The organism is Pseudohaemophilus parahaemolyticus, assembly GCF_938021905.1.
GTDB lineage: Bacteria > Pseudomonadota > Gammaproteobacteria > Enterobacterales > Pasteurellaceae > Haemophilus_A > Haemophilus_A parahaemolyticus_B.
In genome coordinates, this window is sequence record NZ_CALIFA010000070.1 from 57672 (window position 1) to 109800 (window position 52129).

The 52129-nt window shown below is 40.1% G+C and carries 48 protein-coding genes, 1 tRNA gene and 1 pseudogene (1 of these 50 running past the window's edge); 20 read left to right on the forward strand and 30 right to left on the reverse strand.

Features of this window, described 5'->3' with window-relative positions:
• Positions 1-1763 carry the beginning of an ATP-dependent RNA helicase HrpA gene (gene hrpA / locus QMF79_RS07615; protein WP_281773362.1) on the reverse strand. It extends 2176 nt beyond the left edge of the window, so the window shows 1763 of its 3939 coding nt (coding positions 1-1763); it begins with the start codon at positions 1761-1763; the stop codon falls past the left edge of the window.
• Between the two features lie 81 nt (positions 1764-1844).
• Positions 1845-2456: a nucleotide exchange factor GrpE gene (gene grpE / locus QMF79_RS07620; RefSeq protein WP_111312440.1), complete on the reverse strand. Its 612-nt coding sequence runs from the start codon at positions 2454-2456 to the stop codon at positions 1845-1847.
• 232 nt (positions 2457-2688) lie between these two features.
• On the opposite strand from grpE, the gene QMF79_RS07625 reads away from it, so the two are divergent.
• A complete protein-coding gene (locus QMF79_RS07625) occupies positions 2689-3768 on the forward strand; it encodes an extracellular solute-binding protein (protein ID WP_281773363.1) in 1080 nt (359 codons plus the stop codon).
• 50 nt (positions 3769-3818) lie between these two features.
• Here the strand turns inward: QMF79_RS07625 and fbp are convergent, their stop codons facing one another.
• From fbp to QMF79_RS07640, 3 genes are all read right to left on the reverse strand, one after another.
• Positions 3819-4823, reverse strand: a complete 1005-nt coding sequence (fbp, locus tag QMF79_RS07630; RefSeq protein WP_281773364.1) for a class 1 fructose-bisphosphatase — start codon at positions 4821-4823, stop codon at positions 3819-3821.
• A gap of 146 nt (positions 4824-4969) precedes the next feature.
• Positions 4970-6130 carry an efflux RND transporter periplasmic adaptor subunit gene (locus tag QMF79_RS07635; RefSeq protein ID WP_281773365.1) on the reverse strand — a complete coding sequence of 387 codons (1161 nt, stop codon included), beginning with the start codon at positions 6128-6130 and terminating at the stop codon, positions 4970-4972.
• A gap of 73 nt (positions 6131-6203) precedes the next feature.
• Positions 6204-7016 (reverse strand): Cof-type HAD-IIB family hydrolase, encoded by an 813-nt coding sequence (locus tag QMF79_RS07640; protein WP_281773366.1) that lies wholly within the window; start codon positions 7014-7016, stop codon positions 6204-6206.
• A 541-nt stretch (positions 7017-7557) separates the two neighbouring features.
• Between QMF79_RS07640 and leuA the strand changes: the two genes are divergently transcribed.
• Positions 7558-9108: a 2-isopropylmalate synthase gene (gene leuA, locus QMF79_RS07645; protein WP_281773367.1), complete on the forward strand. Its 1551-nt coding sequence runs from the start codon at positions 7558-7560 to the stop codon at positions 9106-9108.
• Between the two features lie 57 nt (positions 9109-9165).
• On the opposite strand, the gene QMF79_RS07650 is transcribed toward leuA, so the two are convergent.
• From QMF79_RS07650 to ung, 5 genes are all read right to left on the reverse strand, one after another.
• Positions 9166-9537, reverse strand: a complete 372-nt coding sequence (locus tag QMF79_RS07650; protein WP_281773368.1) for a copper resistance protein NlpE — start codon at positions 9535-9537, stop codon at positions 9166-9168.
• Between the two features lie 17 nt (positions 9538-9554).
• Positions 9555-9863: a DciA family protein gene (locus QMF79_RS07655; protein ID WP_040217099.1), complete on the reverse strand. Its 309-nt coding sequence runs from the start codon at positions 9861-9863 to the stop codon at positions 9555-9557.
• A gap of 37 nt (positions 9864-9900) precedes the next feature.
• Positions 9901-10773, reverse strand: a complete 873-nt coding sequence (gene tehB, locus QMF79_RS07660) for an SAM-dependent methyltransferase TehB (protein WP_281773369.1) — start codon at positions 10771-10773, stop codon at positions 9901-9903.
• Positions 10774-10923: 150 nt separating this feature from the next.
• Positions 10924-13470 carry a bifunctional uridylyltransferase/uridylyl-removing protein GlnD gene (glnD, locus tag QMF79_RS07665; RefSeq protein ID WP_281773370.1) on the reverse strand — a complete coding sequence of 849 codons (2547 nt, stop codon included), beginning with the start codon at positions 13468-13470 and terminating at the stop codon, positions 10924-10926.
• A 3-nt stretch (positions 13471-13473) separates the two neighbouring features.
• Positions 13474-14145, reverse strand: a complete 672-nt coding sequence (gene ung, locus QMF79_RS07670) for a uracil-DNA glycosylase (RefSeq protein ID WP_281773371.1) — start codon at positions 14143-14145, stop codon at positions 13474-13476.
• A gap of 201 nt (positions 14146-14346) precedes the next feature.
• On the opposite strand from ung, the gene grcA reads away from it, so the two are divergent.
• Complete coding sequence (grcA, locus tag QMF79_RS07675; RefSeq protein ID WP_040217094.1) at positions 14347-14733, forward strand: autonomous glycyl radical cofactor GrcA; 387 nt, start codon at positions 14347-14349, stop codon at positions 14731-14733.
• A gap of 100 nt (positions 14734-14833) precedes the next feature.
• Here the strand turns inward: grcA and yegQ are convergent, their stop codons facing one another.
• On the reverse strand, positions 14834-16231 hold the full coding sequence (gene yegQ / locus QMF79_RS07680) for a tRNA 5-hydroxyuridine modification protein YegQ (RefSeq protein WP_281773372.1): 1398 nt from the start codon (positions 16229-16231) through the stop codon (positions 14834-14836).
• A 144-nt stretch (positions 16232-16375) separates the two neighbouring features.
• Between yegQ and QMF79_RS07685 the strand changes: the two genes are divergently transcribed.
• Positions 16376-16759: a cytochrome b562 gene (locus QMF79_RS07685; RefSeq protein WP_281773373.1), complete on the forward strand. Its 384-nt coding sequence runs from the start codon at positions 16376-16378 to the stop codon at positions 16757-16759.
• A gap of 50 nt (positions 16760-16809) precedes the next feature.
• On the opposite strand, the gene apbC is transcribed toward QMF79_RS07685, so the two are convergent.
• From apbC to QMF79_RS07700, 3 genes are all read right to left on the reverse strand, one after another.
• On the reverse strand, positions 16810-17907 hold the full coding sequence (apbC, locus tag QMF79_RS07690; protein WP_281773374.1) for an iron-sulfur cluster carrier protein ApbC: 1098 nt from the start codon (positions 17905-17907) through the stop codon (positions 16810-16812).
• Positions 17908-17978: 71 nt separating this feature from the next.
• Positions 17979-18728: an ABC transporter substrate-binding protein gene (locus QMF79_RS07695; protein WP_281773375.1), complete on the reverse strand. Its 750-nt coding sequence runs from the start codon at positions 18726-18728 to the stop codon at positions 17979-17981.
• A gap of 112 nt (positions 18729-18840) precedes the next feature.
• Positions 18841-20715, reverse strand: coding sequence for a SurA N-terminal domain-containing protein (locus QMF79_RS07700; protein ID WP_281773376.1), 1875 nt, complete (start codon positions 20713-20715; stop codon positions 18841-18843).
• A 243-nt stretch (positions 20716-20958) separates the two neighbouring features.
• On the opposite strand from QMF79_RS07700, the gene QMF79_RS07705 reads away from it, so the two are divergent.
• Positions 20959-22263 (forward strand): cation:proton antiporter, encoded by a 1305-nt coding sequence (locus tag QMF79_RS07705; RefSeq protein WP_281773377.1) that lies wholly within the window; start codon positions 20959-20961, stop codon positions 22261-22263.
• A gap of 129 nt (positions 22264-22392) precedes the next feature.
• On the opposite strand, the gene QMF79_RS07710 is transcribed toward QMF79_RS07705, so the two are convergent.
• The 4 genes from QMF79_RS07710 to sstT all read right to left on the reverse strand — a co-directional run bounded on the left by QMF79_RS07710 (position 22393) and on the right by sstT (position 26540).
• Positions 22393-23694 (reverse strand): NCS2 family permease, encoded by a 1302-nt coding sequence (locus tag QMF79_RS07710; RefSeq protein ID WP_281773378.1) that lies wholly within the window; start codon positions 23692-23694, stop codon positions 22393-22395.
• Positions 23695-23933: 239 nt separating this feature from the next.
• Positions 23934-24431 carry a non-heme ferritin gene (gene ftnA, locus QMF79_RS07715; protein WP_040217084.1) on the reverse strand — a complete coding sequence of 166 codons (498 nt, stop codon included), beginning with the start codon at positions 24429-24431 and terminating at the stop codon, positions 23934-23936.
• Positions 24431-24931, reverse strand: a complete 501-nt coding sequence (ftnA, locus tag QMF79_RS07720) for a non-heme ferritin (RefSeq protein WP_005707556.1) — start codon at positions 24929-24931, stop codon at positions 24431-24433. The genes ftnA (QMF79_RS07715) and ftnA (QMF79_RS07720) overlap by 1 nt, the downstream gene beginning before the upstream one ends.
• Positions 24932-25322: 391 nt before the next feature.
• Positions 25323-26540: a serine/threonine transporter SstT gene (gene sstT, locus QMF79_RS07725; RefSeq protein WP_040217082.1), complete on the reverse strand. Its 1218-nt coding sequence runs from the start codon at positions 26538-26540 to the stop codon at positions 25323-25325.
• Between the two features lie 231 nt (positions 26541-26771).
• Between sstT and QMF79_RS07730 the strand changes: the two genes are divergently transcribed.
• From QMF79_RS07730 to QMF79_RS07750, 6 genes and pseudogenes are all read left to right on the forward strand, one after another.
• Positions 26772-27134 (forward strand): diacylglycerol kinase, encoded by a 363-nt coding sequence (locus QMF79_RS07730; protein ID WP_281773379.1) that lies wholly within the window; start codon positions 26772-26774, stop codon positions 27132-27134.
• Positions 27128-27340, forward strand: a pseudogene (gene ushA, locus QMF79_RS10380) (bifunctional UDP-sugar hydrolase/5'-nucleotidase); the annotation flags it as partial. The gene QMF79_RS07730 and the pseudogene ushA, both read left to right, overlap by 7 nt.
• A 139-nt stretch (positions 27341-27479) precedes the next feature.
• A complete protein-coding gene (locus QMF79_RS07735) occupies positions 27480-27842 on the forward strand; it encodes a hypothetical protein (RefSeq protein ID WP_281773380.1) in 363 nt (120 codons plus the stop codon).
• A gap of 254 nt (positions 27843-28096) precedes the next feature.
• Complete coding sequence (gene yedE, locus QMF79_RS07740; protein WP_281773381.1) at positions 28097-29314, forward strand: selenium metabolism membrane protein YedE/FdhT; 1218 nt, start codon at positions 28097-28099, stop codon at positions 29312-29314.
• A gap of 36 nt (positions 29315-29350) precedes the next feature.
• Positions 29351-29620 (forward strand): sulfurtransferase-like selenium metabolism protein YedF, encoded by a 270-nt coding sequence (gene yedF, locus QMF79_RS07745; RefSeq protein ID WP_111427579.1) that lies wholly within the window; start codon positions 29351-29353, stop codon positions 29618-29620.
• Positions 29621-29666: 46 nt separating this feature from the next.
• Complete coding sequence (locus QMF79_RS07750) at positions 29667-29927, forward strand: YetF domain-containing protein (RefSeq protein WP_281773382.1); 261 nt, start codon at positions 29667-29669, stop codon at positions 29925-29927.
• Here the strand turns inward: QMF79_RS07750 and QMF79_RS07755 are convergent.
• The 3 genes from QMF79_RS07755 to rep are packed head-to-tail and all read right to left on the reverse strand — an operon-like array spanning position 29924 to position 33045.
• On the reverse strand, positions 29924-30478 hold the full coding sequence (locus QMF79_RS07755; RefSeq protein WP_281773383.1) for a Sua5/YciO/YrdC/YwlC family protein: 555 nt from the start codon (positions 30476-30478) through the stop codon (positions 29924-29926). The genes QMF79_RS07750 and QMF79_RS07755 overlap by 4 nt on opposite strands.
• Positions 30453-31025, reverse strand: coding sequence for a DNA topoisomerase family protein (locus tag QMF79_RS07760; protein WP_281773384.1), 573 nt, complete (start codon positions 31023-31025; stop codon positions 30453-30455). The genes QMF79_RS07755 and QMF79_RS07760 overlap by 26 nt, the downstream gene beginning before the upstream one ends.
• Before the next feature lies 1 nt (position 31026).
• On the reverse strand, positions 31027-33045 hold the full coding sequence (gene rep, locus QMF79_RS07765) for a DNA helicase Rep (RefSeq protein WP_281773385.1): 2019 nt from the start codon (positions 33043-33045) through the stop codon (positions 31027-31029).
• 265 nt (positions 33046-33310) lie between these two features.
• Here rep and potA point away from each other — a divergent pair, with 265 nt between their 5' ends.
• The 5 genes from potA (at position 33311) to QMF79_RS07790 (ending at position 36654) form a co-directional block, all read left to right on the forward strand.
• On the forward strand, positions 33311-34423 hold the full coding sequence (gene potA / locus QMF79_RS07770) for a spermidine/putrescine ABC transporter ATP-binding protein PotA (RefSeq protein ID WP_281773386.1): 1113 nt from the start codon (positions 33311-33313) through the stop codon (positions 34421-34423).
• Positions 34413-35273 carry a spermidine/putrescine ABC transporter permease PotB gene (potB, locus tag QMF79_RS07775; RefSeq protein WP_281773387.1) on the forward strand — a complete coding sequence of 287 codons (861 nt, stop codon included), beginning with the start codon at positions 34413-34415 and terminating at the stop codon, positions 35271-35273. Before potA ends, potB begins: the two co-directional genes overlap by 11 nt.
• Entirely contained in the window at positions 35273-36040 is a 768-nt protein-coding gene (potC, locus tag QMF79_RS07780) for a spermidine/putrescine ABC transporter permease PotC (RefSeq protein WP_281773388.1), read from the forward strand. Before potB ends, potC begins: the two co-directional genes overlap by 1 nt.
• Positions 36041-36150: 110 nt before the next feature.
• A complete protein-coding gene (locus QMF79_RS07785; RefSeq protein ID WP_111427585.1) occupies positions 36151-36462 on the forward strand; it encodes a BolA family protein in 312 nt (103 codons plus the stop codon).
• A gap of 102 nt (positions 36463-36564) precedes the next feature.
• A tRNA-Ser gene (locus QMF79_RS07790) sits at positions 36565-36654 on the forward strand.
• Positions 36655-36770: 116 nt separating this feature from the next.
• Here QMF79_RS07790 and QMF79_RS07795 read toward each other — a convergent pair.
• Positions 36771-37418 carry a bifunctional 4-hydroxy-2-oxoglutarate aldolase/2-dehydro-3-deoxy-phosphogluconate aldolase gene (locus QMF79_RS07795; RefSeq protein WP_281773389.1) on the reverse strand — a complete coding sequence of 216 codons (648 nt, stop codon included), beginning with the start codon at positions 37416-37418 and terminating at the stop codon, positions 36771-36773.
• A 187-nt stretch (positions 37419-37605) separates the two neighbouring features.
• Between QMF79_RS07795 and mqo the strand changes: the two genes are divergently transcribed.
• Together mqo and thiQ are read left to right on the forward strand one after the other, a co-directional pair.
• Positions 37606-39066, forward strand: a complete 1461-nt coding sequence (gene mqo / locus QMF79_RS07800; protein WP_281773390.1) for a malate dehydrogenase (quinone) — start codon at positions 37606-37608, stop codon at positions 39064-39066.
• Positions 39067-39156: 90 nt separating this feature from the next.
• A complete protein-coding gene (thiQ, locus tag QMF79_RS07805; protein WP_111312471.1) occupies positions 39157-39789 on the forward strand; it encodes a thiamine ABC transporter ATP-binding protein in 633 nt (210 codons plus the stop codon).
• Between the two features lie 47 nt (positions 39790-39836).
• Here thiQ and prlC read toward each other — a convergent pair whose 3' ends face one another.
• The 5 genes from prlC to thiB all read right to left on the reverse strand — a co-directional run bounded on the left by prlC (position 39837) and on the right by thiB (position 45662).
• Positions 39837-41867 carry an oligopeptidase A gene (gene prlC, locus QMF79_RS07810; protein WP_281773391.1) on the reverse strand — a complete coding sequence of 677 codons (2031 nt, stop codon included), beginning with the start codon at positions 41865-41867 and terminating at the stop codon, positions 39837-39839.
• A gap of 59 nt (positions 41868-41926) precedes the next feature.
• The gene (folK, locus tag QMF79_RS07815) at positions 41927-42400 is read right to left on the reverse strand and encodes a 2-amino-4-hydroxy-6-hydroxymethyldihydropteridine diphosphokinase (protein ID WP_281773392.1); all 474 of its coding nucleotides are present in this window, start codon (positions 42398-42400) and stop codon (positions 41927-41929) included.
• Complete coding sequence (gene pcnB / locus QMF79_RS07820; RefSeq protein WP_281773393.1) at positions 42400-43833, reverse strand: polynucleotide adenylyltransferase PcnB; 1434 nt, start codon at positions 43831-43833, stop codon at positions 42400-42402. Before pcnB ends, folK begins: the two co-directional genes overlap by 1 nt.
• Before the next feature lie 168 nt (positions 43834-44001).
• On the reverse strand, positions 44002-44448 hold the full coding sequence (gene dksA / locus QMF79_RS07825) for an RNA polymerase-binding protein DksA (protein ID WP_005707519.1): 447 nt from the start codon (positions 44446-44448) through the stop codon (positions 44002-44004).
• A gap of 218 nt (positions 44449-44666) precedes the next feature.
• Complete coding sequence (thiB, locus tag QMF79_RS07830; RefSeq protein WP_281773394.1) at positions 44667-45662, reverse strand: thiamine ABC transporter substrate binding subunit; 996 nt, start codon at positions 45660-45662, stop codon at positions 44667-44669.
• 416 nt (positions 45663-46078) lie between these two features.
• Between thiB and QMF79_RS07835 the strand changes: the two genes are divergently transcribed.
• Positions 46079-47065, forward strand: a complete 987-nt coding sequence (locus tag QMF79_RS07835) for an amidohydrolase family protein (RefSeq protein ID WP_281773395.1) — start codon at positions 46079-46081, stop codon at positions 47063-47065.
• 486 nt (positions 47066-47551) lie between these two features.
• Positions 47552-49327, forward strand: a complete 1776-nt coding sequence (gene aspS, locus QMF79_RS07840) for an aspartate--tRNA ligase (protein WP_281773396.1) — start codon at positions 47552-47554, stop codon at positions 49325-49327.
• 48 nt (positions 49328-49375) lie between these two features.
• Here aspS and QMF79_RS07845 read toward each other — a convergent pair whose 3' ends face one another.
• The 3 genes from QMF79_RS07845 to pgi all read right to left on the reverse strand — a co-directional run bounded on the left by QMF79_RS07845 (position 49376) and on the right by pgi (position 51954).
• On the reverse strand, positions 49376-49648 hold the full coding sequence (locus QMF79_RS07845) for an acylphosphatase (protein ID WP_281773397.1): 273 nt from the start codon (positions 49646-49648) through the stop codon (positions 49376-49378).
• A gap of 12 nt (positions 49649-49660) precedes the next feature.
• Positions 49661-50239, reverse strand: a complete 579-nt coding sequence (gene ruvC, locus QMF79_RS07850; protein ID WP_281773398.1) for a crossover junction endodeoxyribonuclease RuvC — start codon at positions 50237-50239, stop codon at positions 49661-49663.
• A gap of 74 nt (positions 50240-50313) precedes the next feature.
• Complete coding sequence (gene pgi, locus QMF79_RS07855) at positions 50314-51954, reverse strand: glucose-6-phosphate isomerase (RefSeq protein ID WP_281773399.1); 1641 nt, start codon at positions 51952-51954, stop codon at positions 50314-50316.
• Positions 51955-52129: the final 175 nt, after the last annotated feature.

A 52129-nucleotide genomic window follows, 5' to 3' on the forward strand; every position in this document is an offset into this window, starting at 1 on the left:
TTTTTATTTAGCTCTTTTTGCTGGGTTTGAATGTAATGCCATAGATTCACAAATGCTAAAAAGTCAGAATCTTTATCGGCAAAACGGCGATGTTTTTCGTCTGACGCCTGTTGTTTTTCCTGCGGGCGTTCACGCGGATCTTGAATCGAAAGTGCGGAGACAATCATCATCACTTCGTGCAAACTGCCATTTTTCGCCGCTTCAATCACCATTCTTCCTAAACGTGGATCGATAGGTAATTGTGCTAATTGGTGACCGATTGGGGTGAGTTCATGTTTTTCGCCAAATTTAGTTTTGCGAATGTAAAACGCTTGTAATTCTTCAAGCAAGCGAATCCCGTCTTGCACTTGGCGAACATCGGGCGAATCCACGAATGGAAATGCAGTAATATCGCTCAACCCAAGCGATGCCATCTGCAAAATAACCGAAGCTAAATTGGTGCGTAAAATCTCAGGATCGGTAAATTCAGGGCGGCTTTTAAAATCCTCCTCTGAATATAAACGGATACAAATCCCCTCAGACACACGTCCGCATCGCCCTTTACGCTGATTGGCAGAAGCCTGTGAAATCGGCTCAATCGGCAAACGTTGCACTTTAGTACGATAGCTATAACGTGAAATACGTGCCGTCCCTGTATCAATCACATATTTAATATTCGGAATGGTAAGCGATGTTTCTGCCACGTTGGTGGCTAAAATAATACGGTTCAGACTACTCGGACGGAAAATGCGTTGTTGCTCTTCTACAGACAAGCGAGCGTAAAGCGGCAGAATTTCAGTAAAATGCAGATTCTGCTTTTGTAACGCTTCCGCAGTGTCGCGAATTTCACGTTCGCCGTTCATAAAGATCAGAATATCGCCTCGTCCTTCGGCTTGCAGTTCGTCTACCGCATTTAGAATACCTTGCAGTTGGTCTTGATCGCCTTCTTCCACAATCGGGCGATAACGTACTTCCACAGGGAAGGTTCTTCCCGATACTTCAATAATCGGCGCATTATTGAAATGGCGTGAAAAGCGTTCCACATCAATAGTCGCCGAGGTGATGATCACTTTCAGATCAGGACGTTTGTGTAGAATCTGTTTGAGATAACCCAAAATGAAATCGTTGTTAAGGCTGCGTTCGTGGGCTTCGTCGATAATGAGCGTGTCGTATTGGTTTAAATAGCGGTCGTTCTGAATTTCAGCCAGCAAAATCCCGTCCGTCATCAATTTGACTAACGTATTTTCGCTCACTTGATCATTAAAACGCACTTTATAACCGATCGTCGTGCCTATCTCTGATTGCAATTCTTCGGCAATACGGTTTGCCACTGCTCGGGCAGCAATACGGCGCGGTTGGGTATGCCCAATCAAGCCTTTCACGCCACGCCCTAGCTCCAAGCACATTTTCGGTAACTGGGTGGTTTTGCCCGAGCCTGTTTCTCCTGCAATCACTACGACTTGGTTCTCTGCAATTAGCTTGAGAATTTCCTCACGGCGTCCCGAAACAGGCAGGTCAGGATAGTTGATTTTAAGGCTTTCTTGATGAGCTTTACGAGCAGAAAAATGGGCTTGTGCTGTGAGAATATCTTGTTCAATTTCTGTTTGAATTGCTTGTTTTGTTTCTGGCTTTTTCACGTTAGATAAGCCATAAATGCGAGAGCACAAACGACGATAATCGCTGGTGGTAAGATCTTTTAATTGAGCAATCAACGCTTTTTGTGTGTCATCAAGCGGTCGTTTTTTAGGATTTTTTGGCGAAAATTGGGGAGATGTTGGTTTCATACTGATTTTTCAGGGATTAAATATGAAAATAGCCCCATTAAAGTGGGGCTGAACGATATAATTAGAGACAATGTACACGTGTTAGTTTGCCACCATAACCATTGCTGGACGTAGCACTCGACCTTGAAGTGTATAGCCTTTTTGTAACACGACACTTATGTGGTTCGACTCAATGCCTTCAGCGGGTTGCATTGAAATCGCTTGGTGAAGTTCAGGATTAAATGCTTCACCAACAACACCTACTGCTTCTACACCAAATTTGCCTAAGGTTGAAATGAATTCTTTGTGGGTCATTTCTACGCCATCAACTAACGCTTGTGTTGTTTCATCAGTAACTGCTTTATCTAATGCATCTAAGCCACGTTCAAGGTTATCTACCACTGTTAATAACTCTTTTGAAAATTTTTCTAATGCAAATTTATGGGCTTTTTCCACATCTTGCTCAGCACGACGGCGAATATTTTGAATTTCTGCTTGGGCACGTAATTGAATATCTTTTTCACGGGCATCAATTTCTGAAACGTAAATTTCTAATTCATTGATACGAGCATAAGCTGCCGCTAATTCAGCTTCTACAGGTTGCTCTTCTCTATTTTCTGATTGTACTTGCTCTTCAACCGCTTCAGGTTGTTGGAGTTCTACATTTTCTTGTTCTGTGCTTTGCTCTTGTGCTTTTTCTTGTTGAGTAGTCATACAAAATCCTCTTAAATTCAGTAAAATAAAATCTGGTTTAATATAATAGCAAATTAGCGAAATTCAAGAAGAATAGGAAAATAAATCCTTCTTCAGGGCAAAAAAGGCTTGCAAAATATGGGGGGTAGCTTAAAATCCCTTCGATTTCATTGCCATTGATTGGTGTGGAAGATTCGTCAAACTTCGGAGAAATCCGACCGCTTTTATCTTTTTTCTTAACGGAGAAAACTAAATGAAAAAATTCGCAGGTTTATTCGCTGCAGGTGTGGCTTCATTGGCATTAACAGCTTGTAATGAAGAAAAGGCAAAAACAACTGAGGCTACTGCCCCAGCTGATGCTGGCACTGTTCACTTATATACTTGGACTGAGTATGTACCTGAAGGTTTGTTAGATCAATTTCAAAAAGAGACTGGTATTAAAGTTGAGGTATCTAGCCTTGAATCTAACGAAACAATGTATGCGAAGTTAAAACTTCAAGGTAAAGATGGCGGTTATGATGTAATCGCACCTTCCAATTACTTTGTGTCTAAAATGGCAAAAGAAGGAATGTTAGCGGAGCTTGATCACAGCAAATTACCCGTTATCGCAGAATTAAACCCTGACTGGTTAGACAAACCTTACGATAAAGGTAACAAATATTCATTACCTCAACTTTTAGGTGCCCCAGGCATTGCATTTAACACTAACAACTACAAAGGCGGCCAATTCACCTCTTGGGGGGATTTATGGAAACCTGAATTTGCGAACAAAATCCAATTGTTAGATGATGCACGTGAAGTATTCAACATCGCATTATTAAAATTAGGCAAAAATCCAAATACCACAGATCCTGAAGAGATCAAAGCAGCTTATGAAGAGTTAAAAAAATTACGCCCAAACGTACTTTCATTCAGCTCTGACAACCCTGCAAACTCATTCATCTCTGGTGAAGTGTCTGTAGGTCAATTATGGAACGGTTCTGTGCGTATTGCGAAGAAAGAACAAGCCCCTATTGATATGGTGTTCCCAAAAGAGGGCCCGGTACTTTGGGTTGATACTTTAGCGATTCCAGCAAACTCTAAAAATAAAGAGAATGCACATAAGTTAATCAACTACTTATTAAGTGCGAAAGTTTCTGAGCAACTTACGCTTGCTATCGGTTACCCAACTTCAAATATAAAAGCATTAGAAGTATTACCGAAAGAGATTACGCAAGATCCAGCGATTTACCCAACACAAAAAGTGCTGCAAGAATCACAATGGCAAGACGATGTGGGTGATGCAATCGAACTTTACGAGAAATATTACCAAGAGTTAAAAGCGTCTAAATAATCACCGTTATTAAAAAAGAGCTGGTTTATACCAGCTCTTTTTTATAAATATTATTCTGCAAATTCATGCATAAATTCAACCGCTTTTTCAACCATCTCTTTAGAGCCTGTAAAAAACGGCACACGTTGGTGGAGTTTAGTTGGCTTAATATCTAAAATTGGGTTAATGCCATCAGTTGCTAAACCACCCGCCTGTTCAGCTAAGAATGCCATTGGATTGCCTTCATAAAGTAAACGCAATTTACCTTGCGGATAAACAGTTGAGGTTGGGTAGATATAAATCCCACCTTTGAGCAAATTACGATGGAAGTCGGAAACCAATGAGCCTATATAACGAGAAGAGTATGGACGTTTGGTTGCTTCATCACTCTCTTGGCAGTATTTAATAAAGCGTTTTACACCTTGCGGGAAGGTAACATATTGCCCTTCGTTGATAGAGTAATATTTCCCTTTTTCAGGCATTTGCATATCAGGATGAGAGAGAATAAACAAGCCAAGCGATGGCTCATAAGTAAAGCCGTTTACGCCGTTACCCGTGGTATAAACCAACATTGTAGATGAACCGTAAGTGACATAACCCGCCGCTACTTGTTTTCTTCCTTCTTGCAAAAAATCTTCCATCGTCACTGGCGTACCGATTGGTGAAACACGTTTATAGATAGAGAAGATCGTGCCCACAGATACATTCACATCAATATTTGATGAGCCATCAAGCGGGTCAGTCATTAAAATATATTTTGCATTACGAGAGCGTTCAGTATCAAATGAGATGAAAGTGTCATCTTCTTCAGAGGCAAATCCAGCCACTTCTTCACGTGCAATAAGGGCTTTTTTCATTGTTTCGTTAGCAAAAACATCCAATTTCATCTGGGCTTCGCCTTGAATATTCTCTGAGCCTGCAACACCTAAAATATCTTTACTTAAGCCCGCATGGTTAATTTCGCGGTGGATAAATTTTGCCGCCAAGCGGATAGAAGAAAGAATGCCACTCAGCTCCCCTTTTGCCTGTGGGTATTCCGCTTGTTTCTCAATAATAAATTCGCCTAATGTTTTCATAATCACTCCTTTTTATGAATTGTTAAATTGATTATAGAAAGGATTTTAAGAAAAGATGTAATAGAAATATTGAAAAACGTGATCTAGATCACACTATTTTAACAATAAAAAGAATAGGTAATGTTTTTACACATTACCTATTTAACTTAAAACATCCTTCTCTTCAGTTCAAAGCCAACTTTTTCTTGCCCTGAGCGTTGTGTCACAATCACTTGCTCACCTTCTTCAAGCCCTGAAAGAATTTCTGTATATTGACTATCCTTTAAGCCTGTTTGCACAGTTTTTTCTTCCACTTTGTTATTTTTCAGCACTTGTACAATTGTTTTATCGCCTTGTTTTTTTAACGTGGAAGTGGGTACTGCAAGCACATTCTCACGTTTGGCAATATTGATTTGCCCTTGTACCGTCATACCAATTCGTAATCTATTTTCGGCATTATCTACAAACGAATTGGCATAATAATAAACTGCCTCCGTATTGCCTGATTCTTCCGTGTAATTGTTGTCGGTTAATGTCGTTAAAGCGGGGTCAACCGTATCAATCTTACTTTCATAGGAATGGTTTGGCTCAGCAAGTGTGGTAAAGCGGATCGCTTGACCTGCTTGTACCTGGGCAATATCGCCTTCTGAAACCTCCAGTTTAATCAACATTTTTGAAAGATCTGCCACTTGCACAATCGTTGGTGACGTTTGGTTTGAGTTTACCGTTTGTCCAACCGAGACGGGCACAGAAACAATCACTCCATCCATCGGAGAAAGAATTTGAGTGTAATTCAAATTTGTTTTAGCATCACTTACCGAGATTTGAGCAGACTTAATTTGTGATTTAGCCTCATCAACACTCGCTTTAGCGGATGCTAATGTATTTTTTGCTGTCTCTAACTCAGAAAGTGAGGTGCTGTTCGTTTTGTAGAGTCGGCTCAAACGATTGTAATTCGATTGTGCGACATCAAGTGCGACTTGTGCCGATTTCAATTTCGCTTGATAAGAGGCTAAATTCGCTTCTGCCGTGCTTAAGCTATTACTTTGGTTGCTTGCATCAATTTCTGCAATTAAATCGCCTTTTTTGACCGCTTGTCCGAGTTTTACGTTAAGAGAAATGATTTTACCAGACACCTGAGCCCCTACTTCGGTTCGTTGGCTTGCTCGCACAGAGCCTGTCGCAAGCACGCTTTTATCAAGTGTCATTTTGGTTACAGGTTCGGTAATGTAGTAAATTTGCTCAGCATTATCATTGCTTTTTATATAAAAATAACTCGCTACACCCATTGCCAGTAGCGAGCCTAAAATAATCGGTTTTAATTTCATTCAATATCCAAATGGTGGTTTAACAAGCGGTAATAATTGACTGATTTTTTGCAGATTGGTTCAGCAAATTATTTTATAAATCAAATACATTTTTAATATATCTCGCCACCGCTTCATCTTTATTAAACCCAATCATTTCATTGTTTGGTAATGCTTCTTTTAAACGCGGATCTGCATTGCCCATCACGCAACCTTTTCCTGCTTGTTTTAGCATTTCAAAATCATTCATCCCATCGCCAAAAACAAGGCAATCTTTTAAGGTGTAGCCTCTGCGTTCAGCCAGTTCTTCCAATGCGTTTGCTTTTGATACGCCATTATTCATTACTTCCAAACATTGTGGTGTGGAATAAACCGTATAAACTTGATCACCATAGGTTTCTCTGATTTTTTGTTCAATTGGCAATAAATCTGCTAATTTTCTACCAATAAAAAAGACTTTTTCGGTTTGTCTGCCGTGATGCTGAGCAAAATCGACCACTTGATACATAAAGCCAGAATCTTTGTGATATTTGCGTAAAGATTCTAAATCAATGTTGATAAACCATTCATCCCCTTGATAACTATTTACGCATACACGCGTAGGATCAAATTCAATATTCATTAGCTTGAATGCAAGCTCTTCGGGTAAGTGATGATTTAAGACACATTCGCCAGAAAGAAAATTCGCACGAGCACCATTTGAAGTTACTAACATCGCTTCATCTACATTAACTTTACGAATAATATGCTGCACATCAGGTAAATTTCGACCTGTGGCAATATAAACATCCACACCTTTTTGAGATAGTTCGCTTAATATTTTAATAGTAAAATCGCCAATTTTATGTTCAGCATTAAGCAAAGTGCCGTCTAAATCAGAAATAATCGCTTTAAATGGGAGTGTCATTCTTTACTTTCCTTTACAATTGGGGATTTGAGCATAATGACCGTTAGGCTATCAAATTTCCCTTACTACAGCAAAGGAAATAACTATTTCTTATAAAATAGATCAAAGAGTAATTTATTTTTTTCGTAAATTAATTGTAAAGCGAAAAAATCCTCTATTTGTAATTCTATCTCACTTTTATATGGCAAGCTTTAAACATTCATTATATTTAAAACTATTTAATTGCACATAATTAGTTTTTTATTCTTTATCTAGTTTAAAAAATCACAATAAAAACGTTTGCGTAAGTGAAAAGTGCTATTGACATAGTTTTTTTTACCGCTATGATAAGACACATCAACTGAATAATAATGCAAACATAAACACACACAACACACATGGAAAAACTACTTTCACTCCGATTATCTCTGTTATCGTATTTCATGCGAGGCTAAGGTTTATCTGAAGGAAGTCAGTTCACTATCCAAACTTTGCCCGCATACTCGTATGTGGGTTTTTTTTATTCTGAACACAATAAACGAACGTTTATAAGGAAATGTTTATGGCAAACAATAATGTAATTATTTTCGATACCACCCTTCGTGACGGCGAGCAAGCACTGAAAGCCAGTTTAACTGTAAAAGAGAAATTACAAATCGCATTGGCATTAGAACGTTTAGGCGTGGATGTCATGGAAGTGGGATTTCCTGTTTCTTCGGCAGGTGATTTCGACTCGGTCAAAACCATTGCACAAAACATCAAAAACAGCCGTGTTTGTGCCCTGTCTCGTGCAGTGGATAAAGATATTGATGTCGCTGCAGAAGCATTAAAAGTAGCGGAAGCGTTTCGTATTCATACCTTTATCGCCACCTCTGCATTACACGTTGAAGCGAAACTCAAACGTTCATTTGATGATGTGGTTGAAATGGCAATTCACGCAGTAAAACGTTCAAGAGGTTATACCGATGACGTAGAATTTTCGTGTGAAGATGCAGGACGTACAGGGATTGATAATATCTGCCGTATTGTTGAAGCTGCAATTAAAGCTGGAGCAACAACGGTAAATATTCCAGACACAGTGGGCTATTGCTTACCAACCCAATACGGCAGCATTATCGCCGATGTAGTAAACCGCGTGCCAAATATCGACAAAGCTGTAATTTCGGTGCACTGCCATAACGATTTAGGAATGGCAACCGCAAACTCTTTAACCGCAGTGTTAAACGGCGCTCGCCAAATTGAATGTACCATTAACGGCATCGGAGAACGTGCGGGGAATACTGCACTTGAAGAAGTAGTAATGGCAATCAAAACACGTCAAGATATGTTCAACGGCTTGGACACTCGCATTAATACGCAAGAAATTCATCGCGTAAGCCAAATGGTAAGCCAGCTTTGTAATATGCCAATTCAGCCGAATAAAGCGATTGTAGGCTCGAATGCGTTTGCTCACTCATCAGGGATCCACCAAGACGGTATGGTGAAAAACAAAAACACCTACGAAATTATGTCGCCAGAAACCATTGGCTTGAAAAAAGAGAAGTTAAATTTAACCGCTCGTTCAGGACGTGCTGCAGTGAGAAATCATATGGCAGAAATGGGTTACCAAGACAGCGATTACGATTTAGATAAACTCTATACTGCCTTCCTTGAGCTTGCCGATAAAAAAGGTCAAGTATTCGATTATGATTTAGAGGCCCTTGCATTCATTGATATGCGTTCTGGCGATGAGGATCGTTTGAAATTAGATGTGATTACTTCGCAAACCATCAGCACCTTGCCAGCATCTGCGTTTGTACAAGTGGAACTCGATGGCGAAAAATTAAGCCAAGTATCAAATGGCGGTAATGGTCCTGTGGATGCAGTATTCAATGCGATCTTAAATATCACAGGATTAGAGCTAAAAATGTCGCACTACAACCTTACCGCGAAAGGCGAAGGGGCAGAAGCGTTAGGGCAGGTTGATATTGTGGTGGAACACGAAGGACGTAAATTCCACGGCGTTGGTTTAGCGACAGACATTGTGGAATCCTCGGCACGAGCATTAATTCACGCCATCAACGCGATTTACCGCGCACACAAAGTGGCGCATTTGAAGGCGAAAAGAGGGTAGTTTTATAAATATTTAGGGCGTGAATAACACGCCCTAAATTGAGTAAAAATAACTTAATTATTTTTTCATTAATTTATAATTTAATTGCGTATTCGTAACAGAATTACCATCTGCATCTAATAATTCCGCATATTTATCGGTTACTTTTAACAATAAATTGCCTGAGTTTTGTTCTAAACGAATCACACCAGATTTTTGTTTATCCCAAGCAAATTTACCTTTATCAACAAAGGGATGTTGTTTGCCATTTTTGAAATAAACTGTGTTGTATTGATAGGTATTATCTGCGTTTAGCACCAATTCAGCTTGGATTTTGTCGCAGTCGGAACAAGGTAGTTCGCCTTGATAGGTACCTGCAACATTTTTATTTGGAAGCATTGAACACGCACCTAATAAGCTTGCGGTTAAAACTAATACAATTTTTTTCATCGTGGCAATCTCCTTAATTAACTCAATTTGAAATCGGGATTGATTTTAAACACACATTCATCAATCTGCGGATAAATTTTTTGGATCATTGAAAGCAGTTGCATTTGTTGCATCTGCAAACCTTGCGAAATGGTCGCATTCGGCACTTCAATAATCAAGTGATTTTCTACCAAATTAACAATGCGATAAAGCTTACGGAATTGAGCGGGCAAAAGCGATTGAATTTTCTCGTTAAGCTCATTCAATTGATTTGCACGTTGGACAATCTTAACCAGACTGGAGTTCTCCAAAATTTCCGTAATGTTTTTTATTGAGTGATTTTTCATCAAATTCGAACGTTTGAAAATAATCCCGATCTTACCGCTATTTTAGTTTTTTCGCCAACATTGTTGCAAAACGAAGCTGAATGCGGTTACCTTCGCTATCAGTTTTATGTAAATGCCCCAAATCTTCGTTATATTTCACTAATTCCCAATCTTGGTAATAGTTCGCCAATTCGCTCTCTTTGAAGGTAAATGAGAACGGCATTGGGCAAGGATAATCTTCGGTGCTCATTGCACACACGATTAAGTTATACCCACCCACTTTGGTATTTTTCTGCATATTTTCAATAATGCTAGGAATGCGATCACGATTAAGGAACATCATTACCACAGTTGAAACAATCAGATCAAATTCGCCTACTTGAGAGCCAATAGTTGCTTGGTTAATATCATAAATGTCTGTTGAAATATTTGAGAGTCCTTCTTTTTCGATAATACGATTTAAGAAATCAATGCTCTCTTCGTTGTGATCGACCGCGGTAACATCAAAACCAAGCAAGTTTAAATAGAGTGAGTTACGACCGCGTCCACAGCCTAAATCCAATGCTTTTCCGCCTTTCACATAATTAACTGCGTTTAACACTTCAGAATGTGTGGTGGTTAGGTTATATTTTTTCGCATAAAAATCTTCAGGCGTGCAGTAGAAAGCGAGCTGGCAGGTTAAATCATCAGAAAGGGCTTGGACTTTGTGCCAAACTTGAGGTACAACAAAAGGCGGTTGATGTTCGGTATCAAACACGGTTTCGCTTAAAACTTCACCGTCTTCAGTTAATTCAAAATATTTTAATGAACCGCTCAAAATGGTTAATTTTGCCCAAGTGCCGACTTTAGTATTATGCTGTTCTTGGAACATTTGTGGGAGTGTATTGACATTCCAAACGGGCATTTGTTTGTAGCAGATTAGATTTTCCATAGAATTTCCTTTCTCAATGATAAATAATAAAACTGCTGTTATTCTATCACTTCGCACTTTCTGAGCAATAAAAATCCGACTGTTTTAGTCGGATTTACCTCGTTTTAGGGATAACTAAAATAGATTAATATTAAAGAAAAAATACTCTTATTAAGAATCTAGCTCGGTCGTTATAATATTTTTCAGCGTTTTCTTCATTTCTTCACTCAATGCTTGATTTTCCTGCGTACTCACCACAAAAAAATCCTCTACACGTTCGCCGATGGTAGTAATTTTGGCGTTAATTAAAACCAGATCCAATTGATTAAAAATCTGGCTAACTTGAGCCAATAAACCTTCACGGTCAAGTGTGAAAAGTTCAAAAGCGGTCTGATTTTGGTTAGAGTTTACTAAAAAACGGACTTTCGTTTTGCGTTTAAAGGTTTGGTGTTTTATTGGTCTTTTCACCACGGCAAAAGGTTTGGTCTGCGGTTCAGTAAGCTCTTTCTGCAAGGCTTGTTGAATTTGCTCGCAACGGATTTCATCCAAAGCCTGTCCATTCTGCTCAGTAACGATAAAACTGTCGAAAACAAGATCATTCTGGCTAGTAATAATTTGGGCGTCATGAATGCTAATTTTTTTCTTGCTCAACATATTCGCAATACGGGCAAAAAGTTGCTTTTGATCTTCGCAATGGATAAAGATCTCCGTTGCTCCACGAGCGTATTCGTTGGAAACTAATACCAATGGCAGTTGATTTTGCTTGAGTAATGCCAAGGCGTGCCACACGAGTTGAGTGGGTTTATTACGTAAAAAATAACTTTCTGACCCATTCGCCCAATAGGTTGCCAAACGCTTGTGCTGAGAAGGCGTCAGTGCCAATTTCATAATTTCTAAGGCTTCAGCTTGATTGTTTTCTGCCTCTTTTTTGTAGTCCAATTGCTCAGCCAGTTGCTGAGTGGTGAACTCGAAAAGTTGTGAAAGCAGCGTGCGTTTCCAGTCGTTCCAAAGGGTTTCATTAGTGGCACAAATGTCCGCTACCGTGAGGCAAACCAAATCGCTTAAAGCGGTCTGATTTTCCACAATTTCTGCAAAAGTCTGCACCACATTAGGATCGTGAATATCACGGCGTTGAGCGGTGATCGACATCGTCAAATGCTCTTTTACCAACCACGCCATTTGCTTGGATTGGCTCTCATCAAAGCCGTGTAGATGAGCAAATTCATACATATCCACCGCTCCATTCTCTGCGTGATCGCCTTCACGACCTTTCGCAATATCGTGCAACAACGCAGCCAAATAAACCAATGGCTTATGCGTGCAAGCGGCGAAAATTTGATGACAAAGTGGATGAATAGCTTTGGTCTGTTCATCAAGAAAACTTTCGAGCTTTAACATTACTCGAACGGTGTGTTCATCGACCGTATAAATGTGGAACATATCAAACTGCATCAACCCTGTAATGCCTTGCCATGCGGGGAAATAAGCCGAAAGCACACCTAATTGATGCATCGGCACAATCGCATTTTTAACCATTTGTGGCTGCTGAATAATTTGGATAAAACGGCTTCGAGCTTCTGGCAATTCACACAAAGGCTGCTGGCGTTTTTGAAGAGCGATACGAAGATGACGTAGTGTCATCGGATCAACTTGCAATGTTTGGTGTTGCGTAAGGTGCAAAAAGAGATCCAATATCGTTTCTGGCTGTTTTGCAAAAATCCGATGATTTTCCACCGCTATTTGCTGATTTTGTAGATAGAAATGTTCATCAAGCGGTTGTTTTTCTGCACTATTTTGTAAACCTAAAACACGCTGTTTCACGCTATTTAACAAAAGCTGGCTGAGTTGCGAAATCGATTGTGTTGCTTGGAAAAAGGTTCGCATCATCGCTTCGACGGGCTGATTGCCTTCACCATGATAGCCAAGCAATTCGCTAAGTTGTAATTGGCGGTCAAATCGCATACGATTGTCGTAGCGTTTGAGCTGCGTATGCAACGCAAATCGCATTCGGAAAAGTACGTTCTCCGCTTGTTTAAGCTCTTGATATTCTTCAGGAAAAAGCAAACCTTTGTTAAAGAGAGCATCAAAACTGCGTGCACCATAATGACGTAACATAATCCAAAGCACTAAATGCAGATCGCGAAGTCCACCTGGGCTATGTTTAAGATCGGGTTCAAGGTTGTAGCTCGTATTGTGATAACGGGCGTAACGCTCTTCTTTTTCTGCCATTTTGGCTTGGAAAAAATCGGGAGTTGCCCAAAAATCATCTTGAAAAAGAGCTTCAACAAGACGATGCCAAAGCTCAGCATTACCGTATAAAAAACGCCCTTCATACATATTGGTTGCAACCGAAAGCTCTTGCTTACCGATGTCTAAACACTCTTGCAAAGTGCGAATGCTCGCCCCTACTTGTAATTTAGCATCCCAAAGCAGGTTAAATAGCTCATTTAATTTAGCGTGAGTTTGCTCGTCTAATGGATTTTCGGTAAGCACTAAAATATCTAAATCTGACAGCGGGAACATTTCACGGCGACCATACCCTCCAACGGTAATAAGAGCGAGATCTTGACGATCTGCAAAACCAAAATCATGCCAGAGTTTCAGCAAATTTTGATCATAGAAATCGCTGCGTCGGTACAATAACTCCATTACATCGCTTGAAGCAAATTGAGTGCTTTGCTCGCTGTTAAATTCGGCAAGCTGTTCTTTTAAATTCATTGTTTACACCTCAAGCGGAAGCTGCCAATTGATTTCCTCCATTCCGTGTGCTTTCAAATATTCATTCGCTTTAGAAAAATGGTGGCAACCAAAAAAGCCGCGATGAGCAGCCAAAGGCGATGGGTGAGGAGCAGTTAAAACACAATGTTTATTACGATCGATGAATGCCCCTTTTTTCTGGGCGTGACTTCCCCAAAGTAAGAAAACAATGTTTTCACGATGAGCATTGAGTTGTGCGATCACTTTATCAGTAAAGGTTTCCCAGCCCCAGTTAGCGTGCGAATTGGCTTTACCCTCTTCAACAGTAAGCACGGTGTTGAGCAACAACACACCTTGCTTTGCCCATTCGACTAAATACCCATGTCTTGGAACAACGAAACCTTCAATATCTGTTGCTAACTCTTTATAAATGTTGATAAGCGATGGAGGCGGAGCGACGGGTGGTTTGACAGAAAAAGATAAGCCATGGGCTTGATTTGGGCGGTGGTAGGGATCTTGCCCTAAAATCACGACTTTCACTTGATTAAATTCAGTCAGAGAAAAAGCACTAAAAACTTCATTTTGTGGCGGGTAGATGGTGATACCTGCGTGTCGAGCTTGGTGTACTTGTTGCAAAATTTGTTGGAAATAAGGTTTCTCTTTTTCTTCGCCAATGGCTTCTTTCCACGTTTTCATAATAACCTCTTGTGCGTAACTAATGCATATAAACACATAAACTGGATTATTTTTTACTCAATTAACGCTACTTTTGTAAAAAATGTTCAAATTTTTATCGCTTTCTATCTCGATAGGGGTATAATCCCCCCATTCAAAAAAAGTTGAATATTTCAAATTTTTTGTAGTTTATTTTCAATTTCTTATACTAGGAGTCTTAAAATGATTAAAGGTGTTCAAATTACTGAATCAACAAACAGCAACTTATTAAACTCTTTCTGGTTATTAGACGACGAGAAAAACGAAGCTCGTTGCATCGCAGCTAAAGGTGACGCTTACAAAGAAGACCAAGTTGTTGCAATCAGCGAATTAGGTCAAATCGCATACCGCGAAGTGCCAGTAAACGTTGCACCAACTATTAAAGTTGAAGGTGGTCAACACTTAAACGTAAACGTTTTACGTCGTGAAACTTTAGAAGATGCAGTTAAACACCCAGAAAAATACCCACAATTAACTATCCGTGTTTCTGGTTACGCAGTTCGTTTCAACTCATTAACTCCAGAACAACAACGCGATGTAATTACTCGTACTTTCACAGAAAGCCTATAATTACTAGCTAGATTGTTAAATTAAAAGAAAGCTAACTGGAATATTCTAGTTAGCTTTTTTATACCTCCTCTTTAGAAAAGAGGAAGAAGGAAATTTATGGCTACGCTTTATGCGGATTTCTCGTATTGGTATCAGTTAAATTACGCATCAACAATGCAAAATCTAAATCAATATTCGCAGGCACATCTAAGAAAACAAAGTGTCCATCACCAAGCCCTGCTTCCACACTTTCATTTTTACGGTTTAACAAGCGGTCGATTTTAAACACAATATTGCCTTTTGGCGTCATCATCTCAACAGAATCACCTACTAAGAATTTATTTTTTACCGCCACTTCCGCCATACCTTCCGCATTGCGTTTGCCTGTGAATTCTCCTACGAATTGTTGGCGTTCAGAAATAGAATAACCATATTCATAATTTTGATATTCATCATGCGTATGACGACGCAAGAAGCCTTCGGTGTAACCTCGATGAGCTAGGCTTTCAAGCGTATCCAGCAAGCTTTTATCAAATGGTTTTCCCTCTGCGGCATCATCAATTGCTTTACGGTAAACTTGAGCTGTTCTTGCACAATAATAGAACGATTTAGTACGCCCTTCAATTTTCAGAGAATGCACACCGATTTGCGTTAAACGTTCTACATGCTGGACTGCACGCAAATCTTTCGAGTTCATAAAATAAGTACCGTGCTCATCTTCGAACGCTGTCATCTGCTCATCTGGGCGCTGTGCTTCAGTATAAAGGAATACTTTGTCCGTCACCGCACCTTCGCCAAGCGTTGGGGCAACATTAGTCACTTCAATTTCAGGTTGGTATTTTTGCACCGTATCTTCTTTTGGCACAATATTACCCACTTCATCCAGCTTGCCCTCTTCCATTTTGTATTCCCAGCGGCAAGCGTTGGTGCAAGTGCCTTGGTTTGGATCACGTTTGTTGATGTAGCCAGAAAGCAAGCAACGACCAGAATATGCCATACATAATGCACCGTGCACGAAAATTTCAAGCTCCATATCTGGCACTTGTTTGCGGATCTCTTCGATCTCTTCTAGAGAGAGCTCACGCGATAAAATCACGCGGGTTAATCCCATCTGTTTCCAGAATTTTACCGTCGCCCAGTTTACTGCATTCGCTTGCACAGAAAGGTGAATATCCATCTCAGGGAAATGTTCACGCACAAGCATAATCAAGCCAGGGTCTGACATAATCAATGCATCCGGTTTCATATCTACAACCACTTGTAGATCTTTAATGAAGGTTTTGAGCTTAGAGTTATGAGGTGCAATATTCACTACCACATAGAATTTTTTGCCAAGCTCGTGCGCTTCCTTAATCGCAATTTCAAGGTTTGCGTGGTTAAATTCGTTGTTACGCACACGTAAACTATAACGAGGCTGCCCTGCATAAACGGCATCTGCACCATAAGCGAAAGCGTATCGCATATTTTTTAACGTGCCCGCAGGCGATAACAATTCAGGTTTTGCGTATTTTAAAGTCATGATTACTCTCTTCTGATTACAAGTCAGTGCCTCTCAGAATGAAAGGCATAAAGCGATTATTTTCTAAGAAATACCCCTTTGTAGCAAGCGATTGTTCTATTAAAATGGCATTTCTTTTTACTTATCTTGAATAAAGGATTTTAAATGAAGCTTCAAACGCTATTAAAAACTTCTCTAGCGGTAGGATTATTGGCATTTTCTGCGAATGCACTTTCAGCAGGCGTGATGAAAGAGATGATTCAAATGAAAAAACAACTCAACGCCCTTCACCAATCTCAAACCAGCGAGGAATTCCAAGCTGCTGCCGAGCAATTTATCGAATATTCAAAAGATGCTCAAAATACAATGCCAAAAAGTGTAGGAGATGATCAAGAACGCTTCAAAGGCTACCAAGCAGGCGTGCAAGAAGTGATTGATGTAGTAAATCAAGCCAACGAAAAAGCCAAAGCAGGCAATTTAGCCGAAGCAAAAGAAATGATTGAACAGGTTGATGAGATGAGAAAGAAATATCATAAGGAATATAAATAAAACAGCATTAGGGCAAATAATTATTTGCCCTAACATTCAACTATATTTTCTTATTTCACTTCACGAATCATAATTTCAGACGGAATAACCTGACCTTGCCAATATAATTCAGCCGCTACTTTACCTGCTAGCTCAATATAAGCTTGGCTAATTTCGTGGGTTGGATCAGCTTCAACAGTTGGCATTCCAGCATCTAAATCTTGACGCAAACGAATATGCAACGGCATTTGCCCTAACACTTGTGTGCCATAGCGTTTCGCTATTTTTTCTGCCCCGCCTGTACCGAAAATATCTTCGTGATGTCCGCAGTTTTGGCAAATATGCACGCTCATATTTTCGATAATTCCCAACACTGGTACAGACACTTTTTGGAACATTGAAATCCCTTTAATCGCATCAAGCAATGCGATATCTTGTGGCGTAGTCACTACAACTGCACCTGTAACTGGAATTTGTTGCGAAAGAGTAAGTTGAATATCGCCTGTTCCTGGCGGCATATCGATAACCAAATAATCCAACTCATTCCACCAAGTCTCATTAAGTAACTGGCTTAATGCACTACTTGCCATTGGGCCACGCCAAATGGTCGCATTATCTTCCGCCATCAAATAACCGATTGAGTTAGACTGAATCCCGTAAGTTTCAATTGGCGTGATGTGTTTGTTATCTGGCGAAGTTGGACGCTGATCTTTCGCACCTAACATATGTGGAATAGAGGGACCGTAAATATCGGCATCCAAAATACCCACTTTAGCCCCTTGTGCTTTTAAAGCTAATGCTAAATTTACCGAAGTGGTAGATTTTCCCACACCACCTTTACCAGAGGTCACCGCAATGATATTTTTCACTCCATTCACTGCAGGATGATGATTTGCACGCTTTAAGGTCGCGATGTTGTAATGCAAAATCCATTTAATTTCGGTCGCTCCAGTAACTTCTTTTAACTTTACTTCCGTTGCTTGTTTTAAGGCTTCAAAACCACTATTCCACGCAAATGGCATAGTAAATTCAAGGCGTAAAATACCTGCACCTAGCTCTGCTTTTTTAAGCGTATTCAGTGCAATTAAATCTTTCTGTAACGTTTCGTGCGTGAAATTTTGGAGCACGAACTTAATGTCGTTTAGTTGTTGTTCAGTGAGTTGGTTCATAATTATCCTTAATTGGTAGGTGATCGCAAAAATAGGAGATTTAAACGGTAGAATCAATCCCTAAAAAGAGGTTATTTAGAAAATTCATATAATGGCAAGATCGCAACTTCTTGCTCTAAAATCTCAATAAGTTGTTGCATTAACGCAACACGTTTACTGCTATTTAACTTTTTCGTTTGTAATTTTGCCAGCAATTTATCTACTTCTACATTGGCGTATCCGTTGCGATTTTCAGGGCTTTTTGAAGCAAAACGGGCTAAAAAGAGCATCGGATTTGGTTTTTCAACACATTGCTCGCTGCGAATAAGCTGATAGTTGCCCTTATTTCGTTGTGCAATCAGCTCCGATTTTTTGACCGCTTGTGGATGAACACGAATAAGATCCGATTGTGCTAATGCGCGGCTAATTTGCCTTCCAATCACATTATGCGGCTTTTGATTTTCAAACAGAATATTCAAATACAGTGGCGACTTGGAGCGTATGCCACTCTGTATCAGCAACTGCTCAACCGCAATGGGCGACCAATGACTTTCCGTTTCTACTTGTAACGATTTCGGCAAAATATGGTAATTGATTTCGCCATTTTCATATTTGATGCGATTTGAAAAGACCATCGCTTTAATAGCTTGGCGAACTTCAGGCTTTTTTAACTGCGGATCGTGAAAATTAAAATCGTAAAAATAAGTGCAAAGTTTAGCTGGCGAAGCGACTTTCTCTACCGTTTTGGCATTCGCTGACAAAAAGAAACAAAAACAAGCGGTAAATATTGCAAAATTTTTTGCAAATTTCACCGCTTGAGATTGAAAAAGAGAATAAGCCATACAAATACCTGAGTAGATTTCTAAACTATGGCTATTATACGCTAATTTGGAGAAATTGATAAAGAAAAGGACAGATATCATAATCTCTGCCCTAAAATAACGTAATAGATGATTACTGTGCTGTCGAATTTAGCTGTTGCATAAACTCTTCATTCACATCAATTGACGCACGCTCACGTAAATTGTTGATTAAATCGGCACGTAAGGTAGTGCGATTTACGTCATTAAATTGAGCTTGAAGTGGTTTAAATTCATTTAATGAACCATCTTCTACTTTATCTAATGCCACTAATAGCACATCGCCTTGAGTATTACGAGCGACACTGAAAGTTGGTTTGCCCGCTGGTTTTGGCATTGCAAATACCGATTTGGCAAATGCAGGTTGTTCTGCTTGTGCTTGAGCATAAACAAGTGTTTGAGCTCCACCGAAAGTAACCTCATTTTTACCTTCGCTTAATGCTTTTGCTTGAGCCTCTGCTTGAACTAATAATGCCGTTTCCGCTTTCTCACGCTTTACCATTACTTCCACTTCTGATTTTGCTTCATCAAACGTTTTCTCACGCTGTGGATGATATTGTTTTACACGCAGGAACATTGTGCGAGAAGCATTTTCATTGCCCACTTCTAATGCCTCTGAATTTTGACCTGATTGAGCTAAATCACCCTCAAAAAGCACTTTAGTTACTGCATCAGATTTTAATGCTTCTGGTAATGTCTCACGAGTAAACATAGGGGTAGTTTGAACTTCAACGCCTGCCACTTTTGCGACTTCTTCCAATGAGCCTGCATTTTCATACGCAGAAGTTGCCATATTACGAGTTAACGTTGAATACTCTGCCCCCACTAATTCGTGACGCAAAGTATTCACAATATTTTCTTTCACTTTCTCAAGTGGTAAAGCTGTTTCTGGTTTACGATCTAACACTTTAATAATGTGATATTCATTGCCCATTTTGACTGGTTGACTAACTTGCCCTACTTGCAATGCGTTAGCAGCCTTTTCAAACTCAGCTGGAAATGTGCCCGCTTTTGCCCAACCTAAATCACCGCCTTTTGTTGCCGATAATTTATCTAACGATTTTTCTTTGGCAAGGGTTGCGAAGTCAGTACCTGACTTTAATTGCTGCTCAATAGCTTGCGCTTCTGCTTCATTTGCTACTTGAATATGTGCAAATTGAGATTCGCCTTTGGTGACATATTGTGCTTTATTCGCTTCATAATAAGTAGCAATTTGCTCATCCGTAACCTGCACCTTATTTTCTACTTGTTTTGGAGATAAAGTTACATATTCCACCACAAACTGCTCTGGCATCACTAATTGTGTCTTATGCTTATCATAGAAAGCCTGCAACTCCTCTTGTGAAGCGGTCTGTTTTTGCACTTCATTTGCTAAAGAGTAAGACGCTAAACGCACTTGGCGTTTTTGGAATAACAATTTAGCTAAGTTTTCTTCTTGAATAGGTACATTAAAGCTAGTACCTAAAATTCCTTTTTCCATTTGAGAAAAGAGAATGCCTTGCCCTACAATTTGAGCATAGCCATCGGGGGTTAATCCCGCATTGCGTAACGTCTGCTGATAAAGATTATTATCAAACTTGCCGTTTTGCTGAAAGTTTGGACTATGAACAATCTCAGACTTAATTTGATCAACACTTACTCCTAAATTCAATTCTTGAATGTATTGACGGAGCAATTCATCATTGATGAGATTATTTAAGACTGATTGGTTAAATTCGTTTGCAAATTCAGGTTTATCTAATAAGTCCCAGAATTGTGCCCCCATTTGGTTTGACATAATAGTTTGTTGGCGATTCTTTGCATCAGAAAAATCACGTTGTGAAATCTCTTGTCCGTTCACTTTTACGGCAGAAGTATTTGCACCAACAATACCACCACCGATACCTGCAAGCACAAATGAAAGTGATACCAATGAGAAGATAATTTTAAAACCAACGCTATTGGTTCGTTCATGCCATTTTTCAATCATGGACTATTCCCTAATATACTGAATATAAAAATGCTAGGAATTATACTTTAAACTCAATTTTTCTCAAATCTGATTTTTCCATTCTTAGGGCTTTTAGCGTTATTCAAAAATGCTTACTCTAGAAGCAATTTTAAATAACAACACAAGTATTTTTGAAACGTACACAAGCCCTAATAAAGTGATTTATGATAGAATACACCCTCTTTTTATTTTCTCTATTCAGAAACATACTGGATTTTCTTGATGAATATTTATGCTTATATTTGCTTTCTGGCAGCTCTTTCTATCTTACTTGGATTTATTACAAGCAAAATTTCTGCTCGTGTGCAGTCAACCGTTGCTATTACTGCAGCTGCGATGTTTTGCTCATTATTAGTCTGGATTTTAGGCTCATTCGGTTGGTTTAAAATTGACGTTATCGCAAAAAATGTGATGGAGCAAATTGATTTCAAAAGTTTCTTACTCAACGGGATTTTAGGCTTCTTACTTTTTGCGGGCTCTTTAGGGGTAAAATTACCCGTACTTAAAGACCAAAAATGGGAAATTACTGCATTCGCTCTTATCTCAACCCTCATTTCCACTTTCCTGATCGCATTATTGATTTGGATGCCCGCTAACCTTATCGGATTACCAATTGACTTTATCTATTGCGTCGTTTTTGGTGCGTTGATTTCTCCAACCGACCCGATCGCAGTATTGGCGATTATCAAAAACTTACGAGCTCCCAAACGTTTATCAATGCAAGTAGAAGGGGAATCGCTGTTTAATGATGGGGTCGGCTTAGTGATTTTCGTAACCGTTTTTACAGTGGCTTTTAGTGGTCAAGAAACTTCTGTTGGCAATATTTTTAGCCTCTTTATGCACGAAGCTATTGGCGGGATTTTATTCGGCTTCTTACTCGGCTTTATTGCCCACGTGCTGATTTCCTCAACCGATGATGGCTCAATGGAAATTCTCATCACACTTACTATTCCAACCGCAGGCTTTATGTTTGCCTCTAATGTACTACACGTTTCAGGTGCACTTGCAATGGTTGTTGCTGGGATTATGATTGGTAACTGGACGCGTCGTTCAGGTTTCTCGGAACAGAGCCAACGTTATCTCGACCATTTCTGGGAGATGATCGACCACTTCTTAAACTCACTGCTCTTCTTCCTGATCGGCTTTGCATTATTGTTAGTAGACTTTGAATTCTACGGGATTGTATTGATGATTATCGCTATTCCTGTTTGCTTGATTTCACGCTATCTCAGTCTCTGGATTCCATTCAAAGGAATGCAACAATTCAGAACCTACAACCCTTACACGCTAAAAATTATGACCTGGGGCGGTTTACGTGGTGGTTTAGCTCTTGCGATGGCCCTTTCCATTCCAAGCAAGACTGCATTTGCAGGCTCCATTGATGTAAAAGATTTAATTTTAGTAATGACTTATGCGGTGGTCATGTTCTCGATTCTTGTGCAAGGTTCAACCATTGAACCAATGATCAGAAAATCAAAAACGGTTGATCCAAATCGTGAGGAGTATTTGCAGCCTAGCAAACATTAGCTTTAAAATGTATAGTCGTAATTATCGCTAAAAAATATCAATTTATAAACACGCGGTGGATTTTGTTGAGAGCCCTTCAAAGGCTAAACAAAATCCACCGCTTCTTTTTCTATGAAATAATATTTAATACTAAATCGCTAACCCTAACGCATAGAATGCAACTAACACAATCGCAATAATCACTGTGCCGATGTTTAATTTTTTGAACTCGCCAGAAATAGAGCGACCAATCACTAAAGTAGCGAAACCTAGCATAATACCTGTTACGATGTTAGCGGTAAGTACAATAAATACTGCACACACTAAGCCAGACATTGCACCAACGAAGTCATCAAAATCTAATTTTGATACGTTGCTTAACATCAATAAGCCTACATACATTAATGCTGGTGCGGTTGCATAGCTTGGCACTAAACCTGCTAATGGCTGGAAGAAAAGCATCAATAAGAAACCGATACCCACCACTACTGCGGTTAAACCTGTTTTACCGCCAACGGCTGTGCCTGCTGCTGATTCGATATAAACTGCGGCTGGTGCAGTACCGAATAAGCCTGATAACACTGAGCCTAATGAATCAGAAGTTAAAGCTCTGCCACCATTTAAGATTTGACCATCTTTATCTAATAAATTTGCTTGACCCGCAACAGCACGAATTGTACCTGTTGCATCGAAGATTGCCGTCATCACTAATGCGAATACCACAGGTAAAATTGCTGCATTTAATGCCCCCATTACATCTAATTCTAAGAATAATGAGTTCTCGCCAAAGCTTGGCATTTTAAAGAAGCCAGAATATTTTACATTCGGGTCAAAAATTAAAGCGATAATAGTAATTACAATGATTACCCAAAGGATTGAGCCTTTCACTTTTAAACGCTCTAAACCAACAATTGACGCCAAACCAAGTAACGACATCATTACAGGGAATGAAGTAAACTCGCCCATTTTTACAGGAATATCAATGCCACTATTAATAACTAATTTGACGTTGGTTGCTGCAATCAATAAAAGGAATAAACCGATACCGATACCTGCACCGTGAGCGATACTAGAAGGCAAGTTGCGTAAGATCCAAGAACGCACGCCCGTTACTGAAATAAGAGTAAATACAATCCCCATTAGGAAGATTGCACCAAGTGCCACAGGAATTGAGATTCTTTGACCAAGCACTAAACTGAATGCGGTAAATGCAGTTAATGAAATTGCACTACCGATTGCCATTGGTGCGTTTGCCCATAAACCGATTAAAATTGAGCCTAACCCTGACACTAAACAGGTTGCAATAAACACCGACTCAGCAGGGAAGCCTGCTTGGCTTAACATTCCAGGCACAACAAAAATAGAATAAACCATTGCCAGGAATGTAGTTAATCCCGCGATTACCTCTTGACGAACGTTTGAACCACGTTCTTCAAAATTAAATAAAGACATAAAGACCCCTAATGTAGAAAAAATTAGGGAGAATTTTACAGAATCCCCTTTCAATAAGCAAACGATTGCTTATAAATTCATAAAACAAGCGGTCAATTTTTCACAATGATTTGCAAAGTATCATGAAAAATCAACCGCTTGATGGGTTGGTTATCTAAGTAGGAGGTTACTACATCACCAAAAATATTAGGCCGTAAGCAGCTCACTCCCACATTAAAGATAACAGAATGCTACGTAAATTAATGAGCTGCTGCCATTTGCTCTAAATCTTTATCAATATAGTATAAAGATTTACCATCTTCGCCTAATAAACGGAATTTATCTAAGATAGAGTTGAATAAAAACTCTTCTTCGTGCTGTTCAGCCACATACCATTGTAAGAAGTTGAATGATGAATAATCTTTCGCATCAAAAGTCACTTCCACTAATTCATTGATTTTTGAGGTTACGTGTTTTTCATGCTCTAATACGATTTCGAACAATGATTTTAATGAATCATATTCTGATTGTGGTGCTTCAATCGCATAAATTTCAGCTAACGCACCTGTTTCATTTAAGTATGTGAATAAACGACGCATATGTTCCATTTCTTCAGTTGCGTGTGCTTTTAAGAATTTTGCAGCACCAGGGAAGCCGTTGTTATCTGCCCAAGCTGACATTTGAAGATACACGTTAGAAGAATAGAATTCTAAGTTTAATTGGTCGTTTAAGTATTTGATGATATTTTGCGATAACATTATTCTGCTCCTTGATCTAAGGTTTCCAAGTCTTTGTCGATAAAGTAAAGTGATTTATTACTTTCGCCTGCCACCACGAATTTATCTAAAATTTCACCAAATAATTTCTCTTCTTCGTGTTGTTCAGCCACATACCATTGTAGGAAGTTGAAGGTTGAGTAATCTTTCGCAGCGAAAGTCACTTCTACTAATTCATTGATTTTAGCTGTTACGTGTTTCTCGTGTTCTAAAACCACATCGAATAACTCTTTTAATGATTCGTACTCTTTGCGTGGAGCTTCGATTTTACCTAATAATGGCGTTGCACCAGCTTCACAAACGTAGTCGAATAATTTTTGCATATGCTCTAATTCTTCATCTGCGTGACGAAGTAAGAAAGTTGCTGCACCCGCAAAACCATTTTTTGAACACCATGCAGACATTTGCAAGTAAACGTTTGAAGAGTAGAACTCTAAGTTGATTTGTTCGTTGAGTTTATCAACGATAGATTGTTGTAACATATTTTCTCCTATGCAAATATTATGAGAATGTAAATGAAATGAGAGATACTCTCATTTAGAAATCTATATATGACAAAAGGCAGAAAAAATTCCTACCCTTAAAACACTTACAAGTATATCAAAGTTGAAAAAGTAATCAAGTATTTTAATAGCTTTCTTCTAACAAAATTTCAGTTTTGATAAGTTTAAACAATAAGAATTCTCATTTAGAGAGGATAAATGAGAATATTTTCTTAAAAACTAACATATTAAAAAAGGATAAAACAATCATATTGTTTTATCCCTTTGTTAAATTATTTACTAGAAAATACTAAATGCTAAAAAACAGATCATAGCAAGCGATGCAACAACAGTCATCATTGCGTAACCAAATGCACCCATTTTGTTCTCCTTATGAATTTGCTTTATTATCTTCAGCCATACTTACTGCTGCGGTAAATAATACGTCTGTTGAAGAGTTCAACGCAGTTTCTGCTGAATCTTGGATAACCCCAATAATAAAGCCCACACCGATTACTTGTGCTGCAATATCGTTCGGGATGTTAAATAAACTACATGCTAATGGAATTAATAAGAGTGAACCACCCGCAACACCAGATGCACCACAAGCACAGATTGAAGCCACGATGCTTAATAATAATGCAGACCAGAAATCAGGTACGATGCCTTGTGTATAAGCTGCTGCAAGTGTTAATACAGTAACAGTAATTGCCGCCCCTGCCATATTGATGTTTGCACCAAGCGGGATAGAAAGAGAATAGATTTCTTCACGTAAACCTAAACGTTTTGATAAGCCCATATTCACTGGAATGTTCGCCGCTGAGCTACGGGTGAAGAATGCCATCACGCCACTTTCACGTAAGCAAAGGAAAGTTAGAGGATATGGATTGCGACGGATTTTCCACCATACGATAAGTGGGTTTAAGATGAATGCAACAATCGCCATTGCACCTAGTAATACTAATAATAAACGACCGTAACCGATGAAAGCGTCTAAACCATTGGTTGCAAAAGTATCTGCAACTAAACCGAAAATACCGATTGGTGCTAACGCAATCACTACTTTAACCACTGCTGAAACTGCATCTGCAAAGTCACTTAAGAATGTTTTAGTTGTTGGTGAAGAGTGGCGTAATGCAATACCTAAGCCGATAGACCACGCTAAAATACCGATGAAGTTTGCGTTTGCAAGGGCTTGAAGTGGGTTATCCACGAGGTTGAAAACCACGGTTTTGATAATTTGACCGATGCCATCTGGTGGTGCTAAACCATCAGGGCTTGCTACTAATTCTAAAGTGGTTGGGAAGATAAAGCTCAACACCACAGCGGTTAATGCTGCAACGAATGTGCCGAGTGCATAAAGCACAAGAATCGGCTTGATTTTACTATCTGAGCCCACTTCTTTATTTGCGATGGTCGACATAACCAATACGAAAATTAAGATCGGTGCGATGGCACGTAAGGATTTCACAAAGAATTGACCTAAAACGCCAACATCTTTTGCCCATTCAGGATTCACAAGGGCTAAACCTACCCCTAAGATTAGACCTACTGCGATACGTAATACAAGATTACCGCCCAGTAGTTTTGAAGATAAAGAATTACTCATAATGTTTCACTTCTGAAAAAATAAAAGACCAATTATTCATCAATAAATGATGAGTTCTCAGATTAGCCGAAAATTTCTTTTAATGGAATAGGGAAAAGTTCAATTCAGATAAAAAATTATGCCTATTTACGTTATAACTGGTTAATTTTTGTTCAAAAAGTGATTTTATCTTTGTTACAAACGATTTCTTTAGGTAAAATATCGCCCGTTTTTCTTTTTTTGGATTAAGTTATGAAACCTGAAAACAAAGCAAATTTTGCACGAGTCATTCGAGCAGCAGGCTATTCAATGAAAGGTTTGAAATCAGCATATATCAATGAAGCGGCTTTTCGCCAAGAAGTTTGGTTAGCAATTATTTTAATTCCGCTGGCGTTTTGGCTCGGCAATGATGCTATCGAGAAAATTTTACTTCTTGGTAGCATTTTTATTGTCTTGATTACTGAATTACTCAATAGCGCAGTGGAATCAGTTGTCGACCGCATCGGCTCGGAATATCACGAACTTTCAGGGCGTGCCAAAGACATTGGCTCTGCTGCTGTTTTCGTAGCAATGATGCTCTTTGCTATTACTTGGGGCTTAATCCTTTTGTTCTAATATACAGTCATACATACGATACTGTTTGTTTCGATGAGCAAAATCAATTTATCGAAAAATACAAACCAACAATATCATGTAAACCAGATTACCAAAACAGTACTTGGATTATGCAAGCAGGCGAATGGGGTGAATATTTAGAGCGTACTGATTTCGAATTTGAAAATGGTAAAGCCGCTTTAATGGATTACAAACTGATTCCAATCTTATTTGTTCAATTTTAAACCAAAATACCTTACACAAAAATAAAACTAATTTTAGTTCTTGAATAAATAAATGAACTTTTTGTTAGAAACATATACTAAGTGTAAGCAATTGATGCAAAATTAACTTTATGGAGTTCTTATGAAAAAATCATTATTCGCCCTTGTTTTAGGTTCAGCATTAGCTTTAACAGCTTGTGATCAAGCTCAAAAAACAGCTGAAAAAGCTCAAGCAGTTGCAACAGAGAAAGCAGCAGAAGTGAAAGCGACTGCAGTTCAAAAAGCAGAAGAAATCAAACAAGTTGCTGTAGATAAAGCTGAAGAAGTGAAAGCAGCAGTAGCTGAAAAAGCAGCCGATGTAAAAGATACCGCAGCAGATAAAGCAGAAGAGGTAAAACAAGCTGCAGATGCAATGGCAGATAAAGCAACTGAAAAAACATCCGAAATGATGAACAAAGTTGGCGAAAAAGTGGATGCCGTAAAAGAAGCGGTTGAATCTAAATAATTTTTTGCTCATTCAGTTAAAACAGAACCTCAAGTTATTTGACTTGAGGTTTTATTTTATCTGCTATCTATCAATCTTGTTTGTTTTCTCTCTATTTTTTGATTATACTTTTACTACCTCAACGGTAATTCATTCATATATCGCAAGTTTGTGTATAGGAAATGGACAAATCCAATTGTTTTTCTCAATTCAATTCTATTTTTCATTATATACCTTCGCTTGCAAATCATTGACTCTCTTAAGGATTTAAGGAAATGTTAGAGATTTGGCAACAATTCAAACAAGATTATCTGATTAAATATTGGAACCCTGTGGCAGCAGTAATCGCAGCAGGTTTACTTTCGGCTTATTATTTCGGTGTAACAGGCACTTATTGGGCAGTAACAGGCGAGTTTACTCGCTGGGGAGGCCACGCGTTACAAGCTCTTGGCATAGATGTAAGCGAATGGAGCTATTACAAAATCATCGGGATGCAAGGTACAATTTTTACCCGTATTGATGGCGTAATGATTTTGGGGATGTTCGCGGGCTGTATTTCGGCTGCACTTTGGGCGAACAATGTAAAATGGCGTAACCAACCGCATAAACGTCGTATTGCTCAAGCACTCATTGGCGGTGCTTTAGCTGGTTTTGGAGCCCGTTTATCAATGGGCTGTAATTTGGCATCACTTTTCACAGGGATTCCTCAATTCTCTGTTCACGCATGGTTCTTTACCATTGCCACAGCTATAGGCACCTACTTTGGCGTGAAAGTAACCTTATTGCCAATGTTCCGCGTAAAATTGCAACTCAAAAAAGGGGCAGCAAAAATCAAAGAAAGTGATCCAAAACAAGCCACACGTCGCTTCCGCATTGGGATGGTAATCTTTTTAGCATATTTGACCGCTTCCCTCTATGTGATGCAATCGTCTATCAAACTTGGTTTTGCAATGCTTTGCGGATTAATCTTCGGGTTATTGATTGAGCGTGCACAAATCTGCTTTACCTCCGCATTCCGAGATTTATGGGTAACGGGTCGTGCTTATATGGCAAAAGCGATTATCTTTGGAATCTTCGTTGGCACAATTGGGGTGTTCTCATACATTCAATTAGGCGTTTCTCCTAAAATTATGTGGGCAGGCCCAAATGCGATTATCGGCGGTTTATTATTCGGTTTTGGTATCGTATTAGCAGGTGGCTGCGAAACAGGTTGGATGTATCGCTCTATGGAAGGGCAAGTACACTTTATGTGGGTTGGTGTAGGTAACGTTATCGGCTCAACCTACCTTGCTTACGTATGGGACGACATCGCACCAGTACTCGCCTTAGATTACGACAAACTTAACTTACTCAAAGAGTTCGGCCCCGTCGGTGGCTTACTCGTTAATTATGGCTTATTAATCGCTTGCTTGGTTGCCGTAGTTTGGTGGGAAAAACGCTTCCTTGCTAAAGCCAAAACGAAAGTAGCGGCAGCTTCTTGCGGCTGTAACTAATCAATACCACATAACCTAAAACATCAGGAGAACATTATGGCATTTACTGTCGTACAAAAATTGGATAGAGATCCAAAAGAGATTACCCCAGATTACACACTGGATACCTTAGGCGAGCCTTGCCCCTATCCTGCCATCGTGATGCTTGAAACGATGCCAGAATTGAAAAAAGGCGAGATTTTAGAGCTATTAAGCGATTGTGCTCAATCGATTAACAATATTCCTGTAGACACAAAAAACCATGGTTATACATTGCTAAGCGTTGAACAAGATGGTACGAAATTGCGTTATTTGATTCAGCGTTAATCTTTTTTATTTACAAAAATAGCCTAAACATTAAGATGTTTAGGCTTTGTCATATGAAATCGCATCGGTGAAACGAGCCGTATTAGAACAAAACGGGCAACTTTCGATCATTCAATATGGCGATCAGGATTTACGCTACCCTCTGGTTATTGATGGACAACTCGACCATGATATTTTAGACATCATCAACCGAGATGAAGAGTGGCTTAAAGCCGAACTTGAAGCTCAAAAATTGACGATAAATCAGGTTTATATTGGCGAATATTTAAACGGTCAATTGGTTACCCCTTTATATGAAAAAGCTTAACCTGCTCGCAAAACCTGTTGGGTAAAAATATCTCGAATTTCTGAAGGGTTGGTTCGCCCTTCGGTTTCAGCTTCTAATACAGGGAAATCCTTGCCAAATTGAGCGTAAACTTGTTGGCTTGTACGGCAAGGTTCTAGTCCTGATAAATTGGCACTGGTAGAGGTAATCGCAGATTGCGTTGCTAAGCATAAGGCTTCCACCGCTGGGGTTCGACATAATCGCATTGCAATCGAATTAAATTGCCCTGTGAGAAAACGAGGTAAATTCGGTTTGGCAGGCATAATCCATGTAATCGCTTGGCTGCTAATTTTGCCAAAACGTTGCCATTCGTTATCGCTGAGTTTAGTTTCATCCAAATAAGGCAAAAGCAGTTCTACCGTTGGGGCGATTAAAATCAACCCTTTTCTTTCTTCACGTTTTTTCAAAGCAAGCAAGGCTCTGACCGCTTGTTCGTTGTTTGGATTACAACCTAAACCAAAAACTGCTTCAGTTGGGTAGGCAATCACTTCATTTTGTTGAAATTTCTCAATGATTTTTTGTAAATGATTCATCTTTTTTCACCGCTTGTTCTATTTCTTGCTCTTCAAAAATATGCTGACACAATTTATTCGCACATTGATAGCCTTTTTTGCCTTTACGTAGCACGGCTAATGAAAAATGACACGCAGGGCACTCTTTTTCAATCGGCTGGCTTGCAAGGGTAAATCGGCATTTCGGATAGCCTTCACAGCCATAGAAAATTTTGCCCGTTCGTCCTTTACGTGGCACTAAATGGTGTTTCTTACATTCAGGGCAAAGCCAACTTTCTTCAGGCTTTTCTTGCTCTTCTTGCACAATAAAATGACATTCTGGATAGTTGCTGCAACCAATAAACATTCCATTCTGCCCTTGCTTAATTTGCAGAAAATGACCACATTCAGGGCAAATTTCGTCTAGCGTTTTTATTACATGCGAACTTTGGTGTAGTGGTCTAATGTAACTACAATCTGGGTAGCGTGAACAGCCTAGAAATAGCCCGTATTTACCTTGTTTAATTTGAAGTAATGCCCCGCATTCGGGGCAATGCTCTTCTTGTTTAGTTGATTTAAAAAGTGACATTTTATCTCTTATTCGCTTTTAATTTTGCCATTAAATCGGCAATATTTGAGGACACTTTATCCACTTTCTGTTGTTCGCTCAGCTGTGGTTTTTCGCTTTCCCAAACTAAATCATCTTGCGGAAGCTCAAGCAAGAAGCGGCTTGGTTCAGGTTTAATCAGTTCTCCATATTGACGGCGTTCTTTGCAGAGGGAAAACGTCAACGTTTGCTGAGCACGAGTAATCCCCACATAAGCCAAGCGGCGTTCTTCTTCCACGTTGTCATCATCGAGGCTATTTTGGTGTGGCAAAATGCCCTCTTCCATTCCAATGAGAAAAACGTGCGGAAACTCCAACCCTTTTGAAGCATGTAGCGTCATTAGCTGCACTTGGTCGGCTTCGTCATCATCTTCGCCACGCTCAAGCATATTCCGTAAAGTCAGGCGATTAACCACTTGCTCCAACGTCATCGGAGCTTCAATTTCATCGCCAGCCAGCATCGCTTCAACCCATTCAAACAGCGTTTGCACATTGCGGCTTTGCATCTCTGCTGCTTTGGGCGAGGTTGCTTGTTCATACAAATAAGCTTCGTATTGAAGCTGCCCCAACATATCTTTCATTGCAATAATCGGATTAGAATGGACCGCTTGCTCGGCAATTTTTACGATCCAATTGGCGAAATCTTGCAAGGCTTGATAAGGCTTTGGTGTTAAGCGTTGAATCAGCTCAAAATCAAAAATCGCATCAAACAGGCTGATATGTTTTTCATTTGCCAACAAACCCAGTTTTTCAAGCGTAGCTGGACCAATTTCACGTTTGGGCACATTCACAATGCGTAAAAATGCAGCGTCATCTTCAGGATTCACCACCAAACGCAGATACGCCATCATATCCTTAATTTCAGCTCGAGAGAAAAACGATGTTCCGCCCGAAATTTTGTACGGGATACGATTTTGCATCAACAATTTTTCGAGCAACCGCGACTGGTGATTGCCTCGATAAAGTATGGCGTAATCTTTATATTTCGTTTTTTTGGAAAAACGATGGGCGATAATTTCTCCTACGACACGCTCTGCTTCGTGTTCTTCATTTTTCGCCTCAATAATATTCAGCCTTTCGCCTTGCCCTAATTCCGAGAAGATTTTTTTGTCGAAAATATGTTCATTATTATCAATCAGAATGTTGGCACAATGCAGAATCCGCTGACTAGAACGGTAATTTTGTTCCAATTTAATCACTTTTAGGTCGAAATCTTTCCGTAAACGCTGCATATTTTCAGGTTTCGCCCCACGCCAAGAATAGATCGACTGGTCATCATCCCCCACGACGGTAAACTTCTCATTTTCGCCTACGATAAGTTTAATTAACTCATATTGGCTAGTGTTGGTGTCTTGATATTCATCCACCAACAAATAGCGAATTTTTTGCTGCCAACGGACTTTCGCTTCAGGAAATTGGCGGAAAAGCAATACCGGCAACATAATCAAATCATCAAAATCGAGGGCGTTATAGGCTTTTAGCTGATTTTGATAGCGTTGGTAAAAGTGTGAAAAAACGAGATCTCGCTCCGATTTGCACTGATGTATCGCCATTTCAGGAGAAAGCAGATCATTTTTCCAATTTGAAATAGTGGAAACCAGCGCTTTTAAGAGATCTTTATCTTCCGCCACGTTTTCAGGCAGTAAATGTTTGAGCAAAGCAATTTGATCATGTTCATCAAACAGCGTCATTCCAGACTTAAAACCGAGCAATTTATGCTCACGTTTGAGAATTTCAAAGCCTAGAGTATGAAAGGTAGAAATTGTCAGCCCTTTGGTTTTTCCTTTGCCGATAGAATGAGCCACACGCTCACGCATCTCACGTGCTGCCTTGTTGGTAAAGGTTACGGCTGCGATATTTCTCGGCGAATAGTTGCAATGTTCGATTAGATATGCAATTTTGTTGATAATAACCCGCGTTTTGCCCGAGCCAGCCCCCGCTAACACAAGGCAAGCCCCATCGACATATTCCACAGCTTGTTTTTGTTGGTTGTTGAGTTTCATTGTTTTATCTATTTATTTTATTAGAAGCTATTTTAGCCTAAAGCCTGTAAACGGTCTAATTTCTTTCTTGATTTGTATATTTTGCGAAATCCGCCAGAAAATCCACCGCTTATCGCTCAAAAAGTAAATTTTTACTTTCAAAATCAAGTTATTCGCTATATGATACCAAATTGATTTATTCTCATTTCGCGTTGCAAATCAAGCAATTTTTATTGAATTTGCAATTCATTTTCTCAACTCTCTTCATAGGGGAAAACAACAGTAAATGGAAAAGTTAGATAACAAACCCATTATCGAACTTCGCAATGTTACCAAAAGCTACGGTAGCAAAACGATTCTGAAAAATTTGAATTTAACCATTAACGATGGTGAATTTTTAACAATTTTAGGTCCTTCAGGTTGTGGTAAGACAACTGCGTTACGTTTAATTGCGGGCTTTGAAGATTTAACAGAGGGTTCAATTATTCTTGATGGTCAAGATGTATCTAATATCCCTGCTGAACAACGCCCTGTGAATACCGTATTCCAAAGCTATGCGCTTTTCCCGCATATGACTATTTTTGAAAACGTGGCTTTTGGCTTGCGTATGCAAAAAGTGCCAAGTGCAGAAATTGAGCCGCGTGTCATGGAAGCGTTGCGTATGGTGCGCTTAGAAGACCGTGCGCAACAAAAACCTGCACAGCTTTCAGGTGGTCAACAACAACGTATTGCCATTGCGCGTGCGGTGGTAAACAAGCCAAAAGTATTGCTTTTAGATGAATCACTTTCGGCACTTGACTACAAATTGCGTAAAGAGATGCAAAATGAGTTGAAAGCCTTACAACGTCAATTAGGCATTACCTTTATTTTCGTGACTCACGACCAAGAAGAAGCCTTAACGATGTCAGATCGTATCATCGTTATGAATGCAGGGAAAATCGCACAAGATGGCACACCGCGTGAAATCTACGAAGAGCCGAAAAACTTATTTGTGGCACACTTCATTGGCGAAATTAACGTGTTCGATGCAACCGTGATTGAGCGTGTAGACGCAACTAACGTGAAAGCAAACATAGAAGGTCGTATCTGCAATATTAAAGTGGAAGAGTTAGACGTTCAGCCAAATCAAAAACTGAAAGTATTACTTCGCCCTGAAGATATTGTGATTGAAGAGTTAGACGAAGATGAAAGCTCAAAAGCGATCATCGGTCACATTATCGACCGTAACTATAAAGGTATGACGCTTGAGTCTAGCGTGAAACTCGATCACAACGGTATGAATGTGTTAGTAAGCGAATTCTTCAACGAAGATGATCCAAACATTGACCACGAAGTGGGTCAAAAAGTGGCATTAACGTGGCACGAAGGTTGGGAGGTTGTCCTAAACGATGACGAATAATAAATTCCAAAAAGGAACGGTGGCAACGATTTTCGGCTGGCTTTTACTTTTCGTATTAGTGCCGAATGTACTCGTGTTTGTCATTAGTTTCTTAACTGAAAACCGCCAAAGTCAATATTTCGTTGATTTTGCGTTTAGCTTGAGTGCATATCAAGTACTTTTTAACGACACCTACGCCACAGTACTTTGGAACTCCTTGTATATGGCGGGGATTGCCACTTTCTTCTGTTTGATTATTGGCTATCCTTTTGCATTTATTATTGCAAAATTGCCTGCGAGAGTGCGTCCAATTTTACTCTTTTTAGTGGTGTTGCCGTTCTGGACTAACTCGCTTATTCGTATTTACGGCATCAAGATTTTCTTAGGTGTGAAAGGTTTGCTAAATGAAGCATTATTGTGGTTAGGCATCATTAATGAACCATTGCGTTTATTAAACTCAGAGCTTGCGATTATCATCGGCTTAGTTTACATTTTGTTACCATTTATGATTTTACCGCTCTACTCTTCGATTGAAAAAATCGACAATCGTTTATTAGAAGCAGCAAAAGATTTAGGGGCAAATGCGTTCCAACGCTTTATTCGCGTCACTATTCCGCTTACGATGCCAGGTATTGTGTCAGGCTGTTTATTAGTACTTCTTCCAGCGATGGGGATGTTCTACGTTGCCGACTTACTTGGTGGCGGTAAAACACCATTGGTAGGTAACATTATTAAGAGCTTGTTCTTAAATACCAACCAATTTGCGTTGGGCTCTGCAGTAAGTATCGCATTAACCATTTTAATGGCATTAATGCTTTATGTTTACTATCGTGCGAATAAATTATTAAATAAAAAGGTGGAGCTTGAATAATGAAAAAGGCATTTAGAAATCTTTTTATGTTCGCGGTTTTTGCCTACCTTTATATTCCGATTATTATCTTGGTAGTAAACTCGTTTAATGCGGACAGATACGGCTTGCAATGGAAAGGCTTTAGCTGGAACTGGTATGAGCGTTTATTTAACAACGATACTCTTGTTCAAGCCACATTAAACTCGGTCACCATTGCATTTTTTGCGGCAACATTATCAACGATTTTAGGGGCATTAACCTCAATCGCCCTTTATCGTTATAAATTCCGCGGTAAACAAATGGTGGGCGGTTTGCTTTTTATTGTAATGATGTCGCCTGATATTGTTATGGCAGTATCAATGCTCGTACTCTTTATGATGTTAGGCATTCAGCTTGGCTTTATCTCATTATTGATTGCTCATATTACCTTCTGTTTACCTTATGTGGTTATTACCATCTCAGCACGACTAAGTGACTTTGATGGCAAAATGTTGGAAGCAGCGAAAGATTTAGGAGCAAGTGAAGTGACGATTTTACGCAAAATTATTCTTCCACTTGCGTTACCTTCCATCATCTCAGGTTGGTTATTAAGCTTCACTATCTCGCTTGATGATGTAGTGGTTTCCTCTTTCGTAACTAGCCCAAGTTACGAAGTGTTACCGCTTAAAATCTTCTCACTCGTGAAGACAGGCGTAACGCCAGAGGTAAATGCACTGGCAACCATTATGATTGTGTTCTCACTTTCACTCGTGGTTCTAAGCCAATTAGCATTACGCAAAAAACATTAATTTAAAACGTAAATAGCCCACAAAATGTGGGCTATTTTGTAGGGCGGACATCAGTCCGCCGAATTTTATATAGACATAGTGGACTGAAGTCCACCCTACGAGAACTAATCATGCTCATCCAACAATCTATTGAAAAGAAATTAACTGAAACGTTTAATCCTACTTTTTTACAAATCGAAAACGAAAGCCATATGCATAGTTCTGGACGTGGCTCAGAATCACACTTTAAAGTGACATTAGTAACAGACACATTTAACGGCAAACGTAGCGTAGCTCGGCATCAAGCGATCTATCTATGTCTTAACGCTGAATTAGAAGGCGGTGTTCACGCATTAGCATTACATACTTACACACCAGAAGAGTGGCAGGCGATTGGCGAACAAAGACCAGATTCCCCACGTTGTGCAGGTGTTGGTCTTTAAATCATAACAAGCGGTAAAATTCCGACTTTATTTTACAAACTAAAAATATCTTGATAAAAACGTCCAAAAACGCTAGAATTAGCTCGTCTTTTTTATTGATTCGGTGAGATGTCCGAGTGGTTGAAGGAGCACGCCTGGAAAGCGTGTATGTGGGAAACTGCATCGGGGGTTCGAATCCCCCTCTCACCGCCATTAAGTAAGAAAGTATGTTTTCATAGATATTTCCTTGGTTAAGTTAAAGTAGTTATACTTTATTTTTTACTTTATCCCTAAGCATTTTGCTTAGGGATTTTTTTCCTATATACCAATTATTTTGCTTTTATTGCTACCAAATCCACCGCTTGTTTTGTTAAAGCAGTTACTTTTGCCCAATCTTTTGCAACAATCGCATCATTCGGTAGCATCCAAGATCCGCCAACGGTAGCCACGCAATCTAATGCTAAATAATGAGCAAGATTCTTCTCAGAAATCCCTCCTGTTGGACAGAATCTCAATTGGGGCAATGCTGCCGAAATCGCTTTCAGTGCCGCTGCTCCACCATTGACTTCAGCTGGAAAAAATTTCAGATGATCGTAGCCTAACGCTAGTGCTTTCATCATGTCCGATGGTGTTGCCGTTCCAGGAATGAGGGCTATTTTACCTTTTGCCGCATGCATCAACAATTCTTCTGTAGCCCCAGGTGAGATAGCAAATTTAGCTCCAGCTTCGACTATCGCATCATACTGTTCAATATTAATAACTGTTCCCGCCCCAACGATAGCTTCGGGAAAAGCCTTGCTAATTCTCTTAATTGCTTCTAATGCCACATCAGTGCGAAGCGTAATCTCAAATACGCGAATCCCCCCTTCCAGCAAGGCTTGAGTCATTGGCTCTGCATCTTCAATCTGCTTAATAACCATCACAGGCACAACAGGTGAGGCATTAAAAATATCTTTTACAGATAATTTCCATTTCATATTTTCCTCCTAGCTACATTACCAATAGTTATTGCTATTTTGCCATAAATTAATCAATTGATTCTGCTTATTTTTTAGCTAAAACGATTCAGCAAAATATCTTTTCGCAACCGTTTGCAAAGCTGATTTTTCCCGATTATTATTAAATAATAAAGCTACCTAAAAAAGAGTAAATAAGAAGGATATTATGGCAAACCAATCTGATGTTGTTTTAATCGGTGCAGGTATTATGAGCGGCACGCTTGGCACGCTGATTAAAGAGATTCTACCAGAACAGAGTATCACCATTTTTGAAGCCCAAAATGCTGTGGCAACAGAAAGTTCAAATGAATGGCACAATGCGGGTACAGGGCACTCAGCCTTATGTGAGTTGAATTACACTGCAGGAAAAGCCGACGGATCGATTGATATCACAAAAGCCTTGAGTATCAACGAGAAATATCAACTTTCGCTTGAGATGTGGTCTTATTTAGTTGCAAAAGGTGATATTGAAAATCCTGCCCAATTTATTCGTAAGCTGCCACATATGAGCTTTGTGCAAGGCGAAAAAGATGTGAAGTTCTTACACAAACGTTTTGAAGCACTTACTCAGCATCCGTTGTTTGAAGGGATGCAATTTTCCGATGATCGTGAAACATTAGCGAAATGGATTCCGTTGATGATGCAAAATCGTCAAGGAAATGAACCGCTTGCAGCCACATTGATTGAGCATGGAACAGACGTGAACTTCGGCGAATTAACACGAAAACTGTTTAAAAATCTGCAAAAGCAGGGCTGTGAATTAAAACTGGGTTATCGAGTGCAAAATATTCAGAAAACTACTGAAGGCTGGACACTATCCGTGAAAGATTCAAGCGATCAAATTTTGCAACATTCTTGCAAATTCCTCTTTATCGGCTGTGGCGGTGGCACGTTGCCATTACTACAAAAAACAGGCATTAAAGAGGGAAAACATATTGGTGGCTTCCCTGTGAGCGGTATTTTTATGGTCTGCCGTAATCCTGGGATAGTGGAAAAACATCACGCTAAAGTTTATGGCAAAGCGAAAATTGGGGCTCCTCCAATGTCTGTGCCGCATTTAGATACTCGCTTTATCGAAGGAAAAAAATCGCTTTTATTCGGGCCATTTGCTGGTTTTACAATGAAGTATCTTAAACACGGTTCACCGCTTGATTTCCCGCTTTCATTCAAGCCTGATAATTTTGCAACCATGGTGATTGCAGGAATAAAAAATATTCCGCTTACAAATTATCTGATCAAGCAAGCTTTGCTCAACAAAGAGCAACGAATGGCAGAATTACGAGAATTTTATCCAGAAGCGAAAAGCGAAGATTGGGATGTAATTATCGCGGGACAACGCGTGCAGATTATCAAAGATTTAGCCAATGAGCGGGGGTCTCTCTGCTTTGGGACAGAAGTGATTACCTCCGAAGATAAAAGCGTAGCAGCATTACTTGGTGCATCTCCCGGTGCTTCTACTTCAGTTGATGCCATGTTGAGCGTATTTTCAAAATGTTTTGTGGAAAAACATCCCGAATTACAAGTGAAGTTGAAACAGATTGTACCTTCTTATGGCGAAAAACTTAGGGATAAACCAGAGCTGATTCACGAAATTCGCTCCAAAGCAGAGAAGTGGCTAGGAGTATAATGCAATAAACATAAACCGTTATTCGAATTAAGCCGAATAGCAGTTTTTTGTGCCATAATAACGACTTTATAACATTTAATAAATATGATAATGATAGCACTAAATATTAAGTTCGATTATGAGCAAATGCCAATGCACTTTACTCTCTCCGTGAAAAAGGGGGAAAAAATTGCCATTATTGGTGAAAGTGGAGCGGGGAAAAGTACGCTACTCAACTTGATTGCAGGCTTTGAATTGCCCACAAGCGGTGAAATTTGGTTGGATAATTGTAATCATACGCACACAGAAGTTTCCCATCGTCCTGTTTCTATGCTATTTCAAGATAACAATCTCTTTCCACACCTCACTGTCTCTCAAAATATTGGCCTGGCGTTAGTACCTCGTTTGTCATTAACTACTCAACAAAAATCGCAAATCATTAATATCTCAGAAAAAATGGGTATCACTGAATTATTAGATCGTCGAGCCGATCAGCTTTCTGGTGGACAGAAACAACGCGTCGCACTGGCTCGTACATTGTTACGTGATAAGCCGATTTTATTATTAGATGAACCTTTTTCAGCCCTTGATCCTAAACGCAGAGAAGAGCTCCAACAACTTGTAGCACAACTCTGCCAAGAACGTAAACTCACCTTGTTAATGGTAACCCATCAGATTGAAGAAAGCAGAGCTTTATTCGATCGCATTATTTGTATTGAAAATGGAAAAATAATCAGCAGTTAGATTCCATTCGGTTTTGCAAATGTCCAATAGAATCTAACCGCTTGAAATTACGCAATCCCTTTGTGTCTTAGCAGTGCATCAAGGGTTGGTTTACGTCCACGGAAACGTTCGAATAACACCATTGGCTCTTCGGAACCGCCGCGGGTTAAGATGCAATCTAAGAATTGTTGCCCTGTTTGGCGGTTGAAAATGCCTTCTTCTTCAAATTTTGAGAATACATCTGCAGACAACACTTCTGCCCATAAGTAGCTGTAATAGCCTGCCGCATAACCGCCTGCAAAAATATGGCTAAAGCTGTGCGGGGTACGCACCCATTCAGGCGTTTTTACAACAGCGACATCTTTTTTGACCGCTTGTAAGGTCTCTAATACCAAACCTTCATGCGGTTGGGCTAAGTGTAAGCGGAAGTCGAATAAACCGAATTCTAACTGACGAAGCACAAACATTGCTGCTTGGAAGTTTTTCGCTTTTAGTAACTGCGTGAGTTTCTCTTTCGGCAACGGTTCGCCCGTTTCATAATGCCCTGAAATAAACTGTAAGGCTTCTTCTTCCCAGCACCAATTTTCTAAGAATTGGCTTGGCAATTCCACCGCATCCCAAGGCACACCGTTGATGCCCGCCACATCGCCTACATCAATTTGGGTCAGCATATGGTGAATACCGTGTCCGAATTCATGGAAAAGCGTGGTCACTTCATCGTGGGTGAACAACGCAGGTTTGTCGCCGATTGGCTTGTTGAAGTTACAGGTTAAATACGCCACGGGCTTTTGTAATGAACCATCTGCCAAACGTTTTTGGTTGATGCAATCATCCATCCACGCCCCACCACGTTTATTTTCACGAGCGTATAAGTCTAAGTAGAACGAGCCACGCTCTTCGCCTTTTTCGTCATAAATTTGGAAGAAACGCACATCTTCGTGCCAAGTATCGATGCCAAATTTCTCTTCAATACGTAAGCCAAAAATGCGTTTCATAAGCTCAAATAAGCCTGAAAGTACGCGATCTTCTGGGAAATACGGACGAAGTTCTTCGTCGTTGATAGCATACAACGCTTGTTTTTGTTTCTCACTGTAGAAAGCAATATCCCAAGGTTCTAGGGTTTCCACACCGTAGTTTTCTCTAACAAATTTTTTCAATTCGCAAATTTCGTTTTTGCCTTGCTCTTTTGAACGTTTTGCAAGATCTTCCAAGAAATCGACCACTTGTTGCGGGTTTTCCGCCATTTTGGTCGCTAATGAAAGATGAGCATAGGTTTCAAAACCAAGCAATTGCGCCATTTCAAGACGAAGTTTTAATTTCTCCTCAATGTTCGCTGAGTTGTCCCATTTGCCTGCATTTGAACCTTGATCGGAAGCACGGGTGGCGTACTCTTTGTAGATCATTGCACGCAATTCGCGGTTTTCACAATAGACTAACACAGGGTAATAGCTTGGGAATTCAAGGGTGAAACGATAACCCTCTTTGCCTTTGCTTTGGGCAGACAATTTTGCCGCTTCTAATGCTGATTCTGGCAAACCTTTAAGCTGTGCCTCGTCTGTCACAACAATATCCCAACCCATTGTTGCATCTAACACGTTATTACTAAATTGTGAGCCGAGTTCTGATAAGCGTGCGGAAACTTCGCCGTAGCGTTTTTGTTTATCTACGGGTAATGAGATACCGGACAGCTCAAAGTCACGCAAGCTGTTTTCTACCGCTTTTTTCTGTGCCACAGAATAGGTCGCAAATTCTGGAGAGTTTTTGAGCTTCACATAGCCTTGATACAAACCTTGGTGTTGCCCTGCCCAAGTGCTGTAGTCAGATAACAACGGCAAGCAAGCTTGATAGGCTTCACGCAATTCAGGCGAGTTCTTCACGCCATTTAAATGCCCGATGGGTGACCACGCACGGTTAAATTTATCGCCCGCCATCACTTGTGGCAGATAGAAATTTTCCCAGGTTGGATTGTCGATTTGTGAAACGCGCTCAATAGTTTCACGGCACTCTTTAATCACAGCTTCTACCGCAGGTTGGATATGTTCAGGTTTAATTTGCGAGAATGGCGGCAAGTCTGTGTAGTTGAGTAATGGGTTTGACATGGTTATTCCTTATATTTAACTTCCCTCCCTCCGCGAACGGAGAGAGCAAACATTTTTTATTATTCAAAAACCACCATTTGATGATCTTTAAACCGTTGGTAAATTTCTGCCAATTTTTGACCGCTTGGGAGCACCAAATCTGGCGAAAGATCATACATCGGCACGATCACAAATTCGCGGTTTTGCATTTCAATATGTGGTACGGTTAAACGCTCATTTTGGATCAGTTCATCACTATATAAAATGAGATCTAAGTCTAGCGTGCGTTCGCCCCAGCGACGAAGTCGGACACGCCCTTGCGAATTCTCTATATGTTGTAGCTTGTCTAATAATTCAAGAGCGGTCAGATTTGTCTCAAATTTTGCGACCGCATTCACATAATCAGGCTGATCTTGCGGGCCAACAGGTTTTGAGCCGTAAAATGGGCTGACTTCAAAGTTAATTGCAAATGCTTGTAACGATTGCACCGCTTGTTTAAGTTGATTAAGCGGATCGTTCAAGTTCGAACCTAAAGCAACATAAACGGTTTTCATTAGGCATTTACCTCCGCTTTTTTATTCGCAGGTTTTTTACGACGAAATGTTTTGCGACGGCGTTTTTTCTTGGTCTCTTCGCTGGCAAAGTTCGGTAATTTTTTTACCGCTTGCAACATTTCAGCACGCTGTTTATCGTTGCTGAATTGGAACTCGTGCCACCAAGCAGAAAGCTCAACCAGATCGCCACCTTCGGTTTCGGCACGCATCACGAGTAAATCAAAACCCGCACGGAATTTTTGTACTTCCAAGGTTTGTAGGGCACGCTTAGCTGTGCGTTTAGTCATTTGGAATTGTAACGCCCAAATCTCTCGGATAATGCCCGTGTGACGACGATGCAATGCCACGGCTTTGCAGCTTTCGTCTAAAATTTCATTTGCCGCAAGCATCATTGAATCGTGCGTGTTTAATCCGCCTTCGTTTTTCAACTCATCAATTTTTTCACGCAATGGATACCAGAATAACGCCGCAAATAAAAATGCGGGGTTTACCGGCAATTTATCGCGAATGCGGTCATCGGTAGACATCAAGGCACGCTTGATCATTCGCTCCGCATTTGAGTCTTGATGCTCGGTGAAAAACGGCGTGAGCACAGGGAAAAGTTGCTCAAATAAATGATACTCACGCAACAATTCGTATGTTTTAAAACCCGCTCCCGATTGCAAGAGTTTCAATGACTCATCGAAGAGCCGTGCAGCTGGAATGTTGCCTAACAACGGTGCAAGGGTTTTGATTGGTGCTTCGGTCTCTTTGTCCAAGAACATATCCAATTTCGCCATAAAACGAACTGCACGTAACATTCGCACAGGATCTTCTTGATAACGTTGTGTTGGATCACCTAATAAACGCAATTTACCTGCACGCAGATCTTCAATCCCGTTGAAGAAATCGTAAATTAAATTGTGGCGAGGATCGTAATAGAACGCATTGACGGAGAAATCTCGACGCCCAGCATCTTCAAACAATGTGCCGTAAACGTTATCTCGCAACAGCATTCCTTCATCACTGACTTTAGAGATTTTATCGTTAGTGTGATTTTCATGACCCGCACGGAAAGTGGCAACTTCAAAAATTTCGCGGCCATACATAATATGTGCTAAGCGGAAACGGCGTCCCACTAAGCGACATTGACGCCCAAAAATTTTCTGCACCTCTTCAGGGCGAGCATTGGTTGAAATATCAAAATCTTTTGGTTTTTTACCGAGCAATAAATCTCGAACGCAACCGCCTACAATGTAGGCCTCATAGCCTGCACGGTGTAATTTTTCAACAATAGCTAACGCATTTTTCGGGAAATCTTTCGGACTAATGCCATATTGCCCTGCTTGGGTGGTATGTTTTTTATGCAAAATATGGGAGGGTACGCCATCTTGAGCTTTTTTACCTTTGGATGTCGCTCGTTCTGTTCGTTTTAGCTCAACAGCAGGACGCATTGGGCGATTATCAATTTTTTTCTCTGTATAAATAGCAATCTCTTCTGCCGATTTTTTTGCTTTTTTAGGACGAGAAAAAAATGATTTAATGTAATTAAAAATAATTCACCTCGTTTAAATTAGGCTAAAAGTAATAACGGAGAATGCGACCATTCTCCGTTGTTTATCTTATAAACCAAGTTGTTTTTCACGGATTTCAGCAAGGGTTTTACAGTCAATACATAAATCCGCAGTTGGGCGTGCTTCAAGGCGTTTTAAGCCGATTTCTACGCCACAGGTTTCACAATAACCGTAATCATCATCAGAAATCTTGTGTAAAGTTTGTTCAATTTTTTTCAATAATTTACGCTCACGATCACGGTTGCGTAATTCTAAACTGAACTCTTCTTCCTGAGTTGCGCGGTCTGCAGGGTCTGCGAAGTTAGTCACATCTTCCTGCATTTGGTTTTTCGTGCGAGCGGCTTCATCCATGATTTGAGAATGCCACGCTTTTAGAATTTTAGTGAAGTGCTCTTTTTGAGCATCATTCATATATTCTTCATTCTTTTTCAGTTCGTAAGGTTTTACCCCTGCGAGAGATAATAAACCTAAAGACGTGGTATTGCCCACTGCCATATTACACTCCTGTTAGTTAAGTTACCCCTAGTCCTACCTTAAAAGGAGCAAAAAAGGGGTAGAAAAAGTATAGGGATTTTTAAGGACGCTATAGATAACAGAAGTTAATACGTTTGGCAAATCTTTTTGCAAAAAAACAGCATTCCTTTCTGTTTTTATTAGTTCTCTCTACTTAAGGTAAAATTACCCTCTCCTACAAGGGGAGAGGGGAATGTGTATTACTTACTTACCGCTTTTTGCCAATTCGCCAACCACTGACGCACTAAATCCGCATTAGGCTGTAGTGTTTCCAATACTTTAATTTTTGGCAAAGATGTTAAAAGGGGATCAATCTCACCCGCCACAACAGGCTTCATGATATTCGATTTCGTAATAATTTTTTGCGATTCAGGCTCGTGTAAGAAACGTAAGAATTGCTGAGCAAGCGGTTTTTGTTGGCTGCTTTTTAAAATGGCAGCAAGCTCGACTTGCATCAAATGCCCTTCTTCAAAAATGGCTGCTACATTTTTATTATCATTCTCATACCATTGATGATAAAGCGGTGAAGTAGTATAACTCAACACCATATCCGCTTCGCCTTTTAAATAGGCACCATAAGTTTCAGACCAGCCTTTACCAACAGTTACCGTATGTTTTGCTAAGCTTTCCCACCATTTGCTCATCTCGCCTTCTGAAGCAAGTACTTGATTTGCCCACACAAGTAATCCACGCCCTACCGTGCTAGTGCGCGGGTCTTGGTAAATAATGCGTAAATCTTGACGCTCAAAAAGCTCTTTTAACGACTTCGGCGGATTTGTTAATTTCTCTTTATTATAAATGAATGCATATTCGCTGTAATCGTATGGGTAAAAAATGTGGCTTTGCCAAGTGATCGGTAATGCGGTATCTTGTAAGGTTAATTCATTTGCAGCAAACAACCCGCTTTTTTCTGCTTCGGCTTGAGTAAAATTGTCGATGCCAACCACAACATCAGCTTTGGTTTTTTTACCTTCTAAACGAACACGATTCAACATTGTTACACCATTATCAAATGGTAAAAAACGCAGATCGCAGTGACACACTTTTTCAAAATTGGCTTCTAATTGAGAAGCAGGTCCATATTTTGAAGCGAACGAATCATAAGTGTAAACATTGAGTACAGGTTTTTCTGTAGCAAAAGCAGAAGTAGCAACGGCTAAGCCAATGACAGATAAAGTCAAAGATACAGTTTTCATAATGTTTCCTTTGTTTAAATTTTAAATCAAAGGATTTAAGTCGATCACTCGTCTCAAATCCCTACGCTGAAATTATTCAGTTCAGGTTCTACGGATTGGCTTACACCTCTCAGCATAGATTGTTAATCCTTGCACTCCGATGAGAACAGAACGAATTCTATGCAAAAAAAAAGAGAAATTCAACCGCTTGCAACCGTTTGCTTTTTACTAACAACATCGCTATACTACGCACCTAGTTTTAAACGTAGAAACTAGAAATGAATCTTCATATATTAACTCCTTATACATTATTTTTTCAGCTACGCATCGTTCTTCGAGGCGTAGCTGTTTTTTTATTCATTTTTCCTTAATTTGATCAAATCGCTTTTTCACAAGCGATTTTTTTTCGCCCGAAATTTACATAAAGGATAGCAAACATGAGCCAATTAATTCGTACACTGAAAGGTCATATTCGTGATGAAATCATTAAAAAAGGAGGCTGGGTAAATGCACACGCTCACGCTGACCGAGCATTCACCATGACCCCAGAAAAAATTACCATCTACCAAAATGCTAATCTACAGCAAAAATGGGACTTAGTGGATGAAGTAAAACGTCAATCCAGCGTAGACGACTATTACCGCCGTTTCTCACAAGCGATTGAGCTGATGATTTCTCAAGGAGTAACCGCATTCGGTACTTTCGTAGATATTGATGGCGTATGTGAAGATCGTGCCATTATCGCAGCACACAAAGCACGCGAGGTGTACAAAAGCGATATTATTTTGAAATTCGCTAACCAAACGTTAAAAGGTGTCATTGAGCCAACCGCAAAAAAATGGTTTGATATTGGCTCAGAAATGGTGGATATGATTGGTGGTTTACCTTATCGTGATGAGTTGGATTATGGTAAAGGTTTAGAAGCGATGGATATTTTGATGGATAAAGCCAAATCACTCGGCAAAATGCTGCACGTGCACGTGGATCAATTCAACACACCAAAAGAGAAAGAGACCGAACAACTTTGCGATAAAGCGATTGAACACGGTATGGAAGGTCGTGTAGTGGCAATTCACGGGATTTCTATCGGTGCACATCCTAAAGAATACCGCAAAATGCTTTATCAAAAAATGCGTGATAGCCAAATGATGGTCATTGCTTGCCCAATGGCGTGGATTGATAGCGGTCGTAAAGAAGACTTACAACCGTTCCACAACGCTTTAACCCCAGCCGACGAGCTAATCCCGGAAGGCATTACCGTGGCAATTGGTACAGATAACATCTGTGACTATATGGTACCGCTCTGCGAGGGCGATATGTGGCAAGAACTCAGTCTCCTTTCTGCAGGCTGCCGCTTTACTAATCTTGAAGAAATGTCGAACATCGCCTCAATTAACGGACGTAAGGTGTTGGGCTTACTTTAAGATTTATTGGGGATTTTTAAGGAATTAAGACTAGTAAAATCTAAAAACTCTGGTAAAATCCCTTCCGTTTTCGACCGCTTGATAAGTGAATAGAATGTTAAAAGTTGTACGACATTTAATCAAATCAAGACCCAACTCTCTAAGTCTCGGAAAAAGTTGGGAAGTGGCTCTCGTAAGCCTTGTGCCACAAGGCTTCAAAATACCACTGCAGTCGGAAGACACAGCCCTGTTCCAAAGGGATTGAGACTCACGACGGAAGTTCGCGTTGCCGCGACGACGTTGGGTCGGAAGACACTGCCCTGTTCCAAAGGGATCATTAATCTAAGCCTCCTTCGGAGGTTTTCTTTTTTGTTGTTGCAAAATCTTAAAGAAATTTCACCGCTTGGTAGCCTTTATCTACCCATCTTTCGCCTATTCCGCTATAATTCCCACAATTTTCCCGCTATCTTCCCTTTATCGGGAGCTAATTTTCAAAAGGACATAATTATGATGCGTACAAACTATTGTGGCGAATTAAACCGTAGCCACGTTGGACAAAATGTAACTTTAAGTGGCTGGGTACACCGTGTGCGTAACCTTGGTCGTTTTATCTTTATGCAAATCCGCGACCGTGAAGGCGTGGTGCAAGTATTCTTCGATGAGAAAGATGAAGCGTTATTTAAAGTAGCATCCAGCCTGCGTGCAGAAGCCTGCGTGCAAATTCAAGGTGAAGTGATTGCTCGTGATGAGTCGCAAATCAACAAGGATATGGCAACGGGCGAAATCGAAGTGTTAGTGAAAAATGTGTTAGTTTATAACAATGCTGATGTGCTGCCACTCGACTTCAACCAGAACAACACTGAAGAGCAACGCTTAAAATATCGCTACTTAGATTTACGCCGTCCTGAAATGGCAGAAAAACTTAAAACTCGTGCGAAAATTACTAGCTTTGTACGTCGCTTTATGGATGAACACGGTTTCTTGGACATCGAAACGCCAATGCTCACCAAAGCGACTCCAGAAGGGGCTCGTGACTATTTAGTGCCAAGCCGTGTGCATAAAGGCAAATTCTATGCGTTGCCACAATCTCCACAACTTTTTAAACAGCTACTCATGATGTCGGGCTTCGACCGTTACTATCAAATCGTGAAATGTTTCCGCGATGAAGATTTGCGTGCCGACCGCCAACCTGAATTTACCCAAATTGATGTGGAAACCTCATTCTTAACTGCAGAAGAAGTGCGTGCCATTATGGAAGAAATGATCCACGGTTTATGGTTAGATCGCTTAAATGTGGATTTAGGTAAATTCCCAATGATGACGTGGCATGAAGCAATGAATCGCTTTGGTTCAGACAAGCCAGATTTACGTAACCCGTTAGAATTAGTTGATGTTGCAGATATTTTAAAAGACGTGGAATTCAAAGTATTCCACGAGCCAGCGAACTCACCAGATGGACGTGTAACAGTATTACGCGTGCCAAACGGTGCAACTTTAACCCGTAAACAAATTGATGAATACACTCAATTTGTCGGCATTTATGGTGCGAAAGGCTTAGCGTGGGCGAAAATTAACGATGTGAACGCAGGCTTAGAAGGTGTACAAAGCCCCGTGGCGAAATTCTTAAATGAAGAGGTAATCAAAGCATTAATTGCCCGCACCAACGCTCAAACGGGCGATATTTTATTCTTCGGTGCAGACAAATGGCAAGTGGTAACCGACTCAATGGGTGCATTACGCTTAAAAGTGGGTCGTGACTTAAACTTAACTGATTTAAGTGCGTGGAAACCATTATGGGTTATCGACTTCCCAATGTTTGAACGTGATGAAGAGGGTAATCTTTCAGCGATGCACCACCCATTCACTTCACCAAAAGGCTTAACCCCTGAAGAATTAGCAACAAACCCTGTGAATGCGGTAGCGAACGCTTACGATATGGTGATCAACGGCTACGAAGTGGGCGGTGGTTCTGTGCGAATTTTCGATCCGAAAATGCAACAAACCGTGTTCAATATTTTAGGCATTAACGAACAAGAACAACAAGAAAAATTTGGTTTCTTGCTCGATGCATTAAAATTTGGCACACCACCACACGCAGGCTTGGCATTCGGTTTAGACCGCTTGACAATGCTTATCACTGGTACAGAAAATATTCGTGATGTGATCGCCTTCCCGAAAACCACCGCAGCAGCGTGTTTAATGACAGAAGCCCCAAGCTATGCAAATCCGCAAGCGTTGGAAGAGTTAGCAATTGCGGTGAAAGCGGTGGAAAAAGCCGAGTAATTTACACATTGGAAATAAAAAATGCGATCAGACACGATCGCATTTTTATTATCCAATCATTGAGAATTTATCAAACAATTTATCTTCAGAATAGTTATTCTCAACTACTCTTTCTACCGTTGCTGTTTTCGGTCCATCCAAAAGCCAAGCTCGCATTAAGGCTATTTGATCTTCTGTGCCTTGAGCAATGACTTCCACACTGCCATCAATGCGGTTACGTACTGTGCCTTTTATGCCAAGTTTTCCCGCTTGTTGTAAGGTAAAAAAGCGAAAGCCTACGCCTTGCACACGCCCAAAAACAAAGAATTGTTTGGTAATCATTTTCCCCTCCTATTAGCCTTTTAAACGAAAACGCCCGCGGCTGTAACGAGTTTTCATTAGGGCTAAAATCTGCTCTTTTTCGCTACTTACTTTTTGGCTACTCTGCTTTGCGACGACTAAGGAGTGCTGAATCGAGTGTGCGTGAGTAATAGCAATCGCTAAAGCATCTGCCGCATCCGCTTGTGGTTTGGCAGAGAGCTGTAGCATTCGCATTACCATATCTTGCACTTGAATTTTATCGGCAGATCCAATGCCTACCACCGTCTGTTTCACCAAACGAGCCGCATATTCAAACACAGGAAGATCGTGATTAACCGCTGCGACAATTGCTGTGCCACGAGCTTGCCCAAGTTTAAGGGCAGAATCGGCATTTTTTGCCATAAAGACTTGTTCAATCGCGAACATTTCGGGTTGGAATTGGGTAATCACTTCGGTTACGCCTGCATAAATGCGTTTTAAACGTGTTGGGAGATCGTCTGCAGCAGTACGAATCACGCCGCTGCCGAGGTATTCTAAATGTCGCCCTGTTTGGCGAATCACGCCGTAGCCTGTGAGCCTTGAGCCTGGGTCTATGCCTAAAATAATTGCCATATCAAAAAATAAGCGGTGCAATTTGCAAAAAGATTTACGAATTACACCGCTTGAATCATAGTTAAATTACAAAATTAACGCCACGCTTTGAATTGGTTGATTAAACCATTCGTCGAGCTGTCGTGGCTAGTTACTTTTTCGTTGCTTTGAAGCTCTGGTAAGATGCGGTTTGCTAATTGTTTACCTAACTCAACTCCCCATTGGTCGAAACTGTAGATATTGAAAATCACACCTTGAACAAAGATTTTGTGTTCATACATCGCAATCAATGCACCTAATGTAAATGGGGTGATTTTTTGCACCAAAATTGAGTTAGTTGGTTTGTTGCCTGTAAATACTTTGAATGGCACGATTTCTGCAACTTCTTCCAATTTTTTGCCCGCTTGTAAGAACTCTTGTTCAACCACTTCTTTTGATTTACCAAACGCTAATGCTTCGGTTTGAGCGAAGAAGTTTGAAAGTAATTTTGCGTGGTGATCGCCTACGGCATTGTGTGTTTGAGCAGGTGCAATGAAATCACAAGGGATGATTTTGGTACCTTGGTGAATCAATTGATAGAATGCGTGCTGACCGTTTGTGCCAGGTTCGCCCCATACGATAGGACCTGTTTGGTAGTTTACTGCATTGCCATCACGACCTACAAATTTACCATTTGATTCCATATTGCCTTGTTGGAAATAGGCGGCAAAACGATGTAAATATTGGTCATAAGGTAATAATGCTTCAGTTTCTGCACCTAAGAAGTTGCTGTTCCAAATGCCCACTAATGCAAGAGTTGCAGGGATGTTTTGCTCGATTGGCGTGTTACGGAAATGTTTATCCATTTCGTGTGCACCCGCAAGCAATTGCTCAAAGTTTTCAAAGCCGATTGAAAGAGCGATAGATAAGCCGATAGCAGACCAAAGCGAGTAGCGACCGCCCACCCAATCCCAAAATTCGAACATATTGTTGGTATCAATACCAAATTTTTCCACTTCTTTTGCGTTAGTTGAAAGTGCTGCAAAGTGTTTTGCTACCGCAGATTCATCTTTTGCTGCAGCCAATAACCAATCACGTGCAGTGTGAGCGTTGGTCATTGTTTCTTGTGTAGTGAAAGTTTTTGAAGCAACTAGCACAAGCGTTGTTTCTGGATTCACTTTTTTCAAGGTTTCCGCAATGTGTGTGCCGTCCACGTTAGACACAAAGTGCATTGTGAGGTGGTTTTTATATGGACGAAGTGCTTCAGTAACCATATAAGGGCCTAAATCTGAACCGCCGATACCAATGTTGATCACATCGGTAATCGCTTTACCTGTATAGCCTTTCCACTCACCTGAAATCACACGCTCACAAAAATCTTTCATTTTTGCTAATACAGCGTTCACTTCAGGCATAACATCTTTACCATCCACTAAAACAGGAGCATTTGAACGGTTACGTAATGCAGTATGTAGTACCGCACGATTTTCTGTGCGGTTAATTTTTTGCCCTGTGAACATTGCTTCTATTGCTGATGCTAGACCGCATTCACTTGCTAATTGGCGTAATAAACCTAAGATTTTTTCATTGATGGCGTTTTTGGAGTAATCGACAAGGATTTGATCAGCAAAGTTTAAAGAGTATTGTTCAAAACGGTTTGGGTTTTCTGCGAAAAGCTGTGGAATGGTAAGATTATCTGCTTTATGTGCTTCTAATGCTTGCCAAGCGACTGTAGTTGTTGGGTTGATTTTTTGCATGGTGATTTCCTTTAATTTAATTATAAAATATTAGGGGTATTTTAATGAATTTTTAAGGAAATCAAAAGAAATAATCTGAGTTAAATCAAAGTTTAATAAAGAAGATATAAAGGATAAGAAAGTATGGCTGGGGTACTAGGATTCGAACCTAGGGATGCCGAGATCAAAACCCGGT

What these genes read in the sequence shown, in the direction of transcription:
- ftnA (WP_005707556.1), bottom strand. Translation starts at nt 24,931, where the DNA reads ATGTTACAACAATCTATCGTTGATAAACTCAACGAACAAATCAACTTA.
- QMF79_RS07625 (WP_281773363.1), top strand. Translation starts at nt 2,689, where the DNA reads ATGAAAAAATTCGCAGGTTTATTCGCTGCAGGTGTGGCTTCATTGGCA.
- QMF79_RS07710 (WP_281773378.1), bottom strand. Translation starts at nt 23,694, where the DNA reads ATGTCTTTATTTAATTTTGAAGAACGTGGTTCAAACGTTCGTCAAGAG.
- pcnB (WP_281773393.1), bottom strand. Translation starts at nt 43,833, where the DNA reads ATGCGTCCTGCTGTTGAGCTAAAACGAACAGAACGAGCGACATCCAAA.
- QMF79_RS07845 (WP_281773397.1), bottom strand. Translation starts at nt 49,648, where the DNA reads ATGATTACCAAACAATTCTTTGTTTTTGGGCGTGTGCAAGGCGTAGGC.
- fbp (WP_281773364.1), bottom strand. Translation starts at nt 4,823, where the DNA reads ATGAAAACATTAGGCGAATTTATTATTGAGAAACAAGCGGAATACCCA.
- apbC (WP_281773374.1), bottom strand. Translation starts at nt 17,907, where the DNA reads ATGAACCAACTCACTGAACAACAACTAAACGACATTAAGTTCGTGCTC.
- grpE (WP_111312440.1), bottom strand. Translation starts at nt 2,456, where the DNA reads ATGACTACTCAACAAGAAAAAGCACAAGAGCAAAGCACAGAACAAGAA.
- folK (WP_281773392.1), bottom strand. Translation starts at nt 42,400, where the DNA reads ATGAAAACCGTTTATGTTGCTTTAGGTTCGAACTTGAACGATCCGCTT.
- leuA (WP_281773367.1), top strand. Translation starts at nt 7,558, where the DNA reads ATGGCAAACAATAATGTAATTATTTTCGATACCACCCTTCGTGACGGC.
- grcA (WP_040217094.1), top strand. Translation starts at nt 14,347, where the DNA reads ATGATTAAAGGTGTTCAAATTACTGAATCAACAAACAGCAACTTATTA.
- thiB (WP_281773394.1), bottom strand. Translation starts at nt 45,662, where the DNA reads ATGAAAACTGTATCTTTGACTTTATCTGTCATTGGCTTAGCCGTTGCT.
- glnD (WP_281773370.1), bottom strand. Translation starts at nt 13,470, where the DNA reads ATGAATTTAAAAGAACAGCTTGCCGAATTTAACAGCGAGCAAAGCACT.
- pgi (WP_281773399.1), bottom strand. Translation starts at nt 51,954, where the DNA reads ATGCAAAAAATCAACCCAACAACTACAGTCGCTTGGCAAGCATTAGAA.
- QMF79_RS07735 (WP_281773380.1), top strand. Translation starts at nt 27,480, where the DNA reads ATGAAAAAATCATTATTCGCCCTTGTTTTAGGTTCAGCATTAGCTTTA.
- QMF79_RS07785 (WP_111427585.1), top strand. Translation starts at nt 36,151, where the DNA reads ATGCTCATCCAACAATCTATTGAAAAGAAATTAACTGAAACGTTTAAT.
- rep (WP_281773385.1), bottom strand. Translation starts at nt 33,045, where the DNA reads ATGAAACTCAACAACCAACAAAAACAAGCTGTGGAATATGTCGATGGG.
- yedE (WP_281773381.1), top strand. Translation starts at nt 28,097, where the DNA reads ATGTTAGAGATTTGGCAACAATTCAAACAAGATTATCTGATTAAATAT.
- QMF79_RS07835 (WP_281773395.1), top strand. Translation starts at nt 46,079, where the DNA reads ATGAGCCAATTAATTCGTACACTGAAAGGTCATATTCGTGATGAAATC.
- potB (WP_281773387.1), top strand. Translation starts at nt 34,413, where the DNA reads ATGACGAATAATAAATTCCAAAAAGGAACGGTGGCAACGATTTTCGGC.
- sstT (WP_040217082.1), bottom strand. Translation starts at nt 26,540, where the DNA reads ATGAGTAATTCTTTATCTTCAAAACTACTGGGCGGTAATCTTGTATTA.
- QMF79_RS07730 (WP_281773379.1), top strand. Translation starts at nt 26,772, where the DNA reads ATGAAACCTGAAAACAAAGCAAATTTTGCACGAGTCATTCGAGCAGCA.
- QMF79_RS07705 (WP_281773377.1), top strand. Translation starts at nt 20,959, where the DNA reads ATGAATATTTATGCTTATATTTGCTTTCTGGCAGCTCTTTCTATCTTA.
- yedF (WP_111427579.1), top strand. Translation starts at nt 29,351, where the DNA reads ATGGCATTTACTGTCGTACAAAAATTGGATAGAGATCCAAAAGAGATT.
- QMF79_RS07650 (WP_281773368.1), bottom strand. Translation starts at nt 9,537, where the DNA reads ATGAAAAAAATTGTATTAGTTTTAACCGCAAGCTTATTAGGTGCGTGT.
- QMF79_RS07635 (WP_281773365.1), bottom strand. Translation starts at nt 6,130, where the DNA reads ATGAAATTAAAACCGATTATTTTAGGCTCGCTACTGGCAATGGGTGTA.
- ftnA (WP_040217084.1), bottom strand. Translation starts at nt 24,431, where the DNA reads ATGTTATCGCAAAATATCATCAAATACTTAAACGACCAATTAAACTTA.
- thiQ (WP_111312471.1), top strand. Translation starts at nt 39,157, where the DNA reads ATGATAGCACTAAATATTAAGTTCGATTATGAGCAAATGCCAATGCAC.
- dksA (WP_005707519.1), bottom strand. Translation starts at nt 44,448, where the DNA reads ATGGCAGTGGGCAATACCACGTCTTTAGGTTTATTATCTCTCGCAGGG.
- QMF79_RS07655 (WP_040217099.1), bottom strand. Translation starts at nt 9,863, where the DNA reads ATGAAAAATCACTCAATAAAAAACATTACGGAAATTTTGGAGAACTCC.
- ung (WP_281773371.1), bottom strand. Translation starts at nt 14,145, where the DNA reads ATGAAAACGTGGAAAGAAGCCATTGGCGAAGAAAAAGAGAAACCTTAT.
- ruvC (WP_281773398.1), bottom strand. Translation starts at nt 50,239, where the DNA reads ATGGCAATTATTTTAGGCATAGACCCAGGCTCAAGGCTCACAGGCTAC.
- potC (WP_281773388.1), top strand. Translation starts at nt 35,273, where the DNA reads ATGAAAAAGGCATTTAGAAATCTTTTTATGTTCGCGGTTTTTGCCTAC.
- QMF79_RS07755 (WP_281773383.1), bottom strand. Translation starts at nt 30,478, where the DNA reads ATGAATCATTTACAAAAAATCATTGAGAAATTTCAACAAAATGAAGTG.
- mqo (WP_281773390.1), top strand. Translation starts at nt 37,606, where the DNA reads ATGGCAAACCAATCTGATGTTGTTTTAATCGGTGCAGGTATTATGAGC.
- potA (WP_281773386.1), top strand. Translation starts at nt 33,311, where the DNA reads ATGGAAAAGTTAGATAACAAACCCATTATCGAACTTCGCAATGTTACC.
- tehB (WP_281773369.1), bottom strand. Translation starts at nt 10,773, where the DNA reads ATGGAAAATCTAATCTGCTACAAACAAATGCCCGTTTGGAATGTCAAT.
- aspS (WP_281773396.1), top strand. Translation starts at nt 47,552, where the DNA reads ATGATGCGTACAAACTATTGTGGCGAATTAAACCGTAGCCACGTTGGA.
- yegQ (WP_281773372.1), bottom strand. Translation starts at nt 16,231, where the DNA reads ATGACTTTAAAATACGCAAAACCTGAATTGTTATCGCCTGCGGGCACG.
- QMF79_RS07795 (WP_281773389.1), bottom strand. Translation starts at nt 37,418, where the DNA reads ATGAAATGGAAATTATCTGTAAAAGATATTTTTAATGCCTCACCTGTT.
- QMF79_RS07700 (WP_281773376.1), bottom strand. Translation starts at nt 20,715, where the DNA reads ATGATTGAAAAATGGCATGAACGAACCAATAGCGTTGGTTTTAAAATT.
- QMF79_RS07640 (WP_281773366.1), bottom strand. Translation starts at nt 7,016, where the DNA reads ATGACACTCCCATTTAAAGCGATTATTTCTGATTTAGACGGCACTTTG.
- QMF79_RS07760 (WP_281773384.1), bottom strand. Translation starts at nt 31,025, where the DNA reads ATGTCACTTTTTAAATCAACTAAACAAGAAGAGCATTGCCCCGAATGC.
- QMF79_RS07695 (WP_281773375.1), bottom strand. Translation starts at nt 18,728, where the DNA reads ATGGCTTATTCTCTTTTTCAATCTCAAGCGGTGAAATTTGCAAAAAAT.
- prlC (WP_281773391.1), bottom strand. Translation starts at nt 41,867, where the DNA reads ATGTCAAACCCATTACTCAACTACACAGACTTGCCGCCATTCTCGCAA.
- QMF79_RS07685 (WP_281773373.1), top strand. Translation starts at nt 16,376, where the DNA reads ATGAAGCTTCAAACGCTATTAAAAACTTCTCTAGCGGTAGGATTATTG.